Below are 56,577 nucleotides of genomic sequence, written 5' to 3' on the forward strand. Positions count from 1 at the left end.
GAGGCTGAGATGGCCCAGCACAGCGCATGCTCCCGCCCGCCGGATCCGACCACCAGGATCTTCATCGCCTCTACCCCCGATCACGATTCCATCTGTTGAGCGGGTGCTTGTATCATGCCCGCGCCATGACTCAAGACTTCCCCGACTCCCCCCGCCTTCCACCGCCGATCTCGGCTATGCCGGCGCCACGCCCGTGGCCGGCGGCAACCTGCCGGAACTCAGCGTTTCCGACCTGTCGCGCGCCCTGAAGCGCACGGTGGAGGAGACGTTCGGCTATGTCCGCGTGCGTGGCGAGGTCAGCCAGCCCAAGCGCGTCTCCTCCGGCCACCTGTACCTGCGCCTGAAGGACGACCAGGCGGTGATCGAGGCCGTGTGCTGGAAGGGCACGGTCATGCGCCTGGCCGTGAAGCCGGAAGACGGGATGGAGGTGGTGTGCACCGGCCGCCTGACGACATACCCCGGCCGTTCGCAATACCAGTTGATCATCGAGACCATGGAGCTGGCGGGCGAGGGCGCGCTGCTCAAGATGCTGGAGGAGCGCAAGCGCCGGCTGGCGGCGGAGGGCCTGTTCGATGCCCAGCGCAAGCGGCCGCTGCCCTTCCTGCCCCGTGTCATCGGCGTGGTGACCTCGCCCACCGGCGCCGTCATCCGCGACATCCTGCACCGCTTGGCCGACCGCTTCCCCCGCCATGTCCTGCTGTGGCCGGTGGCGGTGCAGGGCGAGCAGGCGGCGGCCCAGGTGGCCCGTGCCATCCAGGGCTTCAACGCCATCGCCCCCGGCGGCCCCGTGCCCCGGCCCGACCTGCTGATCGTGGCGCGCGGCGGCGGCAGCCTGGAAGACCTGATGCCCTTCAACGAGGAGATCGTGGTGCGGGCGGCGGCGGCCAGCCAGATCCCGCTGATCTCCGCCGTGGGGCATGAGACCGACACGACGCTGATCGACTTCGCCTCCGACCGCCGGGCGCCCACTCCCACCGCCGCCGCCGAAATGGCGGTGCCGGTGCGGGCCGAGCTGATGGCCCAGGTCATGGAATGCGGCCGCCGGCTGGAGGGGACCGCCAACCGCCTGCTGGCCGAGCGCCGCAACCGGGTGGAGGGCCTGGCGCGCGGCTTGGGCGACCCCCGCGCCCTGCTGGAGGGCTGCGCCCAGCGCCTGGACGACCGCGGCGAACGCCTGGCCCTGTCCATGACCGGCCTCATCCGCCGCCACCGGACGGAGGTGGCCAAGCTGGGTGCCGGCCTGCGCCATCCGGCCCAGGTCCTGGGCCTGGCCTATGCCCGCCTGGATATCGCCAGCCGTGGCCTGTCGGGCGGCGTGACCCGCCTGCTGGCCGACCGCACCACCCGCGCCCAGAACCTGGCCCAGCGCCTGACGCCCCAGCCGTTGGTGCGCCGGGCGGAGGAAGGGGGGCGCGCCTGGCCGACCTCGGCCGCCGCCTGGACGCCAGCTTCGGCCGCGCCGTGGCCGATGGCGCCCGCCGCCTGGAAGGCCAGGCCAAGCTGTTGGAGACGCTGTCCTACCGGGGGGTGCTGGCCCGTGGCTTCGCCCTGGTCACCACCGCTGAGGGCCACCCCGTGACCAAGGCGGCGGACGCCCCCGCTGGCGGCCGCGTGCGGGTGGAGTTCATCGATGGCGCCGTGGGCGCCACGCTGGACGGGGAAGGGGCGCCGGCCCCGGCGCCCAACCCGACGACCACCCCGCCGCGCGAATCGGCCCCGGCGCCCAAGCCGCGCGCGGCGGCCCGGCCCGGGGGCCAGGGCAGCCTGTTCTGAGCAGGGGGCGGAGAGCCCCCTATTTCGGCCATCTCCGGTGGGTCCACAGCCATTGGCCGGGATTCTCCAGCACCCAGCGCTCCAGCAACTGGTTCACCGCCACGGTGATGGCGCGGATGTCGGCCGGCCGATCGCCGGTGGGGGCGGGCAGGTCCATGGGCGGGAACGCCTCGATGCGGAAGCGGGCGCCCTTGGCCTTGCGCGTCACCCGCACCGGCACGACCACGGCGCCGTGGCGCACCACCACGTCGCCGGCGATGGTGCCGGTCATGGCGTCCCGCCCCAGGAAGGGGACGGGGATGCCCTCGTTCAGCTTCTGATCGGCCAGGATGCCCAGGATGCCGCCCGCCCGCATGGCGGCCAGGATGCCCTTGGCCGAGGCGCGGCCCTTGGGCACCAGGGTGGTGCCCAGCTCGCCCCGCGCCTCGGACAGCAGCTTGTCGACCGAGGGGTTGTTGGGCGCGCGATAGATGGCGGTCATGGTGGCGTCGCACTTGAACACGGTCATGGCCACCAGTTCCCAATTGCCGAAATGGCCGGTCAGGATGACGCCCGGCTTGCCATCGGTGACCAGGCCGCGCACATGCTCCGCCCCGATCAGCTCCACCCGCTGTTCCCACTCGCGCGAGATGGTCTTCAGGTGCGGGTATTCGGCCAGGGTGCGGACCAGATTGTCCCAGCAGTCCCGCGCCACGCGCCGGCGCGCCGCCGCGTCCAGGTGGGGCATGGCCTGTTCCAGGTTGCGCAGCACCTTGGCGTTGCCGCCCAGCCGGGGCCCCAGGGTGCGCCCCACCCAGCCGCCGAAGTCCGACGCCACGTCGGCGGGCAGCAGGCGCAGCAGGCGGAACAGGGCGCGGATGCCCGCCGCCTCGATGGCGTAACGCAGGGAGGAAGGCTGGGTACCGTGCTCGGCCATGGATGCTCCCGCTGGCGGGCCCGCATGGCGATGGGCCGGCCGTCCTGGAAAGGATGGGGTGACAAAACCCCTCCGAACCTGCGGGCGGCGGAAAACTCCGAGGCGGACGAAGACGGGTGCCCCGGTCCCCATATCCGGCGGCGCTACAGCTATCGGGCGCTTTTCGTCGCGGGTCAAGCGTGGCGGCTATCGCCCAATGGGGCCAGGGCCTAATCGGGCCAACGGTTATGGGTCCACATCCACTGGCCGGGATGGGCCCGCACCCAGTCCCCCAGCAGGGCGTTGACCCGGACCATGCCGGCGCGGGTGTCGGCGGTCCGGTCGCCGGTCTTCTCCAGCGCCAGGGGGGCCATGGCCTCGATGCGGAAGCGGGTGCCCCCGGTGTCGAGGCGCGTCACCTGGATGGGGACGATGGGCGCGTCATAGCGCAGGGCCAGGTCTGCGGTGAAGGTGCCGGTCATGGCGTCCCGCCCCAGGAAGGGCACGGGGATGCCCTCGTTCAGCTTCTGGTCGGGCAGCACCCCGATATGGCCGCCACCGCGGATGGTGGTCATCATGCCCCGCGCGGCGTCGCGCCCCTTGGGCACCAGGAAGCCCTGCAAGGGCCCCCGTGCCTTGGCCAGCAGCCGGTCGACCCAGCGGTTGTTGGGCGCGCGGTAGACGATGGTCAGCGGCAGGTCCAGCTTGTGGCAGGCCAGGGCCGCCAATTCCCAGTTGGCCAGGTGGGCGGTGACGCAGATTCCGGGCTTGCCGTCGTCGCGCAGGGCCCGCAGATGCTCCGCCCCCACCATTTCCACCCGCGTGTCCCACTCGCGGGAGAGGGTCTTGATATGAGGGTATTCCGCCAGGGTGCGGCCCAGGTTCTCCCAGGAACGCCGGGCGATGTCCCGGCGTTCCCCCGCCGTCAGGTGGGGCAGCGCCCGTTCCAGCCGGCGCAGTACCTTGGCGTGGCCGGGCAGCAGGGGGCCCAGGGTGCGCCCCACCCAGCCGCCCAGAGCCGAGGCCCTGTCCAGGGACAGCAGGTTCAGCAGGCCGTAGATCAGGTAGACGGCGACCGCCTCCAGCCTATGGCCCAGGACGCGGTCGAAGCTGCGGCGCAGCGGGCTATGGTTGGCCATGGCGCGCAGGGGTTTCGGCAGGGGATTTGGCAGGGGATTTAAGTGACTGGAACATGCTTCCACGCAACGCGGCGGCGCCGGGGCGTCCGCCGTTCCCTCGATGGTCCGGTTTCTCGATCGCTGTCCCTAAAACGGTGTCTAAAACACGGTCCCTAAAACACGGGCCAGGGCGCCGGTATCGTCGAAGTCCAGCACCACGGGCAGGGCCTTTATGGCCCCCTGGTGCGCGGCCGGTAGTCGCACCCAATCCTTCTCGGTCGTCAGCGGCACGGCGCCCAGGGCGCTGGCCCGATCCAGCAGGCCGGCGATGTCGGCGCCGGTATAGGGATGGTGGTCGGGAAATGGAACCGTTTCCGCCAGCGTCAGCCCTAGTTCACGGCAGGTATCGAAAAACTTGGGCGGCCGCCCGATGCCCGCGAAGGCCAGCACGGGCCTGTCGCCAATGCTGGCCGCGACGGTGGCGTCGGGCTTCAGCCGCGCCGTCAGGATGGGCATGGCGGGGGCCAGCCGGGCGACCTGGGCGGCGGCGCCCAGGCGATCCGGGCCCACGATCACCACGCCTTGCGCCCGTGCCAGGCCATCGGCCAGCGGTTCGCGCAGGGGCCCTGCCGGGATGACCCGGCCGTTGCCGAAGCCGGCCCCGCCGTCCACCACCAGCAGCGACAGGTCCTTGGCCAGCGCCGGGTTCTGGAATCCATCATCCATGACCACGGCCTGGGCGCCGCCGTCCCGGGCGGCGCGGGCGCCGGCCAGTCGGTCGGCGGATATCCAGGCGGGGGCGGAGCGGGACAGCAGCAGCGGCTCGTCACCGACATCGGCCGCGCCGTGCCGTGCCGGGTCCACCCGCAGCGGCCCCGTCAGGCGCCCGCCATAGCCCCGCGACAGGTAATGCGCCTGGATGCCGCGCGCCTGCAGGGATCGCATCACCGCCTGCGCCAGCGGCGTCTTGCCGGCGCCGCCCGCCACCAGATTGCCGATGCACAGGACGGGGATGCCGGCGCCCTGCGGGGCCGCCGTCGCCTGGCGCCGCCGGGCGGCCAGGGCGTAGAGGCAGGCCAGCGGGCTCAACAGGGCCGCCGCCAGGCCAGGCGGGCGATACCAGAAGCCCGGCGCCCTCATGTGGCATCCCCGGCCAGGCGTAGGCCCACCTCCGCCAGCAGCGGGGCCAGGGCGGCCATCACCCGGTCCACGGCGTCGTGATTGTCGTCGGCCACGGCCTTGGCGGCGGCGGCCTGGGCCGCGCGGGCGGGCGCATCGGTCAGCAGGGCGCGCACGGCGTCCGCCAGGCCGTCCGCGTCACCCACCCGCCGGGCGCCGCCCGCCGCCTCCAGCGCCGCGGCGATCTCCGCGAAATTATGCATGTGTGGGCCGTAGACGACGGCGGCGCCCAACTGCGCCGGCTCGATGGGGTTGTGGCCCCCCACCGGCACGAAGGACCCGCCGATGGCGGCCACTGGCGCCACGCGGAAGAACAGCCCCAGTTCCCCCAGCGTGTCGGCCACGTGCAGGTCGTCCGTCGCCTGCGGCAGCGCCCCGGTCGCGCGGCGGCTGACCGTCAGGCCTTGGGCCTGGAACGCGGTGGCGATCTCCGGTCCCCGCTTTGGGTGGCGGGGAACCACCAGGGTCAGCAGGCGGGGAAGACGGGGGGCCAGGCGCCGGTGGACCTGCGCGGCCAGATCGTCCTCGCCGGGGTGGGTGCTGGCGAACACCCAGGTTGGCCGGTCGCCCATCGCGGCCCGCAGTGCCGCCAGGGCGTCCGCCTCCGCCGGCAGGGGGGCGGTCGAGTATTTCAGGTTGCCGACGCAACGCACGTCGGCCAGCCCCAGATCCCGTAGGCGGCCGGCTTCCGTCGCCGTCTGCGCCAGGGCCAGGCGGAAGGTGGACAGCAGGCGATGGGCGGTGCGCGGCGCCCGGCGCCAATTGCGGTGGCTGCCCGCCGACAGGCGGGCGTTGACCAGGGCCGCCGGCACGCCCCGCTTGCGCAGGGCGCGCAGCAGGTTGGGCCAGAATTCCGATTCGATCCACAGGGCGAGGTCGGGACGCCAATGGTCGATGAAGCGGGCCACGGCGGCCGGCAGGTCCACCGGCACGAACTGGTGGATGGCGCCGGGGGGCAGGCGCTTGGCCATCAGGGTGGCGGAGGTGACGGTGCCGGTGGTGACCAGCACGGTGGGCCGGGGCGTGAGCGTCAGCAACCGGTCGATGAGCGGCAGCACGGCCTGGGACTCACCCACGCTGGCGGCGTGCAGCCAGATCAGCCGCCCCGGCGGGCGGGGCAGGCCGGGATGGCCCAGGCGTTCCGGCAGGCGGGCGGGGTCTTCCTTGCCGGCGGCCAGCCGTCGGTCCAGCAGGCGTCGGACGGCGGGGCCGGCCAGGGCGGTCAGCCCGCGATAAAGCGCTTCCAGCATACCGGTCGTGTCAGGGAAACGGATAGGGCGGCGGGACGGGCCCGCCGCGGTCGCCGCCACCCTAGCACCGGCCCCGCGCCCGCTTCAACGAATGCAGGTCAATTGTGCCGCCGGTATCAGCTGGCCTTCTTGGCCGCGTCGGCCAGTGGGTCCAACACAGGGGGTGGGTCCAACACGGGGGCCGGGTCGATGACCGGGTGGCCGCGGAAGGGGCGCAGGTTGTTCAGGAACTGCTCCGCCGACGCGGACCAGGAGAAGGTCAAGGCGTGGCGCCGGCATTCGTCGCCCGGGATCTTCAGCGCCGCCAGGGCGGCCTTCTGCAAATCCTCGTCCAAGACGGCCACGTCCGACCCCGCCAGCACGTCCAGCGGACCCGGCACCGGGTAGGCCGCCACCGGCACGCCGGAGGCCAACGCCTCCAGCAGCACCAGGCCGAAGGTGTCGGTGCGCGAGGGGAAGACGAAGACGTCCCCGGCGGCGTAGTGCTTGGCCAGTTCCTCGCCATGCTGGGGGCCGACGAACTGGGCGGCCGGGTACTTGGCCTTCAGCTCGTCTAGCTGCGGGCCGCCCCCCACCACCACCTTGGTCCCGGGCAGGTCCAGCGACAGGAACGCCTCGATGTTCTTCTCCACCGCCACCCGGCCCACATACATGAAGATGGGGCGGGGGAAGGGCAGGAAGTCCTTCTCGCGCGGGCGGAACAGGTCGGTGTCGACACCGCGCGACCAGCGCTTGATGTTGCGGAAGCCGCGGTCCACCAGGTCGTTCTCGATGGACGGCGTCGCCACCATGACGGCCGAGGCCGGCGCGTGGAAGCGGCGCACCAGCGCATAGCTGAGACGCAGCGGGATGGGGAAACGGTCGCGGACGTATTCGGGGAAGCGCGTGTGGTAGGCGGTGGTGAAGGGGATGCGGCGGCGCAGGCAATAGCGCCGCGCGGCCAGCCCCAGGGGGCCCTCTGTCGCGATGTGGATGGCGTCGGGCTGGATCTCGTCGATCATGCGGCGCAGCCGGGCGCCCGGCTTCAGCGCCAGCCGGATTTCCGGGTATGTGGGCATGGGCACGGTGCGGAAGCGGTCAGGGGCGATGACCTCGACCTCATGGCCCAATTGGCGCAGTTCGTCCCGCGTCGTGGTCAGGGTGCGGACCACGCCGTTCACCTGGGGGTGCCACGCATCCGTGACGATCAGGATCTTCACGCTGCAGCCTTCTGCGTCGTCCCGCCCGGCTGCCCAGGCTGCCGCGCCGCTACGCGCTTGCGCACTTCGTCCGCCCAATGAATGATCTCCAACGTGCCGTCGGCGTGTTCGACCAATGCGGTACACGATTCCACCCAGTCCCCGTCGTTGCAGTAGAGGACGCCACCCATGTCACGCATCTCCGCGTGGTGGATGTGGCCACAAATGATGCCGTCGACCTGCCGGCGCTTGGCCTCGTCCGCCAGCGCCTGCTCGTAATTGCCGATGAATTCCACCGCTTTCTTGGTGCGGTTCTTCAGGTAGGCGGAGAGCGACCAGTACTGGAAGCCGAAGCGGCGGCGGGCGGCGTTCAGCCAAGTGTTCAGGGTCAGCAGCAGCGTGTAGGCGCTGTCCCCGACATAGGCCAGCCACTTGGCGTATTTCACCACCGCGTCGAACAGGTCGCCGTGCAGCACCAGGAAGCGGCGGCCGTCGGCGGTGGTGTGGACCGCGTCCTCCAGGATGGTGACGCCGCCGAACTGCAGCCCGATGAAGTCGCGGAAGACTTCGTCATGGTTGCCGGGGATTAGGAAGACCTTGGTGCCCTTGCGCACCCGGCGCAGCACCTTCTGCACCACGTCGTTATGGGCCTGCGGCCAGTACCAGCCCTTTTTCAGGCGCCAGCCGTCGACGATGTCGCCCACCAGATACAGGTACTCCAACTCGGTGTGCTTCAGGAAATCCAGCAGCATGTCGGCCTGGCAGCCGCGGGTGCCCAGGTGCAGGTCGGACAGCCAGATGCTGCGGTACCGCCGCGGGGCCTCGTGCTCCGTCTCCATGTCCGTCTCCATGCTACGCCCCCGACATGACCAACGCAGACAATCAATAGTAATGTTGACAGGGCTATACCGCAGCATGTAGGGCAAGACAAATGGTGATAGAGGCTGGCTCAAGGACTTCACCATATATTCACGGGGCATTCATAAATATGTCTTCCGCCCTTCACTTGGCTGTCACGGAAATTGAGGCGATTCCCGCCCGCCGTCTCTTGATCATTCACAATCCTGTCGCGGGCCGACGGCGGCGGGGGCTGATGGGGGGCGTGGTTGACGCGCTGAGGCGGGGCGGGTCGCCGGTGACGGTGGTGGAAACCACCGGGCCGCGCGACGCCGAACGGCTGGCGGCGCTGGCGGCCTCGGGCGCCTTGACGGAGGGGACGATCCCCGACGCCGTGGTGGCCTCGGGCGGCGACGGCACCATCAACGAGGTGGTGAACGGACTGCTGGCCGCCCCCTGTCGTCCCCACCGGCCTTGGGCCTCATCCCGCTGGGCACGGCCAACGTGCTGGCGGCCGAATTGGGCCTGCCCACGGGTGCTGCCGACCTGGCGCGCACGCTGGCGGGCGCCACCCCCCGGATCATCCATGCCGGGCGGGCGAACGGCCGGCTGTTCACCATGATGGCCGGCGTGGGGCTGGACGCCCATGTGGTGGAGGGGGTGGATCCCGTCGTGAAACGGCGCCTGGGCAAGGGCGCCTATTTCCTGGAGAGCCTGGCGCAAATCGCCCGCTGGCCCAGCCCGCGCTACCGCGTCACCCTATGGGACGCGGCCGGTCACGACAGCGTGCACGACGTCGCGTCCTGCATCGTGGCCAAGGGACATTTTTACGGTGGTCGCTTCATCTGCGCGCCGGACGCCCGGCTGGACGTGGGCGGTTTCCAGGTCTGCCTGTTCCAGGATGGTGGCCGCCTGTCGGCCCTAGGCTATGGCGCGGCCCTGGTCACCGGGCAGTTGGCCCGCTGGGGTGCCGACGCGGAGCGGACGGCGAAGGGGGGATTGGGGTACCGCGTGGTGCCGGCGGTGCGGGTGCGGATCGAGGGGCCGCTGGGCGACCCGGTGCAGGGGGATGGCGACACCATCGCCCGCCTGCCGGTGGATATGGAAACGGCGGCGCCCTTCTCTGTCCTGGCGCCGCCGCTCCGCCCCGTATCACAACTGAGATAAGTGTCCGGTGAGATAAGTGTCCCGTCTGCCCTGATGGGGGCGCTGGTCTGCCCCCAAGGCGTTAAGTCCAGGCAAGGCCACCAACCAGGCAACTCACTTAATGCAACTCACTTAATAATGAACCAACCAGGCCACTGTACGCGCCGCAACTCCGGACGCCGCCAAGGCTCACATCAACAGCAGGCCGCCTCAAATCGGGTCCGAACCAGGCCACCCAGGCATTGAAGGGGCGTCGAACCCCCTCGTTCTTTAGTATAGCGGGCCGCGGGCCGGCCGGGCCCTCAGTGCCGGTGACTCAGCGCCCCGCTTGGGCGCCGGCCTCGGCCGTGGCGCGCGGCACGCGGCCCCGCCACACCGACAGGCATTCCTCGGCGGTCTCGCCGGTGCCGATGCAGTACCAGCCGCGGCGGTCGTTGAAAAACAGGCGATAGGTGCCGCGGCGATCACGCTCGAAACGGAACACCGGCCGGTCCAGATTGGGGAAGCGCACGATCAACTGGTCGTGGTCCGGCGCGGTCTGGCGGCTGACCGTTTCCCACAGGCCCCGCTCCAGCTTGGGCTGGGCGACGCTGTTCCACTCGGTCAGATCGAAGGGGGTGAAGCGGGCAGAGGAGAAGGGGACGACAGTCATGACTCACCAGCACTCTGCCACCCTGGATCGGGGTGCCCGGACGGCGCCGGGCTTTCTCATGGGGCGCCGGGTGGCTTTGGCGCGATGGCCGGACTATGCGGCCCCAACTGTTAATGGCGCCTTAAAGCGCGCCGCTCACCCGGGGGATAGTATGCTTTCGATGGAGTGATGCAGTTGCGCCCTGCGGCATCCTGTGTTAAGTGCACGACGCCCGACGCCGGGGTGGTTTCCACCCGGTTCGGGCCCACATTGCTAAGGCCCTGAAATCCTTCAGGTCTGCGGATAAACCGAGGTTTCCAGGTGGCATCCCAAGGGACAGTCGTATCCGGACTGGCGGCCCGCTACGCGGCGGCGCTGTTCGACCTTGCCGACGAGCAGAAGGCGCTGGACCAGACCGCGCAGGACCTGACGTCGCTCAAGCAGGTTCTCGCCGAAAGCGCAGACCTGCGTCGCGTTGTGCGCAGCCCCGTCCTGTCGCGTGCCGATCAGGCCCGCGCCATGGAGGCGGTGCTGTCACAGGCGGGCACGTCCGAGCTTGTGCGCAAGTTTGTTGGTCTGGTGGCCCAGAACCGCCGGCTTTTCGCCCTCGACGGCATGATCGCCGCCTTCCTTGCCGAGCTGGCCCAGCGCCGCGGCGAGGAAACGGCCACCGTCGTCTCGGCCCGTCCGTTGACGGATGAGCAGCTGTCGGCCGTGACCGACGCGCTGAAGAAGGCCCTGGGCTCAAAAGTTACCGTCGCGGCCAGTGTCGATCCGACGCTGCTGGGCGGCATGATCGTTAAGGTCGGATCGCGCATGATCGACAGTTCCGTGCGCACCAAACTGACCAAGCTGAAAATCGCCATGAAAGGGGTGGGCTGATGGAAATCCGCGCCGCAGAGATTTCCGCGATCCTGAAGCAGCAGATCGCGAATTTCGGCACCGAGGCCGACGTTGCTGAAGTGGGCCAGGTGCTCTCGGTCGGTGACGGTGTCGCTCGCATCCATGGTCTGGACAAGGTCCAGGCCGGTGAGATGGTCGAGTTCCCGGGCGGGATCAAGGGCTTGGCCCTGAACCTGGAAGCCGACAACGTCGGCGCCGTGATCTTCGGCGACGACCGCGCCATCAAGGAAGGCGACACGGTGAAGCGCACGGGCGCCATCGTCGAGGTTCCGGTGGGCCGCGGCCTGCTGGGCCGCGTCGTGGACGGCCTGGGCAATCCGATCGACGGCAAGGGCCCCCTGGTCGACGTCGAGCGCAAGCGCGTCGAGGTCAAGGCCCCCGGCATCATTCCGCGCAAGTCGGTGCACGAGCCCATGCAGACCGGCCTGAAGGCCGTGGACGCCCTGGTGCCCGTCGGCCGTGGCCAGCGTGAGCTGATCATCGGCGACCGTCAGACCGGCAAGACCGCCGTCGCCATCGACGCCTTCATCAACCAGAAGGGTGTCAACGCCGGCGGCGACGAATCCAAGAAGCTCTACTGCATCTACGTGGCCGTCGGCCAGAAGCGCTCCACGGTCGCCCAGATCGTGAAGACGCTGGAGGAAGCCGGCGCGATGGAATACTCCATCGTCGTCGCCGCCACCGCGTCCGAGCCGGCCCCCCTGCAGTACCTGGCGCCCTACACCGGCTGCGCCATGGGCGAGTTCTTCCGCGACAACGGCATGCACGCCCTGATCGTGTACGATGACCTGTCCAAGCAGGCCGTCGCCTACCGTCAGATGTCCCTGCTGCTGCGTCGTCCGCCGGGCCGCGAAGCCTACCCCGGCGACGTGTTCTACCTGCACAGCCGCCTGCTGGAACGCGCCTGCAAGATGGCCGACGGCTACGGCGCCGGTTCGCTGACGGCCCTGCCCATCATCGAAACCCAGGCGGGTGACGTGTCGGCCTACATTCCGACGAACGTCATCTCCATCACCGACGGTCAGATCTTCCTGGAAACGGGCCTGTTCTACCGCGGTATCCGCCCGGCCATTAACGTCGGTCTGTCGGTCAGCCGCGTCGGCTCCGCCGCCCAGATCAAGGCGATGAAGCAGGTCGCCGGCACCATTAAGCTGGAACTGGCCCAGTACCGCGAAATGGCCGCCTTCGCCCAGTTCGCCTCGGACCTGGACGCCGCCACCCAGCGCCTGCTGAACCGTGGCGCCCGCCTGACCGAACTGCTGAAGCAGCCGCAGTACAGCCCGCTGCCGGTGGAAGAGCAGGTGGTTTCCATCTTCGCCGGTGTGAAGGGCTTCCTGGACAAGGTGAAGGTCGAGGACGTGAACCGCTTCGAGGCGCGCTTCCTGGACGAGATCCGCAGCAAGGGCCAGGACATCCTGACCGCGATCCGCACCGACAAGCAGATCAGCAAGGATACCGAGGAAAAGCTGAAGGCCTTCCTGGAGAACTTCTCCAAGGTCTTCGCCTGATCCCCGCAAACGGCGGGCGGCGCCGTCATGGCCGCCGCCCGCCCAAGTCTCCCTAGGAAGTGAAGGCACGGCATGCCCAGCCTTAAGGACCTCAAGATCCGGATCGACAGCGTCAAGTCGACGCAAAAGATCACCTCGGCCCTGAAGATGGTCGCCGCCAGCAAGCTGCGCCGCGCCCAGGAACAGGCCGAAGCCGGGCGTCCCTATGCCGAGCGCATGGGCCGCATGCTCTCCTCCCTCGCCGCCAACGTGCCGGCGGGCGCGCAGGGCCCGAAGCTGATGGCCGGCACCGGTTCCGACCAGGTGCAGCTGCTGATCGTGTTGACGGGCGACCGTGGTCTGTGCGGCGGCTTCAACGCCACCATCGTCCGCGAGACCAAGCGCCAGATCGCCCGTCTGACGGGCGAAGGCAAGACGGTGAAGCTGCTGACCGTGGGCCGCAAGGGCCGCGACCTGCTGCGCCGCGAGTTCGGCTCGATGATCGTCCACAGCTACGAGAACCTGGGCGGCAAGCGCCTCGGCTTCGCCGACGCGGCCCAGGTCGCGGACAAGGTGCTGGAGCTGTTCGACGCCGGCGAATTCGACGTCGCCTCCATCATCTTCAACAAGTTCAAGTCGGCGATGACGCAGATCGTCACCGTCCAGCAGATCGTCCCGTTCGCCGTGGCGGCCACGACGGAAGAGGCCCCGGCCTCCACCGAGCCCAAGGCCATCTACGAGTTCGAGCCGTCGGAAGAGGACATCCTCAACGACCTGCTGCCGCGCAACCTTTCCATCCAGGTGTACACCGCCCTGTTGGAAAGCTCGGCCTCGTTCTTCGGCGCGCAGATGACCGCCATGGACAACGCCACGCGCAACGCCGGCGACACGATCAAGAAGCTGACGCTTAACTACAACCGCACGCGCCAGGCCTTCATCACCAAGGAGCTGATCGAGATCATCTCCGGTGCTGAAGCGGTCTGACGGCGCCACGACAACATTCGCAAGGGTCCGAGGGAGCTTACCCCATGGCTACGACTAACCAGGCGACGAACGCCGTCGGCCGTATCACGCAGGTTCTGGGCGCCGTGGTGGACGTGCAGTTCGATGCCGAACTGCCCGCCATTCTGAACGCCCTCCACACGCAGAACGAGGGCAAGACCCTTGTGCTCGAAGTCGCCCAGCATCTGGGCGAGAACACCGTCCGCTGCATCGCCATGGACAGCACGGACGGCCTGGTGCGCGGCGTCGCCGTCAGCGACACCGGCAGCCCCATCAACATGCCCGTCGGCCCGGCTACCCTGGGCCGCATCCTGAACGTCATCGGTGAGCCGATCGACGAGCGCGGTGCCGTCGCCTCCGAGAAGACCTACCCCATCCACCGGTCCGCGCCGGAGTTCGCCGAGCAGGCGACCGACGCGCAGATCCTGGTCACGGGCATTAAGGTCATCGACCTGCTGGCCCCGTACCTGAAGGGCGGCAAGATCGGCCTGTTCGGCGGCGCCGGCGTGGGCAAGACCGTCACCATCATGGAGCTGATCAACAACGTCGCCAAGGCGCACGGTGGTGTGTCGGTCTTCGCCGGTGTGGGCGAGCGTACCCGCGAGGGTAACGACCTGTACCACGAAATGATCGAATCGGGCGTCATCAAGCTCGACGGCCCCGGCTCCAAGGTGGCGCTGGTGTACGGCCAGATGAACGAGCCGCCGGGGGCCCGCGCCCGCGTCGCCCTGTCCGGCCTGACCATCGCGGAATACTTCCGCGACGAGGAAGGCCAGGACGTGCTGCTGTTCATCGACAACATCTTCCGCTTCACGCAGGCGGGTGCCGAGGTGTCGGCGCTGCTGGGCCGCATCCCCTCCGCGGTGGGTTACCAGCCGACGCTGGCCACCGACATGGGCGCCCTGCAGGAACGCATCACCTCCACCAAGAAGGGCTCGATCACCTCGGTGCAGGCCGTGTACGTGCCCGCCGACGACCTGACCGACCCGGCGCCGGCCACCTCGTTCGCCCACTTGGACGCCACGACGGTGCTGAGCCGCGCCATCGCCGAGCAGGCCATCTTCCCGGCCGTGGACCCGCTGGACTCCACCTCCCGCGCGCTGGACCCGCGCGTCGTGGGTGAGGAGCACTACCAGACGGCCCGTTCGGTGCAGAAGGTGCTGCAGACCTACAAGTCGCTGCAGGACATCATCGCCATCCTGGGCATGGACGAACTGTCGGAAGAGGACAAGCTGACGGTCGCCCGCGCCCGTAAGATCCAGCGCTTCCTGTCCCAGCCCTTCCACGTGGCCGAAGTGTTCACCGGCACCCCCGGTGTGCTGGTCAGCCTGGAAGACACCATCCGCGCGTTCAAGGGCATCGTGGCCGGCCAGTACGACCACCTGCCGGAAGCGGCCTTCTACATGGTCGGCACCATCGAGGAAGCCGTCGAGAAGGCCCGCAAGATGGCTGCCGAGGCCGCTTGATCGCCTGATTAGTGCCAGGACGGAAGGGGGCTCCCCTTCCGTCCGTTTTCTTACCCGTGCGATCGGCCGTCAGGCCGTGAATTGCACGCCGAAACAAGTCGCCGAACGGAAGCCCCATCATGGCCGATAAGGTTGAATTCGAGCTGGTGTCGCCGGAAAAGCTGCTGGTTTCCCAGCCGGTCGACATGGTGGTCGTCCCGGGCAGTGAAGGCTACCTGGGCGCCCTGCCGGGCCACGCCCCCCTGATCACCACGCTGAAGCCGGGTGTCATCGACATCTACGCCGATGGCACCACCACCATCAGCAACCGCATTTTCGTCGCCGGCGGTTTTGCCGAGGTGACCGAGACGCGCTGCACCGTCCTGGCGGAAGAGGCGGTCGAGGTCACCACCCTGGACCGCGCCGCCGTCGAGCAGCAGGTGAAGGATCTGGCCGAAGATCTGGCCGATGCCGCCAGTGACGTCGAAAAGCGGGCCGCCGAGGTCAAGCTGCTGGTGGCCCAGGCCAAGCTGGAAGCGCTGGGCGGCGCCCAAGCCGCCCATTGAGGCCACCCATTGAGGCCGGCCCCAGACGGGCTGAGAGCGAATTGCAAGACCGCGCTCGCGGGCTAGGACACAGGGCCTAGCCCCCTCGGCCTTGGGGCTGAGGCTTGGAGATCAGACCTAGTCCGTTGATTTAGCACAATTGTTCCCGCCCCTGTCGGGTGCGCATCTTGCCAATCCGGGACGCCGTGCTAGTTTGGCCGCTGCCAAGCGTGGCGGATGTTACGGATTTGTGGCATACCAGCCGGCGGGCATCATGGAAAGCCCTCCGGCTTTTTTGCTTCCAGGCGGACTTTCCGAAAAAATCGAGTGGGGTCTGATCGTCGCAGTGGGGGCGCGGCGGCGGTATCGACCCCGTATAATGGTCATAGGTTGCCGGCGCTCCGCCCAGCGGACCGTGCCGGCCCTGGGGCATAAAGAACGGAACGCGCATGGCAGACGTTAACGGCATGGACTCCCCGGCTACCGATTCCCGCAACGGCCACTGGACGGTCGCGGGCCTGCCCTGGGACAAGCTGGATCCCTCCAAGGTCGACGCCGACATCCTGAAGCTCATCAAGGCCGCCGCCCTGGTGGAGTACAACGGCGACAGCTACGCCGATTACCTGTGCAACGTGTTCGCCGATAACGCCGATTTCTGCGCCACGGCCCGCCAGTGGGCGGTCGAGGAGGTGCAGCATGGCGAGGCGCTGGGCACCTGGGCGGAGCGCGTGGACCCCAGCTGGAACTTCCAGGCGGCGGTGAAGCGCTTCCGTGAGGGCTACAAGATCGACATCAACGTCAGCCAGTCGGTGCGCGGGTCCCGCGCCGGCGAACTGGTGGCGCGCTGCATTGTCGAGACCGGCACCAGCAGCTATTATACCGCCCTGGCCGAGGCCACGGATGAGCCGGTGCTGAAGCAGATCTGCCGGCACATCGCGGCGGACGAGTTCCGGCATTACAAGCTGTTCTACGATTACCTGGGCGACTATCTGGCGCAGGAACGCCTGGGCACCTTCGGCCGCCTGCGCATCTCCCTCTCGCGCATCAGCGAGACGGAGGATGATGAGCTGTCCTTCGCCTATCACGCCGCCAACAACGGCGATGCCCCGTACCACCGTGAGACGGCCTTCGCCAACTATGTGCGCCGGGCCTACAGCTATTACCGGCCCCACCACCTGGACCGCATGGTCGCCATGGTGTTCAAGGCCAGCGGCCTGAACCCCCAGGGCTGGCTGCGCGACATCGCCTCGCGCTACGCCTACAAGCGCATGATGAAGAAGGCCGGTGTGCCGCCGCTGGCCGCCTGAGGCGTCTTCCGCGCTGAAAACAAAGACGCCGCCCAGGGTGACCGGGGCGGCGTTTTTGTTTGGGAACCGAGGCGGGGTTTATATCCATCGGCGCAGGATGGACATGATGGGCGGCAGATGGGTCTGATCGATAGTGAAACTGAGTGAGAGCTTGGTGGTATCCGACCATTCGTCCTGTGCATCCGCTGTCACCCGAATATGACCCCGTCCATCCCCCTGTAAGGCGATAGTGAAGTTCGAAAACCACGTATCGGTGCTTGCTTTGCCCTTCAGGCTTTTATGCAATCGCTTTACGTCGTCGTGGAAGCCGGCCCAGGCATGAAGGGAAAGATAAGTCGTGGCCTGGATGCTGCCGGCGAAAGGCCCACCGACAAGGTCCACCTTCAGATCGAAGCCATGACCGTCGGGATCGGCTACCGGCGGATGTAGGGTCACGCTGCTGCGGCCATCGCTGAAGATGACGCGGTCCTCCATGGCGGGCTCAGTCCACCAAGTGCCGGAAGGCGGCCACCACCTGGGTGTAGATCTCCCGCTTGAAGGGGACGATCAGGTCCACCGTCCGCTCCAGCGGCACCCATTGCCAGGCGTCGAACTCGGGGTGGTCGGTGTCCAGGTTGATGTCGCCGTCCTGGCCGGTGAAGCGGCAGGCCAGCCATTTCTGCTTCTGGCCGCGATATTTGCCCTTCCATGCCACGCCCACCAGCTCGGGCGGCAGGTCGTAGCGCAGCCACTCCGTCGTTTCCTCCAGCAGCGTGGCCTTGTCGGTGCCGATTTCCTCCATCAGCTCGCGCAGGCCGGCCTCCGCCGCCGTCTCGCCCTTGTCGATGCCGCCTTGGGGCATCTGCCAGGCGCCAGGCGTGTCCCGCCGCTGGCCGACGAACACAAGGCCCTGGGCGTTCAACAGGCAGATGCCGACACAGGGGCGGTAGGGCAGGGTGCTGGGATCGACCGGCTTGGCCATGGAATGCTCGTCATCGCTGGGGGTGTCGCCCGCAGACTAAACAGGGACGGGCCGTCAGGCCAGCGTCGGCTCCCGAGTCGCGGGGGTAAAAAACGCATGCGGAGGGGCCATGCTGGCACCTGTGCATGGCTGGGTCGCGCCAACGTAAGGATCGAACCCAAACGATGCCGCCTTGGAACGAGTCGGCGCGATTGCTGCGGTGCTTCCGACAGGAAATATGTCAGCATGGATGACCTATTTCCGGGGCCTTGCATCCCTGCTTAGATGGATGGGTAAGCCGGGAGAACATCGGCGCCGGACCTTGCGGACCCCCAGGCCGCTGGGCACCGTTCCCTGGAAGACAGCCGCCCGGCCGCAAGGGCAGGCTCTCCGGGGCCAGGAAGGGGACCAGGTTTACCCGAGTGGGAGATGCGTTATGACGCTGGCCGCCGTTACCCTTGATGACAAGTACGTCCTGCGGGACGGCCGGGTCTATATGACCGGAACCCAGGCGCTGGTGCGCCTGCCCATGCTGATGCGCGACCGCGACCGCGCCGCGGGCCTGAACACCGCCGGCTTCATCTCGGGCTATCGCGGCTCCCCCCTCGGCGCCTATGACCAGGCGCTGTGGCAGGCGCGCAAGCACCTGGCCCGGCACGACATCCATTTCCAGCCCGGCGTGAACGAGGAGCTGGGGGCCACCGCCGTCTGGGGCAGCCAACAGGTCAACCTGTTCAAGGGCGCCAAGGTCGATGGCGTATTCGGCATCTGGTACGGCAAGGGCCCCGGCGTCGACCGCTCGCTGGACGCGCTGAAGCACGCCAACTTCGCGGGCACCAGCCGGCATGGCGGCGTGCTGGCCATCGCCGGTGACGACCACGCCTCCAAATCCTCCACCCTGCCGCACCAGTCGGACCACGCCTTCATCCACGCCTTCATGCCGGTGATGAGCCCGGCCGGCGTGCAGGAGTTCCTGGACTACGGTCTGATCGGCTGGGAGATGTCGCGCTATTCCGGCTGCTGGGTGGGCTTCACCGCCCTGGCCGACACCATCGACACCTCTGCCATCGTGCGCGTGCCCGACATCACCAGCGGCGTTGTCCTGCCGGCTGATTTCGAGATGCCGCCGGGCCGGTTGAACATCCGCCTGCATGACACGCCGCTGATCCAGGAAGACCGCATGATCCAGTGGAAGCTGGACGCGGCGCGCGCCTTCGCCCGGGCCAACCGCCTGGACAAGGTCATCCTGGGGGCCGCCAAGCCCCGCCTGGGCATCGTCACCGTGGGCAAATCCTATCTGGACGTGCGCCAGGCTTTGGATGAGCTGGGCATCACGGCCGAGATGGCGGCCGACCTGGGCATCGCCATCTTCAAGGTGGCCATGACCTGGCCGCTGGAACCCCACGGCATCCGTGACTTCGCCGAAAGCGCCGAAGAGCTGCTGGTGGTGGAGGAGAAGCGCGCCCTGATCGAGGCGCAGCTGAAGGAGCAGCTGTACAATTGGGACCGCCGCCCCCGCATCCTGGGCAAGACGGATGAGGACGGTAGCCCCCTGCTGTCGGAAAAGGCGGAGCTGTCGCCCACCACCATCGCCCTGGCGCTTGCCGGCCGCATGGCCAAGCTGGGCCTGATGGTCGACCGGGTGGCGGAGCGGGTGAAGGCCCTGGAGGCGCAGTTGCGCCCGTCCGCCTCGGCCAGCACCGTGGTCCGCGCGCCCTTCTACTGCTCCGGCTGCCCGCACAACACCTCCACCCACCTGCCCGAGGGCAGCCGCGGCCTGGCCGGCATCGGCTGCCACTACATGGTGACGTGGATGGGCCGCAACACCGACGTCTTCAGCCAGATGGGCGGCGAGGGCGTGCATTGGATCGGCCAGGCCCCGTTTGCGGGGGAGGAGCATGTCTTCGCCAATCTGGGCGACGGCACCTACTTCCACTCCGGCATCCTGGCGGTGCGCGCCTCCGTCGCCGCCAAGGTCAACATCACCTACAAGATCCTCTACAACGACGCCGTGGCCATGACCGGCGGCCAGAAGGTGGACGGCAGCCTGTCCGTGCACCAGATCGCCCGCCAGCTGGAGGCCGAGGGCGTGGAGCGCATCGTCGTGGTCAGCGACGATCCGGAAAAGTACGGCTTGGGCCAGGGCCTGCCGCCCTTCACCACCATCGAACACCGCGACGACCTGGACCGGGTGCAGCGCGAGATGCGCGAGATCAAGGGCGTCAGCGTCCTGATCTATGAACAGACCTGTGCCGCCGAGAAGCGCCGCCGCCGCAAGCGCGGCACCTTCCCCGACCCGGCCCGCCGGGTGGTGGTGAATGAACTGGTGTGCGAGGGCTGCGGCGATTGCTCGGCCAAGTCCTCCTGCCTGTCCGTGGTGCCGGTGGAGACGGAGTTTGGCCGCAAGCGCCAGATCGACCAGTCCAGCTGCAACAAGGATTTCTCCTGCCTCAAGGGCTTTTGCCCCAGCTTCGTGACGGTGGAGGGCGGCTCTTTGCGCAAGCCCAAACCGGTGGGGGGCAAGGCCGACGCGTTCGAGGCCCTGCCGGAGCCGGTGCGCCGCACCCTGGACCGTCCCTGGAACATCCTGGTGACGGGCGTGGGCGGCACCGGCGTGGTCACCATCGGCGCCATCGTCGCCATGGCCTCCCACCTGGAAAGCCGGGGCTGCACCGTGCTCGACATGGCGGGCCTGGCGCAGAAGGGCGGGGCGGTCACCAGCCACCTGCGCATCGCCGATCGGCCGGAGGATATCCACGCCACCCGCATCGCCGCCGGCGGCGCCGACGTGGTGCTGGGTTGCGACATCGTGGTGGCGGCCAATGCCGACGCCCTGACCAAGATGGCCAAGGGCCGCACCCACGCCATCCTGAACACGCATGAGGCCATCACCGCGGCCTTCGTCACCAACCCCGACTTCCAGATGAACGGCGGGTCCATGGTGGCGACCGTGGCCAAGGCCTGCGGCGCCGACGCCGTCAACGCGGTCGACGCCACCCGCATCGCCACCGGCCTGCTGGGTGACAGCATCGCCACCAACCTGTTCATGCTGGGCTACGCCTACCAGAAGGGTCTGGTGCCGGTCAGCGCCGAGGCCCTGGAAAAGGCCATCGAGATGAACGGGGCGGCGGTGAAGATGAACACCGACGCCTTCCGCTGGGGCCGCCGCGCCGCCCTGGACCAGGCGGCCGTGGAGAAGATCGCCACGCCCAAGGGTCCGGCGGCCGACCAGCCCCACCGCCGCCTGTCGCAGACCCTGGATGAGGCCATCGAGCGCCGCGCGGCCTTCCTGACCGACTACCAGGACGGATCTTACGCCGACGCCTATCGCCAGTTCGTGGCCAAAGTGCGGTCGGCGGAGACGGCCAAGGTGCCCGGCGCCGACCAGTTGACCGAGGCCGTGGCCCGCACGCTGTTCAAGCTGATGGCCTACAAGGACGAGTACGAGGTGGCGCGCCTCTACACCCAGACCGGCTTCCTGGACCAGGTGCGCCAGCAGTTCCAGGGCGACTACAAGCTGGTCTTCCACCTGGCCCCGCCCACGGCGTCGCACACCGACCCGGCCACGGGCGAGGTGCGCAAGCGCGCCTTCGGGCCCTGGATGCTGACGGCCTTTCGCCTGCTGGCCCGCCTGAAGGGCCTGCGTGGCACGGCCCTGGACATCTTCGGCCGCACGGCGGAACGGCGCATGGAGCGCCAGTTGATCGTGGACTTCCGCGCCACGGTGGAGGAGCTGCTGGCCGGCCTCACCGAGGACAACCATGCGTTGGCCGTGGAAATCGCCGAGCTGCCGCAGAAAATCCGCGGCTACGGCCACGTCAAGGAGAAGGCCTACGCCGAGGTCAAGGCCAAGGAGCAGGCCCTACTGCGCGACTGGCGGGCCCCCGCCGGCACGCCCGGCCGCTCCGCGCCCCTGGCCGCGGAATAAGCCGGGGCTGGAAGTGGAAGGGCGGCCCGCGACAAAGACCTGTCGCGGGCCGAGGCTTGGGGTCTATGGTTGGCGCCAGGTGAGGACGCCTCATTTCCAAGGACGGATGGCATGGACAGCAAGGTTGGCGTGGGGGAGGCTGGTATCGAGCCGGTGACCCTGGAGGATGTGCGGGCGGCGGCCTTGGCGCTGGGTGGCCAGGTGATCGACACCCCCTGCATACCCTCGCGCACGCTGTCGCGCATCGCCGGCTGCGAAATTTGGGTGAAGTTCGAGAACCTGCAGTTCACCGCCAGCTTCAAGGAACGCGGCGCCCTGAACCGCCTGCTGTCCCTGACGGAGGAGGAGCGGCGGCGCGGCGTCATCGCCATGTCCGCCGGCAACCATGCCCAGGGTGTGGCCTACCATGCCGGCCGCCTGGGCATTCCCGCCACCATCGTGATGCCCGAGGGCACCCCCTTCATCAAGGTGGAGCATACGGAGAACTTCGGCGCCAAGGTGGTGCTGAAGGGGGCGGTGCTGGCCGAGGCGGCGGCGGAGGCCGAGCGCCTGCAGAAGGAACACGGCTACGTCTTCGTCCACCCCTATGACGACCCGCTGGTCATCGCCGGCCAGGGCACGGTGGCGCTGGAGATGCTGAACGCCGCGCCCGACCTGGACGTGCTGCTGGTGCCGGTGGGCGGCGGCGGCCTCATCTCCGGCATGGCCGTGGCGGCCAAGGCCCGCAAGCCGGACATCGAGGTCATCGGCGTGGAGGTCACGGCCTACCCGCCCATGTATCAGGCCCTGCACAACCTGCCGGTCAGCGTGGGCGGCGACACCATCGCCGAGGGCATCGCCGTCAAGAACGTGGGCGCCACCACCCTGGAGATCGTCCGCCGCAAGGTGGACGACATCATCCTGGTGGAGGATTGGGAGGTGGAACGGGCCGTGGCCCTGTTCCTGAACATCGAGAAGACGGTGTCGGAGGGGGCGGGGGCGGCAGGCCTGGCCGCCGCCCTGAAGCATCCGGAGCGCTTCGCCGGGCGCAAGGTGGGCCTGGTGCTGTCCGGCGGCAACATCGACAGCCGCGTCCTGGCCAGCGTCATCCTGCGCCAGTTGGTGCGCGAGGGTCGCATCGTCACCCTGCGCGTGGTCATCCCCGACCGGCCGGGCGCCCTGGGCCGCATCACCACCCTGATCGGCGAGGCCGGCGGCAACATCATCGAGGCCGTGCACCAGCGCCTGTTCAGCACCGCCAACGTCAAGGCCACCGACATCGACATCACGGTCGAATGCCGCTCCGCCAACCACGCCGGCCGGGTGGTCGACGCGCTGCGCAGCAATGGTTTTCAAGTCAAGCCCCTGGCGGGGGAGTAATCCCCCTCCACGACGGTCGCCGGATCACCGCTGCCGTGTGATCTCAATCCCGGCGGAGGCCGCGTCGGGGAAGACGTCCAGCTTTTCCACGCGCACGGTGACGCTGTGCACCCGGGTGTCCTTCAGCAGGCGCTGGGCCACCGTTTCAGCGAAGGTTTCCACCAGGTTCAGGTGGCCCTGGGCCGCCAGGTCGCGGACGATGTTGACGCCGTCCTCATAGGACACCACGTCGGCGATGTCGTCACGGCGCTGGCCTTGGCGGTCTTGCACCATCATGTCCAGGTTCACGCGCAGGCGCTGGGCCTGGCGCTTCTCATGGTCATAGATGCCGATGATGGCCATCACCACCAGGTCGCGCACGAAGATGCGGGCCAGGGCGGGGCTCGCCACTGGTGACGTGGCCAGCGGCGGGTTTGCGATGGCGGGGGAGCGGACCTGGGCGGGCGCGGCCTTCGCGGCCGTGCCCGTCACTTGGGCGAAGAGCGTGTTCATGGGCCGCTCCTCTACCACCCCCGGCGCAGGGCGGGAAGGGTCGCTCAATGCATCTCGGCGATGACGCGCTGGCGCAGCATGTCGATGGGGGCCAGCTGGCCGCCCTCGACATAGTGCCAGAAGGTCCAGCCGTTGCAGGCCGGCAGGCCCTGCATGGCGGCGCCCACCTTGTGGATGGACCCGTTGTGCTCGCCCAGATGGTTGGCGCCCACCAGGGTGCCGTCGGCCTTGATGCGGGCGCTGTGGCGGCGGCGGGTGTCATAGAGGGTGGTGCCGGGCTGCAGCAGGCCGCGCTCCACCAGCCAGCCGAAGGGCACGCGCGGCTGGGCGCGCTTGGACGGCGGCTCCAGCAATTCGGCCTCGGCCGCTGGCTCCACCGCCGCGATGCGCGACAGGGCCACCTCGGCGTAGGTCTTCTCCCGCTCGATGCCGATCCAGTTGCGGCGCAGGCGCTTGGCCACCGCCCCCGTGGTGCCGGTGCCGAAGAAGGGGTCCAGCACGGTGTCGCCCACGCGGGTGGAGCTGGACAGCACGCGGTACAGCAGGGCCTCCGGCTTCTGGGTAGGGTGGGCCTTGTTGCCGTCGGCGTCGCGCAGACGCTCCGACCCCGTGCACAGCGGGAACAGCCAGTCGCTGCGCATCTGCAGCTCTTCATTCAGGTTCTTCATCGCCTCATAGGCGAAGAAGTACTTGGCGTCCTGCGACTTGGCCGCCCAGATCATGGTCTCGTGGGCGTTGGTGAAGCGCTTGCCCCGGAAGTTGGGCATGGGGTTGGTCTTGCGCCAGATGATGTCGTTCAGGATCCAGTAGCCCAGGTCCTGCAGGATGGCGCCCACGCGGAAGATGTTGTGGTAGCTGCCGATGACCCACAGCGTGCCGTCGTCCTTCAGCGCGTGGCGGGCGGCGGCCAGCCAGTCACGGGTGAAGCGGTCGTAGGTGGCGAAGTCGGCGAAGCGGTCCCATTCCTCATCCACGCCGTCGACGCGGGTGTGGTTGGGCCGCATCAGGTCGCCCGACAGCTGCAGGTTATAGGGCGGGTCGGCGAACACCATGTCGACCGATCCGGCCGGCAGACCCTGCATCAGGGAAACGCAGTCGCCCACAAGTATCCGGTTGGCGGGTGCAGCCTCGCGCACCTTGGATTTGGTCTTGGAGTCAGTACGGGTTTCCGGGGTCTTCAACATGGGGAGTATTCGCCGAATCGGGGGTTGATTTTTGCCGACAATGAGTTGGCCCCGAGTCGCCGTCAATGTATATTTTTTGCCAAGAGTCAGTAGAGTCAAAGGTTTAGGGCGAGTTGTTCTGAAATTGGAGCAAATGTACGGCGGTGAACGGGCGTGACCCCCAATATCTTGATTGCGTCACGATGTTCGGCCGTGCCGTAACCGGCGTTGCGTTCCCACCCATAACCGGGGTGGGACAGGGCCAGATCCGTCATCAAACGGTCCCGCGTCACCTTGGCGATGATCGACGCGGCGGCGATGGACAGGCTCAGCGCGTCGCCGCTGACCAGGGTGGTGATGCGGGGGCAGGGCAGGCCCACGGGGCGCTGGTTGCCGTCCACCAGGGCATGAACGGGGGTGGGGCCGCCATCGGCCGCCAACTGCTCCACCGCCCGGCGCATGGCCAGGAAGGTGGCTTGCAGGATGTTGACGGTGTCGATCTCCTCCACGCTGCTGATGCCGACCCCCACCCGGGCGTTGGCGCGGATGGCGTCGAACAGGGCCTCGCGCGCGGCGGCGGTCAGCTTCTTGCTGTCGTTGATGCCGGCGCACCAGGCGGGCGCCTCGGTTCCCACCGGCAGGATGACGGCGGCCGCCACCACCGGGCCCGCCAGGGGGCCGCGCCCGGCCTCATCCACGCCGCAGACCAGGCTGTCGGGGCCGTGACCGGCGTCCAATTCGTGCCGCAGGGTGGGCGGGCCCAGGTGGATGATGATTTCGGAGGCGGGCTTGCGGGGGCGGGGCATGGGATACAGGCTTTGGCTTAAGGGGAATGGCGGGCCGCCATGATGGCGGCGGCGCCCATGCCGGGCAAGGCCCCCGCGCCGTTCCCGCCGCGGGAGCCCCGGACGGCGCGGTTGAGGCAGATCATTTTGCCACCGACGCATCAGGCGCAGCATGCGGCCATCCCGCTTCCCGCCCCTTTTCTCGTCAGGCCGTCCCATGCGCCCCGATCTCGTCGCCAAGTACCGTAACCAGCGCGTTCCCCGGTACACCAGCTATCCGCCGTCGCCGCAGTTCAGCGCGGCGGTCACGGCCGATGACTATCGCCGCTGGCTGGGGCAACTGACGGCGGCCGACACCCTGTCGCTCTACCTGCATGTCCCCTTCTGCCGCAGCATGTGCTGGTACTGCGGCTGTCACACCACTGTGGTGAACCATGAGGCGCCCATCCGCCGCTACCAGGCGGCGCTGGAGGCGGAGATCGACGCCGTGGCAGGCGCCCTGGTCCCCGACTCCACGCTGTCCAGGGGGGGCGGCCTGCCTCCCGTCACCCACATTCATTTCGGGGGCGGAACGCCCACCCTGCTGCCGCCCGATGCCTTCCTGTCGCTCATGGACCGGCTGGCCCTACGCTTCGGCCGCCCGGCGGCGACGGCGGAGATCGCGGTGGAGATCGACCCGCGGACCCTGACCCCGGCCATGGCGGTGGCCCTGGGGCAGGGGGGCGTCACCCGTGCCAGCCTGGGCGTGCAGAGTTTCGATGAACGGGTGCAGCGCGCCATCAACCGCATACAGCCCTACGCCGCCACGGCGGAGGCGGTGGCCCGCCTGCGCCAGGCCGGCGTCGGCGGCATCAACCTGGATCTGATCTACGGCCTGCCGCACCAGACGGTGGAAAGCTGTGTTCAATCGGTGACCCAGGCCCTGGAGCTGGCGCCGGACCGGCTCAGCGTCTTCGGCTATGCCCACATGCCGTCGCTGAAGGGCCATCAGGCGCGCATCGACACCAGCGCCCTGCCCGGCGCCACCCAGCGGACGGAGCAGGCGGCCGCCATGGCGGACGTGCTGGAGGCGGCGGGCTATGCCGCCATCGGCCTGGACCACTACGCCCGCAAGGACGACGTCATGGCCACGGCCTATGCCGCCGGCCGCCTGAAACGGAATTTCCAGGGCTACACGGTGGACACGGCCACGGCGCTGCTGGGCTTCGGCGCCTCCGCCATCGGCCGCACGCGCGGCGGCTACATCCAGAACCGGGTGGAGGTGCCGGCCTATCTCAAGGCGTGGGAAGCCCATGGGGAGGGGGATGGCCAGGGCTGGGCGGTGGCCAAGGGTCTGGCGCTGACCGATGATGACCGGCTGCGTGCCGACATCATCGAACAACTGATGTGCCGCTTCTCCGTCGACCTGGAAGAAACCTGCCGCCGCCATGGCGGTTCTTTGGAAGAGGTCTTGACGCCGGAGACCCGCCACGCCTTGGCCGTGCTGGCGGACGATGATATGATCATCTGTGACAAAACGAGGGTGGAGGTCCGGGAGGAGGCCCGGCCTTTGGTTCGGAGTGTCGCGGTCCTGTTCGATGCCTATTTCGATCCAGGATCGGGCCGTCACAGCTACGCCGTGTAGATTTTTTTCAGAAATTTTCAAGATGGGGCGGATTGACGCGCCCGCGAAGCGCCCCTGCTTGCCTGCCTGCTTTCACAATGCGCCTTAGAAGACTGAAAACAAACAGTCCCACAGGTTAACGGAGGAGAGCCCCGAACCCGCTGCTGCAATGCAGCATTATGGCGATCGTGCCCCGCGAAAGTTGCATGAAATTACGAAGGCTGGCTGGTTTAAGACAGGCAGTGACCGAGAGAGTCATTTCCTGCATACCTGCCGCTTGCGTGCGTCTTAGAAATCGGGCATACGAAAACCCAACAAGGTTCGACTGTGAAGGTCGACAACGATCGCGAGCGGTGTTCAGGTCCGGGAAAGACGGGCCGTGGTGCTTGGGGCTAGCGCTCGTCAGGTTATGAAATAACCGGATGCGCGCTACGGGTGCCGGATACTGCTTCGCAAACGAATTGGAGGCAGATGTGGGAAGGTCGGTGTTGGTCGACCCCAGGATCGCAGTTCGATGTCCAGGTGAACCCCCGGTTCCGGACGTCGCGGATTCCACCCGCTCTGCCGCCCATGAATCACTTCCGCTCGGATGCGCCGTGGCGTTTTCCGATGCGGTGTCTTCCTTCGTGATGTGACCGCAGGAAAATGCCTTACACCGCAAAACAATCGTCAAGCAGCCGGTTGATCGGGCTGGTCGCCACGGTCCTGATCCAGGCCGGTATCGTTTACGCTCTCGTCACCGGCCTTGCGAACAAGGTCGTTGAGGTGGTCAAGGGTCCTGTCGAGACCAAGATCATCGAAGAGATCAAGGACGAGACGCCGCCGCCGCCGCCGCCGCCGCCGCCGCCGCCTCAGACTGTGCAGCCGCCGCCGTTCGTGCCGCCCGTCGAAGTGAACATCGACACGCCGCCGCCGCCCAGCCCGACGCCGGTCGCCACCACCAAGCCGCCGGTGGTTGTGCCGCCGACCGCCCCGGTCGCCCCCGCCGCGCCGCCGGCCCCGGCCGCCAGCCCGGTGAAGCTTGATCCCGCGAGCTTTACCCGCTATCAGCCGGAATATCCGTCTGCGTCCTCGCGTTTGGGTGAGGAAGGCCGTGTTGCGTTCGTCGTGTATTGCGACGCCAGCGGCCGGGTCACCGATGCCAAGATCGTCGAATCCAGCGGCCATGATCGCCTGGATGAAGCGGTTGTCCGCCAGGCCCAGCGCGGCGTGTGGAAGTGCACGGCGGAGACCCAGGATGGCAAGTCTTTGGCCACGTGGTCGTCCACAAAGATGGCCTACCGCTTCCAGCTCAAGGACGCGCGTTAACAGTTCAAGAAAACCGGGGCCTCTTAGACGCTGATGCGCAAGGGTTCCTCATCCCCTCAACCCAAATGTGTTGGAATTGTCATGAGCATTAGGGAGCGTTTCAAGCTGACCGCCGGTTCCATGGTGCGCTTTGCCATGGTCGCCCTGGTCGTCGGTACCTTCACCTCGGTCGCGGTCGCCCAGACCACGACCCCGTCCACCGACAGCTCGGCCCCGGCCGCCGCCGCTCCGGCCGCTGACCCGGCCGCTCCGGCCGCCGCGCCCGCCGCTGACGCCGCCGCCAGCGACGTCGCCGCCCCGCCGGCCGCCACCGCGACCGTCGAGAACCCCTACGGCCTGAACGCCCTGTGGAACGGCGGTGACTTCGTGTCCCGCGGCGTGCTGATGATCATGGTCATCATGATGACCGGCACCTGGTACATCATCGTCACCAAGCTGATCGAGCAGACCCTGCTGCTGCGCTCCGCCGGTCAGGCCGATAAGTCCTTCTGGACCGCCCCGTCCCTGGCCGATGGCGCCGCCAAGCTGAACAAGAACAGCGTTTTCCGCATGCTGGTCGAAGACGGCCTGCGCGCCACCGAGCACCATGAGGGCACCCTGGTCGACCAGATCGACCTGCACACCTGGGTGACCATGCAGCTGCAGCGCTCGGTCGACAGCATCAGCAACCGCATGAAGTCCGGCCTGGCCTTCCTGGCCACCGTGGGCTCGACCGGTCCGTTCGTCGGTCTGTTCGGCACGGTGTGGGGCATCTATCACGCCCTGACCAACATCGGCATCGCCGGTCAGGCCTCGATCGACAAGGTCGCCGGCCCCGTCGGTGAAGCGCTGATCATGACCGCCATCGGTCTGGCCGTCGCCGTGCCCGCCGTGCTGGGTTACAACTGGCTGCTGAGCCGCAACAAGACCGCCATGGACCGCGTCCGCAACTTCTCCGCCGACCTGCACGCCCTGCTGGTCAGCGGCGGCCGTCTCGGCGCCGGCAAGTCCGCCCGGAGCGCGTAAACCATGGGGATGAACGTCGCTTCCGGCGATGCTGATGATGATGGCGAGGTCGTATCCGCGATCAATACGACCCCCCTCGTCGACATCATGCTGGTGCTGCTGATCATCTTCCTGATCACGGTCCCCGTCGTGACCCACACGGTGCCGGTGGACCTTCCCAAGGAACGTAATCAGCCAACCAAGACGAAACCGGAAAACATCGTCATCGCGGTAAACCGGGACGGCGACATCTTCTGGAACGAAACCAAGATACCGGACTACACGACCCTGCTTGACAAGCTCAAGGTGCGGGCCGTGGACAAGCCCCAGCCGGAAGTCCACATCCGTGGCGACAAGAACGCGCGCTACGAATATGTGGGTCGGGTTGTGGTTGCCGCCCAGCGGGCCGGTATCGTGAAGATCGGTTTCATCACCGAGCCGCCGGCGGGCGCGATCCCGACCGCGCAGTAACGGTTCCGCCGAAGGAGTTTGAGCCATGGGTATGAACGTTGGCGGAGGTGGTGAAGACGAAGCCATGATGGACATCAACACCACGCCGCTTATCGACGTGATGTTGGTGCTGATCATCATGCTGATCATCACCATTCCGATCCAAACCCATGCGGTGAAGTTGGACATGCCGTCGGCGACCCCGCCGCAGTCCAATACGACACCGCCTGAGGTGGTCAACATCATGGTGGATTTCGACAACACAATTCAGTGGAACGGAACCACCGTTGATCGCCATGAACTGGAGCTGCGTCTCAAGGACGCCGCCCTGAAGAACCCACAGCCCGAGGTTCATCTTTGGCCGAACAAGTTGGCCAAGTACAACACCGTGGCGATGGTCATGGCCTCGGCCCAGCGCTTGGGCGTGACCAAGCTGGGCCTGGTGGGCGCTGAACAGTTCATGGATTAAGTCCGTGTCGACGGCGGCCTCGTTACCCAAGCGTGTCTGGGGTGCGGGGCCGCCGTTACCGTTTCAGGGGTCCCGTGATCATTTGGGGCGCGGACCCTTTGCCGGGTTGTCGTCCCGATTTCACCCCAATCACCGATTAGATTTCCCGCTCGTCTCGATTTCCCGACATGAGGGGCCGCTCGTCGGTCCAGCCCTTCAACAAAGCAGGTAGAGTCCTCGGAATGATCGCCACGCACTTCCTTCGTGCCGCACTGCTCGCCTCGGCGCTCACCATGGGCGGCGCCGTTGTCATCAGCGCCACCACGCCGGCCCACGCCGCCGAAGCCAAGAAGTTCAGCCCGGAAGTCGGCAAGCCGCTGCAGGAAGCCCAGGCCGCGCTGAAGGCGGGCAAGTTCAAGGAAGCCTTGGACAAGATCGACGAGGCCGAGAAGGCCAGCAAGACCAAGTCGCCGTTCGAGATCTGCACGTTCGAGACGCTGCGCGCCTCCGCCTACAGCGGCCAGAAGGACATGGGTTCCTTCGCCAAGTCGCTGGAAGCGACGCTGGCCAGCTGCCAGCTGCCGGACACGGACAAGGTCAACCGCGACAAGCTGATCGCCGAGGCCTATTTCAGCGTGAAGAACTACGCCAAGTTCTCCGCCGCCTCTGATCGCTATTACAAGGACGGCGGTACCGACAACCGCCTGAAGGAATTGGCCATCCAGATTTACCTGGACCAGAAGGACTACGCCAACGCCTCCAAGGCCGCGCGCGCCATGATCCAGGCCCAGGGTGGCAAGCCGTCCAAGGTGCTGCTGCAGACCATCGCCAGCGCCGAATACAACATGGACCACAAGCCCGCCTTCGTTGAGGCGATGGAACGCATCCTGATCAACTACCCCGATCAGGAAAGCTGGGAGAGCGTGATCCGCGGCGTGCAGAAGCTGCCGGGCTTCAACTCCAACCGTCTGCAGATCGACGTGCTGCGCCTGCAGCTGGGCGCCGGTCTGGTCAAGGAACCCGGCCCGTACCTGGAATTCGCCCAGTTGGCCATGAGCGACGGCCTGGGCGCCGAAGCCAAGGCCGTGATGGACAAGGGCTTCAAGGCCGGCATCCTGGGCAAGGCCCAGGGCGACCGTGAGAAGCGCCTGGCCGACATGGCCGGCAAGCAGGTCGATGACGATCAGCGCAAGCTGCCCGACGATGAGAAGGAAGCCAACGCCCAGCCGGACGGCAAGCAGTTGGTGCGCGTCGGTACGCAGTACCTGGCCCTGGGCAACTCCGCCAAGGCCATCGAGGTCATTCAGGCCGGCATCAAGAAGGACCAGCTGAAGTACCCGGAAGAGGCCAAGCTGCGCCTGGTCCAGGCTTATATCGCCGCTGGCCAGAAGCAGAAGGCCGTGGACACCATGAAGGCGATCAAGGGCACCGACGGCACCGGCGACATCGCCCGCCTGTACCTGATCCAGGCTGGCATCACCCAGTTCTGATCTCCCTGCTTCCAGCGCCCCGGCGCCCGTGGAAATAGCAAAGGCCGGTCCCTCACGGGGCCGGCCTTTTGGTATTTGGCGGCCCCATCAGAACAAAGCCAGTTGATCGCCCGGTTGTGGCGGCGGCTGGAACAGGTCGCACCGCATGTCCCAGCGTCGCTGGTCCAGGCCCAACCGTCGCGTTGCCAGCCTGTGGCGCGCGGCCAACAGTTGGGCATAGGCGCCGGTGCCGCGCATCCGGGTGCCGAACTGGGTGTGGTTGTGGCCGCCATCGCGGCATTGCCGGATGAGGCTCAGCACACGGTCGGCCCGGTCGGGCACGTGCAGGCGCAGCCATTCCTCCATCAGCCCGGCCAACTCGCGCGGCAGCCGCAGCAGGATGTAATGGGCCTGGTGGGCCCCGGCGTCCTTGGCCGCCGCCAGGATGGCTTCCAGTTCGGTGTCGTTCAGGGCCGGGATCATGGGGGAGGCAAGGACGCTGACCGGCACGCCGGCCTGGGACAGCTGCCGTACCGCCTCCAGCCGGCGCTGCGGCGTGCCGGCGCGCGGCTCCAGCCGGCGGGCGAGGTCGCGGTCCAGGGTGGTGATGGAGATGGCGACCCGGGCCAGGCCGTCGGCCGCCATGGGGGCCAGGATGTCCAGGTCGCGCAACACCAGGGGTGACTTGGTGATGATGCCCACCGGGTGGCGGAAGTCGCGCAGCACCTCCAGCACGCCGCGGGTGATGCGCTCCGTCCGCTCCACCGGCTGGTAGGCGTCCGTGTTGGCGCCCAGCGCGATGGGGCGGGGGACATAGCCCTTGGCTCGCAGCTCCTTGGCCAACACGGCGGGGGCATCCCGCTTCGCATACAGGATGGTTTCGAAATCCAGGCCAGGGGAATGCCCCAGATAGGCGTGGCTCGGCCGCGCGAAGCAATAGACGCAGCCATGTTCGCACCCCCGGTAGGGGTTGATGGACCGGTCGAAATTGACGTCCGGACTGTCGTTATAGCTGATGACACTACGCGACGTGTCCAGGCGGACCTGGGTGGCTGGCGACGTCGCCAGGTCCGCCTCCTCGTCCCAGCCGTCGCTTCCCATCCGGGCCCAGCCGTCATCAGTGCGCAGGCGACTGTGCGCCTCGAACCGTCCCGCGCGGTTGGAGTGGGTGCCCCGGCCTTTCAGCGGGCGGTCATCCAGGATGTCGACCATGGCGTCTGCCTCCCTTGCCGAGGGAAGCCTAACGCCCCGGGAAATAGAACACAACATGAACATTTGGGTGGGAGGCGCCTACCCACCCCGCTCGCCGGGCAGCAAAAAGGCCGCCCGGGGGAAGCCCCAGGCGGCCTTTTTCACGCGGGTTGGTGTCAGGCGGCGGCGACGGCCAAGCGGGCGCAGACGGCCTCGATCAGCAATTGCCGCGCCCGGTCGACGATGTCGTCCATCGACGGCGTGCGCACGAACATGGCGGCCGCCCGTTCCTTCAGCTCGTCGCGCGTCGGCAGGGTGGGCATGGTCGGCATGTGCAGGTCGGACAGGCTGGGCATGTGCAGCTCGGGCATATGCAGCGAGGCCAGCATGGCCTCCGCCTGGGCCCGGGCGTTTTCCAGCTTGTGCTGCAGTTCGGTCTTCACGTCGGCCAGCGAGGGCGTGTCGGCCAAGGTGGCCTGCACCCGGGCGGCGATCTGCTCCACATGGAAGGTGGCGACCAATTGGCTGGCGGCCTTCTCGATGATGGCCTTGCCCAGCCGCTGCTCCCCCGCACCACGGCGGCGGGCGGGCGGTGCAGGTCCCAGGTGATGCCCACCCAGGACAGCGCCTTCAGGATGTAATAGGTGGTGTCGATCTCCCACCAGCGGAAGCCCTGGCAGGCGGCGCTCTGGTAGGCATGGTGGTTGTTGTGCCAGCCCTCGCCCATGGTCAGCAGGGCGAACCACCAGTTGTTGCGGCTGTCGTCGCCGGTCAGGTAACGGCGGCGGCCGTACACATGGGCCAGGGAGTTGATGCAGAAGGTGCCGTGGTAGGTGGCGACGGTGCTCCAGAAGAAGCCCACCACCAAGCCGGACCAGCCGGCCGCGAACCACACGGTGACGGCCAGGATGAAGGCCGGCAGGTAATGGAACCGGTCCAGGAAGCGCAGCTCGGGGAACTTGGCCAGGTCCGGCACGGCACCCAGGTCGGTCGTGTCATGGCGGGCCGTGAAGATCCAGCCCATGTGCGCGTACCAGAAGCCGCGCTGGGCCGGGGAGTGCACGTCCGCCGGCGTGTCGGAATAGCGGTGATGGTGGCGATGCTTGGCCGCCCACCACAGGATGCCGCGCTGGGCCGAGGTCTGGGCGATGAAGGCCAGGATGAACTGGAACCAGCGGCTGGTCTTGTAGGCGCGATGCGAGAAGTAACGGTGATAGCCACCGGTGATGCCGAACATGCGCAGGCCGTAGAGGCCCACCGCCAGGGCCACGTCTTGCCAATAGACGCCCGTCCAAATGGCGCCCAGGCAGGCCAGATGCACCAGGATGAAGGGCAGGGCGCCGGCGGCCTGGATGTCGTCCAGGTAATGGTCTGCCGGCTTTTGGGCGGCGTCGCGGGCGGGCTTGGTCACCGGGGGTCGTACTCCGTAAAGGGGCGGTAAAAGGCCGCACAAGGGGTGAGGCTACCGATTGGATACCAGGAATCGGCGGCCAAGCCGACTCCCCGTTTGGCGCGGATGTCCCCGACGCCCAGGGTAAGGGACAACCCTGAAGGGGAGATTAACACGGGGTGCCGCATCCGCGATTTGTGCTGGGTCAAAAAAGCTCAGAAGTCGGGGGACAGATCGTCCGGCAGGAGCTGGTCCCCGGCCCCGCTGCTGGCCTCGCCCTGCATCCACCAGCCGGATTCGGCCAGCTTGCCCTCGTACAGCTCCATCACCGGCTTCCGCAGGCGATCGACCAGCACCATGTCGTGCGTCGCCACCAGGCACGTGGTGCCCAGCTTGTTCAGCTCGATGAACAGCCGCATGATGCGCAGGCTCATTTCGCGGTCGATGTTGCCCGTGGGCTCGTCGGCGATGATCAGCTTGGGCCGGGTGACCACGGCCCGGGCGATGGCCACCAGCTGCTTCTGGCCGCCCGACAGGCGCAAGGGGCGCTCATCCAGCTTGGCCTTCAGGCCTACCCACGACAGCAGCTCCGTCACGCTTTCCTGCACGTGGGCCTCATCCTGGCCCGCCAGGCGCAAGGGCAGGGCGACGTTGTCGAACACCGTCAGGTGGTTCATCAGGCGGAAGTCCTGGAACACCACGCCGATCTGGCGGCGGAGGGCCGGCAGGGCCTTGCGCGGGGTCTTGGACAGCGGATGGCCCAGCAGGGTGATCAGGCCGCGGGACGGGCGTTCCGCCAGATACAGCAGCTTCAGCAGGCTGGATTTACCGGCGCCGGTGGGGCCGGTCAGGAAATGAAAGGACCCGGGCGCCAGTTCGAAGCTGATGTCGCGCAGCACCTCAGGCCCGGTGCCATAGCGCAGACCGACATTCTCGAAACGGACCAAAGGCGGGGCATCCTTGAAATGGAAAGAGCCCGGCCCGCCCGCTTATGGGCGGGGCGGGACCGGGCCCGATCCAGGCAACGGAGGGGCGCTTACTCGGCCGAGGCCGCTTCGGCGTCCGCGCGGTCGGTGGTCGGGAACAGGCCGGCCTTCTCGAACGCGGTCAGGGTTTCCTGCGCCCAGGCGCGCAGGTCGGTAAGGCCGCTGTGGCCGGTCCACACATCGATGCCGTAGCGCTTCTCCAGGTCGGCGTCGGTCATCTTCAGCGCGTCGCGGACGGAGATGAACTCCTTCTCCAGCAGCTTCCAGATGTCGCTTTCGCAGCGCTTGATGGTGATCAGGCCGACGCCCTGGCTCTGGAAGCTCTTCAGGCGGCGGAAGGACTGGTCGTTCTCATAGGGGCCGAAACCGCCCGCCACCTCGTTCAGCACCACGAAGCGGCGGCCGAAGGGCAGCCACTCGTTCTTGTCGAACGAATACTGGATCAGGGCGCGGGCGTCCTCGATGGCCTGGGCCTCGGCCTTGGTGGTGACGATCAGGTCGATGGGGTTGCTGTTGCGGCGGCGCAGCAGGGCGCCGGCGTTGCGCGCCTCGGCCCAGGCGAACAGGTCGGCGGCCACGTTGGCGCCCACGTCCACGACGTAGCCACCCTCCAGCAGGGTGCGGCCGAACTCGTCCCAATACTTGATGGCCAGGTTGGGGTCGGTCGAGGTCTTGATGTTGGTCAGCTGCTCGCCGATGCCCAGTTCCTTCACGCCGGCGAACAGCCGGCCGAACTTGGACCGCTGGTTCAGCGTGTCGCTGTCGGCGGCGGCCAGCTTCACGGGCGCGCCCTTCTGCTCGTGCTGCAGGACCAGCATCTGGGCCACCAGCGTCTTGCCCTGGCCGCCGGTCTTGGCCATCGAGATATAGGTTCGCGTCATGGGGTCGTTCTCCTGGTCCCGCATTCTTGGTGCCGGCGTCCTTGGCCGCCCACGTTCCCGTCGCCCCTGGGGCGATATCCCCTTGGAAAGGAACCCCGGGACGCGTCTGGCCACGGGGGTGGACGGCGTCGGGAGGACCCGTCCGGCCGGGCCTTGAATCGATACAGGTTTTCCCCCCGCGCTTCAACTGCGGGGGGCGGTCTTAACCGAAATCGCGTCCCGACGCCCCCCGCGACCCCGCCATCAGGCGCGGTGCTCCTGAAGCCGGGGCATGATTTCCACCAGGTTGCAGGGGCGGAACCGGTTGTCCAGTTGGTAGCGCAGGATCAGGTCCCAGCCGTCGCGGCAGGCGCTGGGGCTGCCCGGCAGGGCGAACAGGTAGGTGCCGCCCGCCACGCCGGCCGTGGCCCGGCTTTGCAGGGACGAGGTGCCGATCTTCTCATAGGACAAGGTGCGGAACATCTCACCGAAGCCATCGATTCGCTTCTCATAGACGCTCTCGAACGCCTCGGGCGTGACGTCGCGGCCGGTCAGCCCGGTGCCGCCGGTGGAGATGACGACGTCCACCGCCGGATCGGCGATCCAGGCGCGCAGCTGCGCCGCGATGGCCGCCTGGTCATCCTTCACGATGACGCGGGCGACCAGCACATGACCGGCGCCGGTCAACCGTTCCACCAGCGTGTCGCCGGACTTGTCGGTGGTGGAGTCGCGGGTGTCGGACACCGTCATCACGGCGATCTGCACCGGCAGGAAGGGGCGGGTTTCGTCGATGCGGGACAAGGGGGCGCTCCTGTTCTGGATGCCCCTTAAGTGAGGGGCGGGGGGCTGTCCGTCAACCGGGGGGCCGTCAACCGGGGAGATCAGACCTCGACCACTTCCAGCAGTTCGCCATCGGGGCCGAAGCAGCCACAGACCAGGGCGCCGTTGAAGCCGCAGCCGCCGTCCAGCGTGACGGCATGGGGCGTGGCCACCGGGCCGCCATGGCTGGGGTCATAGCCGCGCACCACGCGGCGGAAACCGGCATACGCGCCTTCGATGCGGTGCCAGGCGGCGCCGCCCCACCAGAAGCTGTCGCCCTGGGCGGCCAGGGGGCGGGAGGTGTCGATGCCGGCGTTCACGAACAGCAGCTCGGGCAGGCCCTCCTGCCGCCGCTCCGTATAGGCGGCGCGGCGCAGGGTGGCGAACAGGGTGTCATGGCCGGGGGCGGCGCGCTGGGCGGTGCGCAACTGCCCGGTCCAGCGCGCCAGCGACACCGCGCCGTCGCGGGCGGCCGCCACCCCCTGGTAGGCGCTGCCGCCATAAGCCGCCAGGGTGGCGTCCACGCCCTGGCTCATCATCCATTGCAGCACTTCGATGGGGTTGGGCGCGAATTGCAGCTGCAGCAGCTTCTGCCACATCTCCTCCTGCCCGCCGCGCAGGTAGACCAGGTCACTGACGATGACCCCGCGCACCGACAGCACGGCGCGGCGGAAGGACAGCAGTTCATCCACCGTGTCCCGCACGCGGGGGCCGCGACCGATCAGGTTGCCGAGATAGACCAGCCGGTCCCCCGGCTGGAAACGGGCGCCGATGTCGTCGTGCAACGCCGCCAGCCGGTCGACGTCGCCATGAATCGCCCCCACGGCCCAGATGCGCCGCGGGCGGCCCAGCACGACAAAGCGCTCTTGTTCGTTCATGCGATGGGTCAGACCGGCAGGGGAAAGTTGCCGATCAGTGTATGCGCCGCCGCCCCATGAAAAAAGGGGCGATCGACCGGGATCGCCCCTTTTTCCACTAAGTATAGTGATGTCGGCGCACCGTACCCCCAATGGGCGGATACCGGCGAGCCTTGGCGGCGGACGGCTTACGCCGCCTTCGCCAGCACCGCTTCCAGCCGCTCGGTGGCCTTGCGCTCATCGATCTTTTCCACGGCGGCCAGTTCGCGCGCCAGGCGCTCCAGCGCCGCGTGGTAGATCTGCCGCTCGCTGTAGGACTGGTCGGACTGGTCGGTGCCGCGGTGCAGGTCGCGCACCACCTCGGCGATGGACACGGGGTCGCCGGAGTTGATCTTGGCCTCATACTCCTGGGCGCGCCGGCTCCACATGATGCGCTTGATCTTGGACGGGCCCTGCAGGGTTTCCATCGCGTCCTTGATCCGGTCCTTGCTCGACAGGCGGCGCAGGCCGGCGTTCTTCGCCTTGGTCACGGGGACCTTCAGCGTCATGCGCTCCTTCTCGAAGGTGATGGCGTACAGCACCACCTCCATATCGGCGATGGCATGCTTTTCGATCGCCACGATGCGTCCAACCCCGTGGGCCGGGTAAACGACGTAATCACCAGTGACGAAATCGAGCTTATCGGTCATTTGGATCGGCTCTCACAATTCGGCTTTTAAAGTCCCGCCTCGGGGAGGCGGGCCTGGACGCCCGGAACGGCATGCAAAGGTCGCTGTCGGCCTGCCAGGGGCCGCGACAACGGACAGACAGCACGAAGGCGCTGGGGGAATGTGGCACGCTTAAGCGTTCGCGAACGGCGTGCCTATTCTCGCGTCCAGAACTATAACCGATATGACGATGCGATGACAGGTCAACAAGACCACGTTCGACTTAAGTTCCTGGTATGGCCCAGGATGTCGGACATGCGAATCGCGCATGTCTTAGGCACAAGCCGCTTAAGATTTGGGCGGCTCCGCCGAAAAGAAAGACAAAGCGCCGCCCGGCCCGGTGGCTGGCGGCGCTTGATGCCCGTCTCAGTTGCCGTTGCCGGGCTTGTCGCTGAAATAGGTCTTGAACTTGTCCGGCACGCCCTTGAAGGCGTCGGCGTCCGCCGGGGCGGGCTTCTTGCGGTTCAGGTTGGGCCAGGCGGCGGCGTACTGGCGGTTCATCTCCAGCCATTCCTCGGCGCGGCCGTCGGTGTCCGGCAGGATGGCTTCGGCCGGGCATTCCGGTTCGCAGACGCCGCAGTCGATGCATTCATCGGGGTGGATGACCAGCATGTTGTCACCCTCGTAGAAGCAGTCCACGGGGCACACTTCCACGCAGTCGGTGTACTTGCACTTGATGCACTGCTCGGTCACGACATACGGCATTGCTCGCACTCTCCTTGAAAACCCGGTTCCCCAGGCGCCCGGACCAGGGCGGCCTCTCCAGCGGGGTGGCACGGGGGCACGTATAGCCCGATATCGCCCGAGGGTATAGCACCCGCGAGCGTCGGCGAAACCTACGTCGTCCGGATAGCGGCCGGATGACAGCGGGAGAGGTAGAACATGCGTGGGGCGGGCGCAACAGGGTTCAGCGTGCGCGGGTGGTGGCCCCCGTCCGCGTCCAGCGCACGCCACACGTAAAAAGAGCATGTCCGATTGAAATTGACTTATCGATATGGATAGTCTGGCCCAAGACCGGGGAGAGGTAGGAACGGCATGACGGCGCACGGCGACAATGGCCAGGCGGAAGACCCACCCGGGATGACCAGGCGGTGGGACTCGGGCTCCGTCGAGCCGTCGCCGGCCATGGCGGCGGAGCTTTACGCCGTCCTCCAGCGCTTTTCCCAGGCCATCGTCGTGTTCGGTCCCGATGACCGGGTGGTGTTCGCCAACGACCGCTACCACGACATGTTCCCCCGCTCGCCGCCACCGGGCGCCATCCTGGGCTGGCGCTTCGAGAACCTGCTGCGCCATTCCATCGCCGCCGGGCAGGTGCCGCAGGCGGAGGCGGATCCGGAGGCGTACATCGCCCGGCGCCTGGCCCAGCGCGGCATGTCCCAGCGCGGCCTGGCGCGCGAAGGGCTGATTGGCGACCGCTGGTACCGCGCGGTGGAGGAGCGCATCCCGGGAGGCGGCCTCGTCCTCAGCTACAACGACATCACCGACCGCCGCCTGGCCGAGGACGAGGTGCGGCGCAAGTCCGCCATCCTCAGCGCGGCCATGGAGGCGGTGCCCGGCGGCTTCATGGTGATGGACGAGGACTTCAATTTCGTGGTGTGGAGTCGCAACTGGCCCGCCATCGGCGGCGCCACGGACGAGATCATCCGCACCTATCCCAACATGCCCGATCTGGCCCGCTGGCAATCGCGCCGGGGCGACTATGACGGTATCCGGCTGGATCCCACCCAGTTCGACCCGGCGGCCATCGCCTCCATCCCCTGGCTGGGCCGTCTGCTGGCCTTGCAGGCGGCCCGTCCCCCACAGCTGATTCCCAGCGATGAGGAACGGGAGCTGTTGGTGCAATGGCAACTGCTGCGCTACCGGCCCGAGGGCCGGCCGGACGGGGAGCGCGCGGAAGGCACCGGCACCATCCACATCGGTGGCGAGGACGGCCGCATCGTCGAATTCCGTCGCAACCGCATGCCCGGCTTGGGTTGGGTGTCGATCTACAACGACGTCACCGAACGTTACCGCCATGAGGAGGAGACGGCGCGCGCCCATGCCGAGACGGCGCGCGCGCTGCAGGACCTGCGGGATACACAGGAAAGCTTGGTGCAGGCGGAAAAGCTGGCGTCCCTGGGTGAGCTGGTGGCCGGCGTGGCGCACGAGTTGAACACGCCGGTGGGCATCAGCTACACCGCCGCCACCTTCCTGGCCGACCGCCTGCGCGACTTCCGGGCGGAATTGGCGAGCGGACCACCCCGCCGGGCGTCCCTGATGGACTTCCTGGATTTGGTGGAGGAGACGGCCAGCCTCATGACCGTCAACGCCGGCCGCGCCGCGCGCCTGGTGCAGAGCTTCAAGAACATCGCCGTCGACCAGACCAGCGACGAACGGCGCCTGTTGTCGCTGAAGCCCTATCTGGAGGAGATCGCCATCAGCCTGGGCCCGCAATGGAAGCGGCCGGGCCATACGTTGACGATAGACTGCCCCGCCACCCTGGTGCTGGACACCTACCCCGGGGCGCTCAGCCAGGTGCTGACCAACCTCATCGTCAACGCCACCCTGCACGCGTATCCGCCGGGGCAGGCGGGGCGGCTGACCATCACCGCCTCTTCCCTGCCGCCGACGCCGGCTGCGGCGGGGCGGCCGCCGGTGGAGCATGTGGAAATCTTGTTCTCCGACGATGGCAAGGGCATCCCGGCGGAGGCCTTGCCCCGCATTTTCGACCCGTTTTTCACCACCCGCCGCGGGGCCGGCAGCACGGGCCTGGGGCTCAATATCGTCTTCAACCTGGTGACCCGCACCTTGGGCGGCCGCATCGAGGTGGACAGCGCCCCCGGCCGGGGCACCCGCTTCTTCCTGCGCCTGCCCAAGGTCGCGCCCCAGCCGCCGGCGCCGCCGCCCGCCGAGGCGGAGATCGTGGCCGTCCCGGGCTGACCACGGCGGGCGGTGTGCACCCCCGGTGTGCTTCGCCGGGCAGCCGGTGCTTGCCCCCGCTGGACCGGCCCACTACGGTGGGAACGGCGGTCGGCACCCATGCCGGCGCGCGGGGGGCTTTGGGGGCCGTGCCTATGGGGATATCGTCGCGCTGCCGGGCAGGGGGCCGCCGCCTGGCGCTGTGGGCTGGCCTGCTCCTGATGGCAGGTCCTTCAATTCCTGCCCTGGCCGCCAATCCCCAGTCCGGAAAAACGCTGGTCCGTTCCATCGGCGGGGTGCCGCTGACCCTGGACCCGCAGCGCGCCGACCTGGGATCGGAAAGCCTGGTGATCAACGATCTGTTGGAAGGCCTGCTGGCGCCCGATGGCCGGGGGGGCGCCCGGCCCGCCTTGGCGGAAAGCTGGACCGTCTCCCCCGACGGCCGCATCTACACCTTCAGGCTGCGGGCGGACGCCGCCTGGTCGGACGGCACGCCGGTGACGGCGGATGACTTCGTCTTTTCCTGGCGGCGCCTGGCGGACCCGCGCACCGCGTCGCCCTTCGCCTTCTACATGGGCATCGTGGTGAACGGGGAGGCCATCGCCAAGGGTGCGATCAAGGACCCCCGGCGCTTGGGCGTGACGGCCCTGGACGCCCACACCTTCCAGGTGGAGCTGGTGCGGCCCACCGCCTATTTCCTCGCCATGTTGCAGCACCAGGCCTTGTTCGCCGTGCAGAAGGCCAGTGTGCAGGCCTATGGCGACGCCTTCACCCAGCCCGGCCATTACGCCGCCAGCGGGCCCTATGTCCTGGTTGAAGACGCGGCCGGCGATCACCTGACCCTGGCGCGCAATCCCGCCTATTACGACCGGGCGAAGGTCGCCATCGATACCGTGCGCGACCTGCCGCTTCAGGACCGCGAGGCGGAGACGCGGCTGTTCCAGGAGGGGACGCTGCAGGCGACGTACGAGTTGCCGGTGGACCAGGTGGCCTGGGCACGGACGGCGTTGCCGGACGCCTTCGTCAGCGCCGAGGCCTACGACACCTATTTCCTCAGTTTCAACCTGCGCAACGAGCCGTGGAGGTCGTCCCCCGCCCTGCGTGAGGCGCTGACCCTGGCCGTGGACCGGGAGGCGCTCGCCACGGGCGTCCTGGCGGGGGAGAGGCCGGCCTACAGCTATGTGCCGCGCCTGGAACCCGGCCCTGGTGTACCGGGATACGAACCGGGCTGGCCCGCCTGGCGCGACCTGTCCCAGGCGGAGCGGGAGCGGCGGGCGCGGACCCTGATGGCCGAGGCCGGCTATGGCCCCGGGGGCAAGCCGCTGCCGGTCATCACCCTGTTGCATCCCACGGGCGCCAACTGGCAGTCCGCCGCCGCCGCGGTGGCCCGCCAGTGGCACGCGGTGCTGGGGGTCGAGGTGCGCCTGGAGGGGCGGGATTTCCAGGCGGTGATCGACGAGGCCGGTAAGAAAGCCTTCAAGGACGTGGTCTTCGCGTCCTGGATCGGCGACTACCCCGATGCCAACAGCTTTCTGGCGTTGATGCGGGCGGATGCCGGCCGCGAGAATTACCCCAGCTATGCCAACCCCCTGTTCGACGCGCTGGTGGACGAGGCCAACGGCGAGGCCGATCCGGGGCGTCGCGCCAGCCTGCTGCGCCGGGCGGAACGTTTGCTGATGGACGACACCCCCCTCATCCCGCTGTTCCACAAGAGCATGCGGCGGCTGGTGTCGCCCCACGTCACCGGCTGGGTCCCCAATCCCTTGGATCTGACACCCAGCCGCTTTCTCGATGTGACGCCGTAAGGGGCTGCGCGTTGTCTAGCGTCCCCGGTCCACGGCTGGGCCGCGGGCGTTGGGCGCCGTGGGCGGGTGGTCGGGCGCCGGCGGCGTGTCCCAGCCATGGGCCAGGGTGCTCTCCGCCATGGGGATCAGGACCTGCCCCAAATCCACCGGCACCTGGAACCCGGGTCTGCCCGGATCGGGACAGGAGGCGGACTTGGCGCGCAAGGCCCAGCCATCGGGCAGGGGGCGGTCCCAGACGAACACGGCGCAGGGCCCCGTCAGCGGTGGCCGGGGCCTGTAGGTCTCGTCGATTGGGAAACCGGGATAATTGCCCCGGACGCTGCCGGCCGCGCCGGCGAAGGTCTGCGGGGTGAGGGGCGGTGGCGCCGGGGGAACCGGCCCCGGTTCGGCGCACGCCGACAAGCCCATCAACGCGCCACCCACGCACCACCATCGCTTTGCCATTGTTCCCCCTTGCGCGACCTATGCGCGCGCCCATCCCAACGAGGGATGCGGGGCGACGGCGGCGGCCGTGGGGCGGAACCATGGCGTTTTCAGGGCGGCCGGAGGCGGTGGCCGACAGGGCGCAAACAACAAAACACCCGCCGGACGCGCTGCCCGGCGGGTGTCTTGGTACTGCATCACGCGTGCGACCGGGGCGGCGCCTGACGGCGGCCGCCTGGGCTCACAACAGGCGCCTTAGGCGTCCTTGTTGTTCATGCCGCGGCCGGTGGTGCGCTCGGAGATGCGGGCCGACTTGCCGCGGCGATCGCGCAGGTAGTACAGCTTGGCGCGACGCACGTCACCCTTGCGGATCAGCTCGATGCTGTCCAGGCGCGGGCTGTACAGCGGGAACACGCGCTCCACGCCTTCGCCGTAGCTGATCTTGCGGACGGTGAAGCTGGAGTTCACGCCGGCGTTGCGGCGGGCGATGACGACGCCCTCGTAGGCCTGCACGCGCTCGCGCGACCCTTCGACGACCTTCACGTTCACCTTCACGGTGTCGCCCGGGGAGAATTCCGGGACCGCACGGGTGGCGGTCAGCTTTTCAATCTGCTCTTGCTCGAGCTTCTGGATGATGTTCATGGCACTCAACTCCACATGATGACAATGGCCAGCCTCACGGCGGTCAATCCAGGTTTGGCACAGGCGCCGTTTCCACGGTGGTATCCACCAGGGAAACGCCATCCTCTAGGGTCGAACCGCCTTTCGGCTTGCGCCGGCGGCGGCTCTTGGTTTCGGCCTTGGGCCGGCTCTCCTCGTAGCGCCGCCACAGGTCCGGTCGCCGGTCCCTGGTGATGCGCTCCGCCTCGGCCAACCGCCAGGCTTTCACCTTCTCATGGTGCCCCGAGAGTAGAACCTCGGGCACCGCGCGGTCCTGCCAGACGGCCGGCCGCGTGTAGTGGGGATACTCCAGCAATCCCCGCTCGAAACTCTCTTCGCCCGCCGTCTCGACATTGCCCATGACGCCCGGCAACAGCCGGACGCAGGCGTCGATCAGGCACAGCGCCGCGGGCTCACCCCCGAAAGCACAAAATCCCCGAGGCTCACTTCCTCGAGGCCCTGCGCTTCCAGGACCCGTTCATCCACCCCCTCATACCGGCCGCACAACAGTGTGAGGCTGGGCGCCGATACGAGTTCCCGTACCAGCGCCTGGTCCAGCACACGTCCACGCGGCGAGAGGTAGATCGCCCGGCCCCGTTCCCTCTGGTCCTGGCTCAGCCGCGACCGGCTGTCGGTCAGGGCTGCATCCAGGACGTCGGGCCGCATGACCATACCTGGTCCGCCGCCGAACGGGGTGTCGTCCACGGAGCGGTGTTTATCACTCGCGAACGACCGGATGTCCACTGATTCCAGCGACCAGGTGCCATTTTCAAGCGCTTTCCCCGCCAGGCTCATGCCCAGCGGTCCCGGAAACATCTCCGGGAACAGGGTCAGCACCGTCACATGCCAGCCGGCCGTCATCGAATCAGGCCTCTTCGTCACCGTGGCCCTCGTGGGCCTCGGGCGCGTCTTCTTCCGTGGTCATGGCCTCGTCAGCGGCGGGGCCACCTTCCATCTCGGCCAGTTCCTCCGGCGTCGGCTTGACCTTCTCGAACAGGCCGGCCGGCGGTTCCACCGTCACCACGCCCGCCTTCACGTCCACCACCGGGACGGCGGCGCGGGTGAAGGGTATGGTGACCGTCTTGCCGGACGCCGCGTGCGCGATCTCCAGCATGTCGCCGCCACCGAAGTCGTAGATGGCCTTGATCTCGCCGAAGGGCTCGCCATCGGCCGTGGTCGCCATCAGGCCGATCAGGTCGGCGTGATAGAACTCATCCTCGTCCTCGGTCGCCGGCAACTGGTCGCGGGCGATGTACAGGCGGGTGCCCTTGAGCGCGTCGGCCGCGTCGCGGTCGCGCACGCCCTGCAATTCCGCCAGGAAATGATCCTTGCCCATGCCGGTCATGGTCAGGGCGAAGGCGCGGGCGCCCGATTCGTCGGTCAAGGTGCCATAGGCGAACAGCGATTCCGGCACAGCCGTGAAGCTCTTCACCTTGACGCGGCCGCGCACCCCGTGGCTGCCCACGAACTGCCCGACGCAGATGCGCGTGGCGGTTTCCATAACGATACTCTCTGGAAGACTGTAGGCGGCGGAAAAGCTGAACGGGGGCGGTCACCCGCCCCCGTCGCAACCTGTCAGCCTTGGTGCCGGTCCGGCCGCCCTTGTCGCCAAGGGGGACGGTCGGCCTCAGGTCAATCAGCCCTCGGTGCTGGCGGCGGCAGCGGCGGCCAGCTTGGCGCGCTCCTGGGCCTTCGCCTTCGGGGCGGACTTCTTCGGGGTCTCGCGGACCTTCGGCAGCTCGATGATGTTGGCGCGGCCCAGGAACAGGGCGACGCGGTCGGTCGGCTGGGCGCCCACGGACAGCCAGTGGCGGGCGCGCTCTTCCTTCAGGGTGACGCGCTCGGCGTGCTCACGCGGCAGCATCGGGTTGTAGGTGCCGATCTTCTCGATGAAGTTGCCATCGCGGGGCGAACGGCTGTCGGACACGACGATGCTGTAGAACGGACGCTTCTTGGCGCCACCGCGGGCCAGACGAATCTTGAGGGACATTTCTTACTTCCTGACTCTGATGTTGAACTGAAGATGATGGTGAAACGCGGATACTAAAACCTGGCTGGGGATCAGCGGCCCTTGGGCATCAGGGCCGACAGGCCCTGGCGCATCAGGCCCTTTTTCCCCAGTTTCTTGAACTTGCGCATCATGTCGGCCATGTCCTGGTACTGCTTCAGCAGCCGGTTGACGTCGGCCACCGTGGTCCCGGACCCCAGCGCGATGCGGCGCCGGCGCGATGCGTTCAGCAACTTGATGTCGCGGCGCTCCTTCTGGGTCATGGAGGTGATGATCGCCTCCTGACGCTTCAGCATGCGCTCGTCGATGTTGGCCTTGGACAGCTGGTCCTTGATCTTGCCCACGCCGGGCAGCATGGACAGCATGCCGCCCATCCCGCCCATCTTCCGGATCTGGCGCAGCTGGGACAGCATGTCATCCAGGTCGAAGTTGCCCTTTTCCATCTTCGCGGCAAGCTTCTCGGCTTCCTCGCGGTCGATGGTCTCGGCGGCCTTCTCCACCAGGCTGAGCACGTCGCCCATGCCCAGGATGCGGCCGGCGATGCGGTCGGGGTGGAAGGCCTCCAGCGCGTCGATCTTCTCGCCGGTGCCCAGCAGCTTGATGGGGCGGCCGGTGATCTGGCGCATCGACAGGGCGGCGCCGCCCCGGGCGTCGCCGTCGATGCGGGTCATGACGATGCCGGTGACGCCGACCTTGTCATTGAAGTTGGTGGCGACGGTGACGGCGTCCTGGCCGGTCATGGCGTCCACCACCAGCAGGCTTTCCACCGGCTTGGTGACGTCGCGGATGCGCACCACCTCGTCCATCAACTCCTCGTCGATGGCAAGGCGGCCGGCGGTGTCCAGCATGACGACGTCATAGCCTTCCAGCCGGCCGACGCGCATGGCGCGCTGGGCGATGGTCACCGGGTCTTCGCCGGGAACGATGGGCAGGGTGGCCACGTCCACTTGCTCACCCAACACCCGCAGCTGTTCCTGGGCGGCCGGGCGTCGCGTGTCCAGCGACGCCATCAGCACCTTCTTCTTCTCGCGGGTCTTCAGCAGGCGGGCGATCTTGGCGGTGCTGGTGGTCTTGCCCGAGCCCTGCAGGCCCAGCATCAGCACCGGCACCGGCGCCTCGGCGTTGAGGTTGATGCCCTCGTTCTGCTCGCCCAGCATCTCGACCAGATGGTCGTGGACGATCTTGATGACCATCTGGCCGGGGGTGATGGAGCGCAGCACCTCCTGACCGACGGCCTTTTCCTTCACGCCGTTGATGAAGGACTTGACCACGGGCAGGGCCACGTCGGCCTCGAGCAGGGCCACGCGCACCTCGCGCAGCGCAGCACCAACGTCCTCTTCGGTGAGGGCGCCGCGCCGACGCAGCCGGTCGAAGATGTCGCCGAGCCGTCCTGTCAAGCCGTCAAACATAACCCGTCCTGGCCATTGCCGTTCCGATCTTCACCCGCCCCCCTAGTCCAAGCGTCCGGTCAGGCCCATTTGCCCAAACGAAAAGCGCCAGTGCACGAAACTCGTGGACTGGCGTCGCGCCTTGGCGCGGGGTGCGGTTCGACCCGGTTTCCAAACCGGAACCCGTGGTCGAGGTTGGGCTATCTAGCCCGATGGCGGACGTATGTCAATGCTTCAGAAGGGCGGCGAGCCTTGCGGAAAATACGGCGAACGGAGCACCAAGTACGGATCCCGGCGGCGGGGCGCCAATCAAAGCGGTCGATGGCTCATGGCCCGCGCCGAAGCCCTGTGTCAAAGGCCTGCGGATGTGTGGCAGATCATATGCGGCGTCCGCTATTTCACCTAAAGGCTGGCCTCGTGTGCGCGGGGCCTCTTCCAGCCAGCGTTTAAGATAAGGTATGAACGGATTATCGGGATAATCTTAGGTTAATCTCACCGCCCCTGGCGGAGATGGATTGCGGGGGAGGACCGGCCCCCGCGGAGGCGTGTATGTCGATGTCGTCCGGCCGAAATGCCGAACCCGAACGGTCAAGGATGAGCCAGACGGAGTTGCTGGCGATCATTGGCAAGCACCGGGCCTTCCTGACGAAGCAGCCCGGCGGTGTGCGGGCCAGCTTCAAGCTGCGTGACCTTTCCCATATGGATCTGTCGGGCCTGAACCTGGCGGAGGCCGATTTCTCGGGCGCCAAGCTGTTCGGCGCCCGCATGGTCGACTGCGTCCTGACCGGCGCGTCCCTCTATGCCGCCGACCTGCGCCTGGCCAACCTCGAACGCTCGGACCTGCGTCGGGCCGACCTGCGCGGCGCCTGCCTGCGCGGCGCCGTGCTGAACCAAGCCTCCATGGCCGAAGCCGATCTGCGCGAAGGCACCATCATGCACGTCCGCAAGGACGGCAGCATCACCCCCCACGAGTTCGACGACGTGCCGGTGCAGACGGAGCTGTCATGCGCCACGGTCGTTGGGGCGGACCTCAGCCGGGCCAAGCTGTCCAACACCTTCCTGGTGCAGTCGGATCTGACCGATTGCATCATGCGCGGCGCCAAGATGGCGCGCGCCAACCTGACCAACACCAACCTGACCGGCTGCGACCTGAAGGGCGCCGACCTGACCGGCGCCAACCTGACCGGCGCCAAGCTGCACGGCGCGGATTTGACCGGCGCGGAATTGGGGCTGGCCCGCTTCGCCGGCGCCCTGATGATGGGTACCATCCTGGACGACAACGCCCGGCGCGCCGAAGAGGTGCTGGAGGGCATACACGCCCCGACGCCGGAGGATGCCGGCCTGGATCTGTCCGCCATGCTGGTCCTGCATTCGGAATGGGTGGAGACCGGGGGGCGCGAGGGCGCCCGTGCCGACCTGTCCAGCCTGGACCTGAGCGGCGTGGATCTCGGTGGGACGAACCTGTCGGCGGCCCTGCTGCACTGCGCTTGCCTGCGCAAGGCCAGCCTGGTGGGCACGTCGCTGCCCATGGCCGACCTGTCGCTGGCCGACCTGCGCGACGCCGACCTCAGCCGGGCCGACCTGCGCGGGGCCTCGCTGGAGCGGGCCACCCTCAATGGGGCGCAGCTGGTGCGGGCGGACCTGGGCCCCGTCTTGATCCAAAGCTCCACCGGCCGGTTGTGGAGCGCCAACCTGCACCGCGCCCGCCTGGACGGCGCCAACCTCACCGGCGCCATGCTGAAGCGCGCCGTGCTGTCCCAATCCTCGCTGGTGGGGGCGGTGCTGAAGGATGCGGAACTGTCGGACGCCAAGATGGCGGGGGCGGACCTGCGCGATGTCGACCTTGCCGAGGCGGACCTGGACGGGGCCGACTTGGCGGATGCGGTCGGCATGGTTCACTGATCCTGCGCCCAATCATCCGCTCCCATTGGCCCCGCTCCGGTGGTCGCGGCCTAGTTTCGCCCTAATTTCCTGGCAAATCTGTCGCACGATTCCCGCCGCCCGCCTTTCCCTGCCTGACGGACGCCCATGCTGTTGCCCACACAAGACCGCCCTGTCCGCCGCCTCACGCTCGGCCTGCTGGTGGCCGGCCCCTTCCTGTTCGGCCTGTGGGCCGTGCTTCTGGGCCAGGACGGCAACTGGGACCTGCGCAACTATCACTGGTACAACGCCTACGCCTTCCTGACCGGGCGCTGGGGCATGGACGTGGCGCCGGCGCAGGTGGCCAGCTTCTACAACCCCACCCTGGACCTGCCCTTTTTCCTGGCGGCCCAGGTCTTGCCGGCCCGGGTGGTGGAATTCCTGCTGGGCAGCATCCAGGGCGCCAACCTGGTTCTGCTGTACGGTCTGGCCTGGGCGGTGCAGCGGCCGGTGACGCCGGAGCGGCGGCGCGCCCTGGTGGCCCTGGCCGTGGCGGTGTGCGGCATGGTGGGCGGTGGCCAGGTGGGCCTGCTGGGCACCACCTTCTATGACAACGTCATCAGCCTGTTCGTGCTGGGCGGCATGCTGGTCGCCATCGGTGGGAATGGCGCGGCCTGGGATGGCCCCAACGGCCCCGCCTTCCGCCGTGTGGCGCTGGCGGGATTGCTGGTGGGCAGCGGCGTGGGGCTGAAGCAGCCCACCATCGTCTTCGCCGTGGGCACCTGCGCCGCCTTCCTGCTGGCCGGTGGCGCGCCGTGGCGCCGCCTGTTCCTGTCCTTCTTCTTCGGGCTGGGCGTGCTGGCCGGCATGGCCCTCTTTTCCGGCCACTGGATGTGGTTCCTGTGGAGCCATTTCCAGAACCCGCTGTTCCCCTATTTCAACAACGTCTTCCATTCCCCCTGGGGCACGCCCGATCCCTACCGGGACGACAAGTTCATCCCCAAGGGGGCCTTGGCCGCCGCCGTGTTCCCCTTCGCCTGGGCACGGGACCCCAAGCTGGTGGGCGAGATCATTTTCCGGGATTACCGGGTGCTGGCGGCCTATGTCGTGCTGGTGCTGACGGGGGCCGTGGCCCTGGTCCGCTGGGCGCGGGGGCTGTACGCCGTCCAGGCCCCCGTGGTGGACACCACGGGCCATGCCCGCGCCCGGCGCTATCTGCTGCTGGCGGGCGCCCTGAGCTACCTGGTGTGGCTGAAGCTGTTCGCCATCTACCGCTATCTCATCCCGCTGGAGATGCTGGCGCCGGTGCTGATCCTGGCGGCCGTGTCGCTGTGGCCGGCCCCGGCCCGCGCGCGGGGGGCCGTCATCGCCCTGCTGTTGCTGGCGCTGGCCGCCACCGGCCAGTCGGGCACCTGGGCCCGCGTGCCCTGGGGCGACCGCCCCTTCGACGCCAAGGTGTCGGAGGTGCAGGCGCCCGCCGTCCCCCGGCCGGACCATACCGTCATCCTGATGACGGGCTATGCCCCCACCAGTTTCCTCATTCCGGGATTCCCGCCGCAGATCCCGTTCCTGAGGGTGCAGAGCTATTTCATCCACCCCGACCAGGGCGACATCCTGCTGAACCGGCAGATGCGCCAGCGCATCGACCAGGGCATCGCCAACGGGGATGACTTCTACCTGCTGGTGGCGCATTGGGAGACGTGGACCATAGACCAGATTTTGCCACGCTATGGCCTCAAGGGCGCCGGGGAACCCTGTCAGCCTGTGACCTCGACCTTGGACGAGCCCATGCTGTTGTGCCGCATCGTACCGCTGCAACCGGCGGCGGCCCGTGATATGAACCCCGTCAACTGACGCCTATTTTCGAGGATTCCCCGCGATGGTAGACACCACCGCCTTCACTCCGGACGCCGCGCGCCGCCCCACCGTGGCCGTCCTGGTGCCCTGCTATAACGAGGAAGCCGCCATCGCCAAGGTGGTCGCCGATTTCAAGGCGGCCCTGCCCGACGCCACCGTCTACGTCTATGACAACAACTCCAAGGACCGGACGGTGGAGGTGGCGCGCGCCGCCGGTGCCGTCGTGCGGACCGAGCCGCTGCAGGGCAAGGGCAATGTGGTGCGCCGCATGTTCGCCGACATCGAGGCGGACGTGTACGTGATGGTCGACGGCGACGACACCTATCACGCCGCCAGCGCCCCGGCCCTGGTCAACCGGCTGGTGACCGAGCAGTTGGACATGGTGAACGGCGCCCGCGTGACGGAGATCGAGGCGGCCTACCGCCCCGGCCATCGGTTCGGCAACCTGTTGCTGACGGGCCTGGTGACCTTCATTTTCGGCAAGCGCACCAACGACATGTTGTCGGGCTACCGCGTCTTCTCCCGCCGCTTCGTCAAGTCCTTCCCGGCGCTGGCCGGCGGCTTCGAGACGGAGACGGAGCTGACGGTGCATGCGCTGGAGCTGCGCATGCCCATCGCGGAGGTGGAGACCCCCTATAAGGACCGGCCGCCCGGGTCGGTCAGCAAGCTGTCCACCTACAAGGACGGCATGCGCATCCTGTGGATGATCACCAAGCTGGTGAAGGAGGAACGGCCCATGCTGTTCTTCGGCATTGCCGCCCTCCTGTTCGCCCTGCTGTCGGTCATTCTGGGCATTCCCATCTTCGTCACCTTCGTGGAGACGGGCCTGGTGCCCCGCCTGCCCACGGCGGTGCTGGCCACCGGCCTCATGATCCTGGCCTTCCTGTCGCTGACCTGCGGCCTGATCCTGGACACGGTGACCCGTGGCCGGCGGGAGATGAAGCGCTTGCGCTACCTGGAAATCCCCGCGCCGGATTTCGCCCCGCTGGGCCGGGGCTGAGCGGCGGTGACGCATCAGCCTGAGGGCCAGCCCCCTTCCGGCAACCCGAAGCAGGTGAAGGCGGAGGTCATGTCCTTCGCCCTCATCGGCGTGGCGGGCCTGCTCGTGGACATGGGCGCCTTGTGGGTGGCCATGAACCCGCTGGGCTTGGACAAGCACAGTGCGGGTTTCTTCTCCTACTTCGTGGCGGCCACCTTCACCTGGTGGATGAACCGGCGGTTCACCTTCACCGGCGCCAGCCGGCGGCGGGCCTTGCACCAGTGGGCCAAGTTCCTGGCGGCCAACGCCGTGGGCGGCGTGGTCAACCTGTCGGTCTACAACCTCATCGTCTGGCTGGACGCGCCGGCCTTCGCCGTCGCCCTGCTGCCCTGGCTGCCCGCGCTGTGGCCCTATGGCGCCAAGGGTGCGGGTTCCCTGGCCGGCATGGGCTTCAACTTCGTCCTGTCCAAGATGCTGGTGTTCGGCCACAAGGCGCCCAGGGCCTGAAGTGAAACGACCAAGCGGCATGAGCGTGCTCATGCCGTAGGCCGCGACCGCGGCCGCCGGAGGTTTCCGGGGAACGAAGTGGACTGGAAGCCGAGGACAGCCAAGGGGCGCATGCCCCGCCGGCGCTTGAGGCAGATAAACGAGGCACACCAAACCAACAAGCCGGCCCTGCCGGGCACGCCCATGGACAGGGGGCGGATCGTCGCCATATAACCGGGCATCATGGCGCGCCGGTTTCTCAAGATGCACGGGCTGGGCAACGACTTCGTCGTTCTGGATGCCCGCACCACCCCCCTGTCCTTGACGGGCGCGCAGGCGCGCGTCCTGGCCGACCGCCGCTTCGGTGTCGGCTGCGACCAGATCATCATCCTGGAACCGCCGCAATCGGCCGGCGCCGATGTCTTCATGCGCATCCTGAACCCGGACGGCAGCGAGTCCGGCGCCTGCGGCAACGCCACGCGCTGCGTCGCCTCGCTGGTCGCGGCCGAAGGGGCCGGACGCGACCGTCTGACGGTGGAAACCATCAGCGGCCTGCTGCCCGCGGTCCGCCACGCCGATGGTCTGGTGACGGTGGACATGGGGCCCGCCCGCCTGGACTGGGGCCAGATTCCGCTGGCCGAGCCCGCCGACACCCTGGCGCTGGACGTGGCCGCCGGCCCGCTGTCCAGCCCCTGCGCCGTCAACATGGGCAACCCCCACGCCGTGTTCTTCGTCGACGATGCGGAGGCGGTGGATCTTCCCCAATGGGGACCGCAGCTGGAACACCACACCGCCTTCCCGGAGCGCGCCAATATCGAGGTCGCGACCGTCGTGGCGCCCGGCCGGGTGCGCATGCGGGTGTGGGAACGCGGTGCCGGTATCACCTTGGCCTGTGGGTCCGGCGCCTGCGCCACCCTGGTGGCCGCCGCCCGGCGGGGCTTGACCGGACGCAAGGCTGACATCGTCATGGATGGCGGCACCCTGACCATCGAGTGGCGCGAGGATGGCCATGTGCTGATGACCGGGCCGGTGGCCACGGCCTTCAGTGGCGAGTTGGATGACGCCTTGCTGGCGGGCGCCGGGCGATGAGTGCCGAGCACGCTGACACTGATCATGGGCACGAGCACCGCCAGGAAGGCTCCGGCCCGGAGATTTCGGGCGAGGCCGGCGGACCGCAGGTCGTCACCTTCGGCTGCCGCCTGAACGCCTACGAGTCCGAGGTGATGCGCGACCACGCGCGCGCCGCCGGCCTGGGCCCCGTGCTGATCTTCAACACCTGCGCCGTGACCTCGGAAGCCGAGCGCCAGGCCCGCCAGGCCATCCGCAAGGCAAGGCGCGAGAACCCGGACACCCGCATCGTCGTCACCGGCTGCGCCGCCCAGGTCAACCCCGGCACCTTCGCCGCCATGCCCGAGGTGGACCAGGTCCTGGGCAACGACCTGAAGCTGAAGGCCGAGAGCTGGACCAGCTTCGGCGCCGGCCAGGCGGAGCGGGTGATCGTCAACGACATCATGTCGGTGCGCGAGACCGCCAGCCACCTGATCCAGGGCATGGAGGGCCGCGCCCGCGCCTTCATCCAGGTGCAGAACGGCTGCGACCACCGCTGCACCTTCTGCATCATCCCCTATGGCCGGGGCAATTCCCGCTCCGTCCCCATGGGCGAGATCGTGACCCAGGTGCGCACCCTGGTGGAGCAGGGCTACCGTGAGGTGGTGCTGACCGGCGTGGACGTCACCAGCTATGGCCCCGACCTGCCGGGCGCGCCCACCCTGGGCCAGATGATCCGCCGGCTGCTGGCCCTGGTGCCGGAGCTTCCGCGTCTGCGCCTGTCCTCGCTGGACCCGGTGGAGATCGACGACGACCTCTGGCGCCTGATCGCCGAGGAACCGCGCCTGATGCCCCACCTGCACGTCAGCCTGCAGGCAGGCGACGACATGGTGTTGAAGCGCATGAAGCGCCGGCACAGCCGCGCCGACGCCGTTGCCTTCTGCCAGCGCGCGCGCGACCTGCGGCCGGACATGGTGTTCGGCGCCGACCTCATCGCCGGCTTCCCCACGGAAACCGATGAAATGTTCCAGAACACCCTGGACGCCGTGGCCGACTGTGGCTTGACCTGGCTGCACGTCTTCCCCTACAGCCCGCGCCCCGGCACGCCCGCCGCCCGCATGCCGCAGGTGGACAAGGCGGTGCGCAAGGAACGGGCGGCCCGGCTGCGCGCGGCGGGGGAGGCGGCGGTGCGCCGGCACCTGGCCAGCCAGCAGGGGCGCACCGTCACGGTGCTGGTGGAAAAGGGCCGTATCGGCCGCACGGAACAATTCGCCGAGGTGCGGCTGGATCGCGATTTCGCGCCGGGCACGCTCGTGGAGGCCCGCATCGCCGGGCTGGATGGCGACATGCTGATGGGTTGCTGCTGATGTTCGATTGGATCAAGCGTAAGAAGCCCGCCGCCGAAACCCCGGCCGCCCCGCCCACGCCTGAAACCCCAGTCGCCGTCGAGCCTGTTTCGCAGCCGGAACAACCCCCGGCACCGCCTGAAATGGCCGAGGAGCCGGTGGTGGCGCCCGTCACGGCGCCCAGGTCCGCCCTGGTCCTGGACGCCGCCCCGGTGGCGCCGGTGGAAGAGGCGCCCCAGGGCGGCTGGCTGTCGCGCCTGCGCCGGGGCTTGTCCAAGTCCACCTCTCGCCTGACCGACGGCATCGGCGGCATCTTCACCAAGCGCAAGCTGGATGATGAGACGCTGGAGGAGCTGGAGGAGCTGCTGATCCAGGCGGACCTGGGTCCCGCCATGGCGGCGCGCGTCACCGGCGACCTGGCCAAGAGCCGCTTCGGCAAGGAGATTTCCCCCGACGAGGTCAAGCGCTTCCTGGCTGATGAGATCGCCAAGGTGCTGGCCCCCGTGGCCCAGCCCCTGGTGCTGGATGGCAACCACAAGCCCCATGTGGTGCTGGTGGTGGGAGTCAACGGCACGGGCAAGACCACCACCATCGGCAAGTACGCGCGGGAACTGCGGGCCGCCGGCAAGACCGTGTGGCTGGCCGCCGGCGACACCTTCCGCGCCGCCGCCGTCAGCCAGCTGCAGATTTGGGGTGAGCGCACCGGCGCCCCCGTGATCGCGAAGGAGACGGGGGCGGACGCCGCCGGCCTGGCCTATGAGGCGCTGGAGAAGGCGCGGGCCGCCGGTGCCGACGTGCTGCTGATCGACACCGCCGGCCGCCTGCAGAACAAGCAGGGCCTGATGGATGAGCTGCGCAAGATCGTGCGCGTCATCAAGAAGGTAGACCCCACCGCCCCCCATACCACCCTGCTGACCCTGGACGCCACCACCGGCCAGAACGCCCATTCGCAGGTGGAGGTGTTCAAGGAGATGGTGTCGGTCAACGGCCTGATCCTGACCAAGCTGGACGGCTCCGCCCGGGGCGGCGTGCTGGTCTCGCTGGCGCAGAAGTTCGGCCTGCCGGTCCATGCCATCGGCGTGGGCGAGGGCATCGACGACCTGCGCCCCTTCGACGCCCAGTCCTTCGCCGCCTCGCTGGTTGGCCTGGAGGAGGGACGCTGAGAGGGGCTGGCCCCGGTGGCTGGCCCCGGTGACGGAAGGTCGCGCAACGGTCATCAGGGTGCGCTTGACACCTTCCGTTCCTTGACGGACTATCTTTGCAAAGCCGCACGCGGGGGACAGCCCGGTGCGGCTTTTCTATTTTTTAAAAGACTTTGCTGACCCACGGGGTCCGCCGGCGGCAATCCGGTCGCGGGCGTGCAGGACCCCAGAATAAAAAGAGGA

Annotated in this window: 53 protein-coding genes and 2 pseudogenes (1 of these 55 cut by a window edge); 27 read left to right on the forward strand and 28 right to left on the reverse strand. The window is 68.0% G+C overall.

What is annotated here, in order from left to right; translation table 11 throughout:
* Positions 1–65, reverse strand: the start of a protein-coding gene (gene purD / locus ULB03_RS08705) for a phosphoribosylamine--glycine ligase (RefSeq protein ID WP_322482785.1). The gene continues 1,279 nt to the left of window position 1, outside the view; only the first 65 of its 1,344 coding nucleotides appear in the window; the start codon lies at positions 63–65; its stop codon lies beyond the left edge, outside the window.
* Positions 66–193: 128 nt separating this feature from the next.
* Between purD and xseA the strand changes: the two genes are divergently transcribed.
* Both xseA and ULB03_RS08715 read left to right on the forward strand, forming a co-directional pair.
* Positions 194–1,579: an exodeoxyribonuclease VII large subunit gene (gene xseA / locus ULB03_RS08710; protein ID WP_322482786.1), complete on the forward strand. Its 1,386-nt coding sequence runs from the start codon at positions 194–196 to the stop codon at positions 1,577–1,579.
* Positions 1,462–1,773 (forward strand): exodeoxyribonuclease VII large subunit, encoded by a 312-nt coding sequence (locus ULB03_RS08715; protein ID WP_322482787.1) that lies wholly within the window; start codon positions 1,462–1,464, stop codon positions 1,771–1,773. The genes xseA and ULB03_RS08715 overlap by 118 nt, the downstream gene beginning before the upstream one ends.
* A 19-nt stretch (positions 1,774–1,792) precedes the next feature.
* Here the strand turns inward: ULB03_RS08715 and ULB03_RS08720 are convergent, their stop codons facing one another.
* From ULB03_RS08720 to ULB03_RS08745, 6 genes are all read right to left on the reverse strand, one after another.
* The gene (locus tag ULB03_RS08720) at positions 1,793–2,689 is read right to left on the reverse strand and encodes a lysophospholipid acyltransferase family protein (RefSeq protein ID WP_322482788.1); all 897 of its coding nucleotides are present in this window, start codon (positions 2,687–2,689) and stop codon (positions 1,793–1,795) included.
* A gap of 209 nt (positions 2,690–2,898) precedes the next feature.
* Positions 2,899–3,807 carry a lysophospholipid acyltransferase family protein gene (locus ULB03_RS08725; protein WP_322482789.1) on the reverse strand — a complete coding sequence of 303 codons (909 nt, stop codon included), beginning with the start codon at positions 3,805–3,807 and terminating at the stop codon, positions 2,899–2,901.
* Between the two features lie 138 nt (positions 3,808–3,945).
* A complete protein-coding gene (gene lpxK / locus ULB03_RS08730; protein ID WP_322482790.1) occupies positions 3,946–4,926 on the reverse strand; it encodes a tetraacyldisaccharide 4'-kinase in 981 nt (326 codons plus the stop codon).
* Positions 4,923–6,215 carry a 3-deoxy-D-manno-octulosonic acid transferase gene (locus ULB03_RS08735; RefSeq protein ID WP_322482791.1) on the reverse strand — a complete coding sequence of 431 codons (1,293 nt, stop codon included), beginning with the start codon at positions 6,213–6,215 and terminating at the stop codon, positions 4,923–4,925. The genes lpxK and ULB03_RS08735 overlap by 4 nt, the downstream gene beginning before the upstream one ends.
* A gap of 116 nt (positions 6,216–6,331) precedes the next feature.
* Positions 6,332–7,414: a glycosyltransferase family 4 protein gene (locus tag ULB03_RS08740; RefSeq protein WP_322482792.1), complete on the reverse strand. Its 1,083-nt coding sequence runs from the start codon at positions 7,412–7,414 to the stop codon at positions 6,332–6,334.
* Positions 7,411–8,244 carry a UDP-2,3-diacylglucosamine diphosphatase gene (locus ULB03_RS08745; protein WP_322482793.1) on the reverse strand — a complete coding sequence of 278 codons (834 nt, stop codon included), beginning with the start codon at positions 8,242–8,244 and terminating at the stop codon, positions 7,411–7,413. The genes ULB03_RS08740 and ULB03_RS08745 overlap by 4 nt, the downstream gene beginning before the upstream one ends.
* A gap of 242 nt (positions 8,245–8,486) precedes the next feature.
* On the opposite strand from ULB03_RS08745, the pseudogene ULB03_RS08750 reads away from it, so the two are divergent.
* Together ULB03_RS08750 and ULB03_RS08755 are read left to right on the forward strand one after the other, a co-directional pair.
* Positions 8,487–8,621, forward strand: a pseudogene (locus tag ULB03_RS08750) (hypothetical protein); the annotation flags it as partial.
* Between the two features lie 83 nt (positions 8,622–8,704).
* Positions 8,705–9,397 (forward strand): diacylglycerol/lipid kinase family protein, encoded by a 693-nt coding sequence (locus ULB03_RS08755; protein ID WP_322482794.1) that lies wholly within the window; start codon positions 8,705–8,707, stop codon positions 9,395–9,397.
* A 295-nt stretch (positions 9,398–9,692) separates the two neighbouring features.
* Here the strand turns inward: ULB03_RS08755 and ULB03_RS08760 are convergent, their stop codons facing one another.
* Positions 9,693–10,028 carry a hypothetical protein gene (locus ULB03_RS08760; protein ID WP_145729828.1) on the reverse strand — a complete coding sequence of 112 codons (336 nt, stop codon included), beginning with the start codon at positions 10,026–10,028 and terminating at the stop codon, positions 9,693–9,695.
* Between the two features lie 300 nt (positions 10,029–10,328).
* Here ULB03_RS08760 and ULB03_RS08765 point away from each other — a divergent pair, with 300 nt between their 5' ends.
* The 6 genes from ULB03_RS08765 (at position 10,329) to ULB03_RS08790 (ending at position 16,696) form a co-directional block, all read left to right on the forward strand.
* Positions 10,329–10,889, forward strand: a complete 561-nt coding sequence (locus tag ULB03_RS08765; RefSeq protein ID WP_145729827.1) for a F0F1 ATP synthase subunit delta — start codon at positions 10,329–10,331, stop codon at positions 10,887–10,889.
* Positions 10,889–12,418 carry a F0F1 ATP synthase subunit alpha gene (gene atpA / locus ULB03_RS08770; protein ID WP_322482795.1) on the forward strand — a complete coding sequence of 510 codons (1,530 nt, stop codon included), beginning with the start codon at positions 10,889–10,891 and terminating at the stop codon, positions 12,416–12,418. The genes ULB03_RS08765 and atpA overlap by 1 nt, the downstream gene beginning before the upstream one ends.
* 72 nt (positions 12,419–12,490) lie before the next feature.
* A complete protein-coding gene (locus tag ULB03_RS08775; protein ID WP_322482796.1) occupies positions 12,491–13,381 on the forward strand; it encodes a F0F1 ATP synthase subunit gamma in 891 nt (296 codons plus the stop codon).
* A 44-nt stretch (positions 13,382–13,425) separates the two neighbouring features.
* Positions 13,426–14,865: a F0F1 ATP synthase subunit beta gene (atpD, locus tag ULB03_RS08780; RefSeq protein ID WP_145750059.1), complete on the forward strand. Its 1,440-nt coding sequence runs from the start codon at positions 13,426–13,428 to the stop codon at positions 14,863–14,865.
* A 119-nt stretch (positions 14,866–14,984) separates the two neighbouring features.
* Complete coding sequence (locus ULB03_RS08785; protein WP_322482797.1) at positions 14,985–15,410, forward strand: F0F1 ATP synthase subunit epsilon; 426 nt, start codon at positions 14,985–14,987, stop codon at positions 15,408–15,410.
* A 428-nt stretch (positions 15,411–15,838) separates the two neighbouring features.
* A complete protein-coding gene (locus tag ULB03_RS08790; protein WP_322482798.1) occupies positions 15,839–16,696 on the forward strand; it encodes a ferritin-like domain-containing protein in 858 nt (285 codons plus the stop codon).
* 78 nt (positions 16,697–16,774) lie between these two features.
* Here ULB03_RS08790 and ULB03_RS08795 read toward each other — a convergent pair whose 3' ends face one another.
* Both ULB03_RS08795 and ULB03_RS08800 read right to left on the reverse strand, forming a co-directional pair.
* On the reverse strand, positions 16,775–17,170 hold the full coding sequence (locus ULB03_RS08795; protein WP_322482799.1) for a WapI family immunity protein: 396 nt from the start codon (positions 17,168–17,170) through the stop codon (positions 16,775–16,777).
* 7 nt (positions 17,171–17,177) lie between these two features.
* The gene (locus ULB03_RS08800; protein ID WP_322482800.1) at positions 17,178–17,657 is read right to left on the reverse strand and encodes an RNA pyrophosphohydrolase; all 480 of its coding nucleotides are present in this window, start codon (positions 17,655–17,657) and stop codon (positions 17,178–17,180) included.
* A gap of 415 nt (positions 17,658–18,072) precedes the next feature.
* Between ULB03_RS08800 and ULB03_RS08805 the strand changes: the two genes are divergently transcribed.
* Positions 18,073–21,564, forward strand: coding sequence for an indolepyruvate ferredoxin oxidoreductase family protein (locus ULB03_RS08805; protein ID WP_322482801.1), 3,492 nt, complete (start codon positions 18,073–18,075; stop codon positions 21,562–21,564).
* Between the two features lie 111 nt (positions 21,565–21,675).
* On the forward strand, positions 21,676–22,923 hold the full coding sequence (locus ULB03_RS08810; RefSeq protein ID WP_322482802.1) for a threonine ammonia-lyase: 1,248 nt from the start codon (positions 21,676–21,678) through the stop codon (positions 22,921–22,923).
* A gap of 24 nt (positions 22,924–22,947) precedes the next feature.
* Here ULB03_RS08810 and folB read toward each other — a convergent pair whose 3' ends face one another.
* The 3 genes from folB to ULB03_RS08825 all read right to left on the reverse strand — a co-directional run bounded on the left by folB (position 22,948) and on the right by ULB03_RS08825 (position 25,384).
* A complete protein-coding gene (gene folB / locus ULB03_RS08815) occupies positions 22,948–23,415 on the reverse strand; it encodes a dihydroneopterin aldolase (protein WP_322482803.1) in 468 nt (155 codons plus the stop codon).
* Between the two features lie 44 nt (positions 23,416–23,459).
* Positions 23,460–24,497, reverse strand: a complete 1,038-nt coding sequence (locus ULB03_RS08820) for a site-specific DNA-methyltransferase (RefSeq protein WP_246130165.1) — start codon at positions 24,495–24,497, stop codon at positions 23,460–23,462.
* Between the two features lie 197 nt (positions 24,498–24,694).
* The gene (locus tag ULB03_RS08825) at positions 24,695–25,384 is read right to left on the reverse strand and encodes a ribonuclease HII (protein ID WP_322482804.1); all 690 of its coding nucleotides are present in this window, start codon (positions 25,382–25,384) and stop codon (positions 24,695–24,697) included.
* Positions 25,385–25,580: 196 nt separating this feature from the next.
* Here ULB03_RS08825 and hemN point away from each other — a divergent pair, with 196 nt between their 5' ends.
* The 6 genes from hemN (at position 25,581) to ULB03_RS08855 (ending at position 31,646) form a co-directional block, all read left to right on the forward strand.
* On the forward strand, positions 25,581–26,987 hold the full coding sequence (gene hemN, locus ULB03_RS08830; protein WP_322482805.1) for an oxygen-independent coproporphyrinogen III oxidase: 1,407 nt from the start codon (positions 25,581–25,583) through the stop codon (positions 26,985–26,987).
* Between the two features lie 624 nt (positions 26,988–27,611).
* Positions 27,612–28,274: an energy transducer TonB gene (locus ULB03_RS08835; protein WP_322482806.1), complete on the forward strand. Its 663-nt coding sequence runs from the start codon at positions 27,612–27,614 to the stop codon at positions 28,272–28,274.
* Between the two features lie 81 nt (positions 28,275–28,355).
* Positions 28,356–29,279 carry a MotA/TolQ/ExbB proton channel family protein gene (locus tag ULB03_RS08840; RefSeq protein WP_322482807.1) on the forward strand — a complete coding sequence of 308 codons (924 nt, stop codon included), beginning with the start codon at positions 28,356–28,358 and terminating at the stop codon, positions 29,277–29,279.
* A gap of 3 nt (positions 29,280–29,282) precedes the next feature.
* A complete protein-coding gene (locus tag ULB03_RS08845) occupies positions 29,283–29,729 on the forward strand; it encodes an ExbD/TolR family protein (protein ID WP_322482808.1) in 447 nt (148 codons plus the stop codon).
* 25 nt (positions 29,730–29,754) lie between these two features.
* Positions 29,755–30,177, forward strand: a complete 423-nt coding sequence (locus ULB03_RS08850) for an ExbD/TolR family protein (protein WP_145611263.1) — start codon at positions 29,755–29,757, stop codon at positions 30,175–30,177.
* Between the two features lie 221 nt (positions 30,178–30,398).
* Positions 30,399–31,646, forward strand: coding sequence for a tetratricopeptide repeat protein (locus ULB03_RS08855; RefSeq protein ID WP_322482809.1), 1,248 nt, complete (start codon positions 30,399–30,401; stop codon positions 31,644–31,646).
* A gap of 87 nt (positions 31,647–31,733) precedes the next feature.
* Here ULB03_RS08855 and ULB03_RS08860 read toward each other — a convergent pair whose 3' ends face one another.
* The 9 genes from ULB03_RS08860 to fdxA all read right to left on the reverse strand — a co-directional run bounded on the left by ULB03_RS08860 (position 31,734) and on the right by fdxA (position 39,140).
* A complete protein-coding gene (locus tag ULB03_RS08860) occupies positions 31,734–32,837 on the reverse strand; it encodes a PA0069 family radical SAM protein (protein ID WP_322482810.1) in 1,104 nt (367 codons plus the stop codon).
* A 155-nt stretch (positions 32,838–32,992) separates the two neighbouring features.
* Entirely contained in the window at positions 32,993–33,337 is a 345-nt protein-coding gene (locus ULB03_RS08865; RefSeq protein ID WP_322482811.1) for a hypothetical protein, read from the reverse strand.
* On the reverse strand, positions 33,256–34,227 hold the full coding sequence (locus ULB03_RS08870; protein ID WP_322482812.1) for an acyl-CoA desaturase: 972 nt from the start codon (positions 34,225–34,227) through the stop codon (positions 33,256–33,258). The genes ULB03_RS08865 and ULB03_RS08870 overlap by 82 nt, the downstream gene beginning before the upstream one ends.
* A 194-nt stretch (positions 34,228–34,421) precedes the next feature.
* Positions 34,422–35,153, reverse strand: a complete 732-nt coding sequence (gene ftsE, locus ULB03_RS08875) for a cell division ATP-binding protein FtsE (protein WP_322482813.1) — start codon at positions 35,151–35,153, stop codon at positions 34,422–34,424.
* An 89-nt stretch (positions 35,154–35,242) separates the two neighbouring features.
* Positions 35,243–36,073 carry a hypothetical protein gene (locus ULB03_RS08880; protein WP_246130145.1) on the reverse strand — a complete coding sequence of 277 codons (831 nt, stop codon included), beginning with the start codon at positions 36,071–36,073 and terminating at the stop codon, positions 35,243–35,245.
* A gap of 243 nt (positions 36,074–36,316) precedes the next feature.
* Entirely contained in the window at positions 36,317–36,853 is a 537-nt protein-coding gene (gene moaB, locus ULB03_RS08885; protein ID WP_322482814.1) for a molybdenum cofactor biosynthesis protein B, read from the reverse strand.
* An 80-nt stretch (positions 36,854–36,933) separates the two neighbouring features.
* Positions 36,934–37,749 carry a metallophosphoesterase family protein gene (locus ULB03_RS08890; protein WP_322482815.1) on the reverse strand — a complete coding sequence of 272 codons (816 nt, stop codon included), beginning with the start codon at positions 37,747–37,749 and terminating at the stop codon, positions 36,934–36,936.
* 167 nt (positions 37,750–37,916) lie between these two features.
* A complete protein-coding gene (locus tag ULB03_RS08895; RefSeq protein ID WP_145729803.1) occupies positions 37,917–38,417 on the reverse strand; it encodes a CarD family transcriptional regulator in 501 nt (166 codons plus the stop codon).
* A gap of 384 nt (positions 38,418–38,801) precedes the next feature.
* Complete coding sequence (gene fdxA / locus ULB03_RS08900) at positions 38,802–39,140, reverse strand: ferredoxin FdxA (RefSeq protein ID WP_322482816.1); 339 nt, start codon at positions 39,138–39,140, stop codon at positions 38,802–38,804.
* Between the two features lie 330 nt (positions 39,141–39,470).
* On the opposite strand from fdxA, the gene ULB03_RS08905 reads away from it, so the two are divergent.
* On the forward strand, positions 39,471–41,354 hold the full coding sequence (locus tag ULB03_RS08905; RefSeq protein WP_322482817.1) for a PAS-domain containing protein: 1,884 nt from the start codon (positions 39,471–39,473) through the stop codon (positions 41,352–41,354).
* Positions 41,355–41,554: 200 nt separating this feature from the next.
* Positions 41,555–43,138, forward strand: coding sequence for a peptide ABC transporter substrate-binding protein (locus ULB03_RS08910; RefSeq protein ID WP_322482818.1), 1,584 nt, complete (start codon positions 41,555–41,557; stop codon positions 43,136–43,138).
* Positions 43,139–43,153: 15 nt separating this feature from the next.
* Here ULB03_RS08910 and ULB03_RS08915 read toward each other — a convergent pair whose 3' ends face one another.
* The 6 genes and pseudogenes from ULB03_RS08915 to ffh form a co-directional block, all read right to left on the reverse strand.
* Positions 43,154–43,546, reverse strand: a complete 393-nt coding sequence (locus ULB03_RS08915; RefSeq protein ID WP_322482819.1) for a hypothetical protein — start codon at positions 43,544–43,546, stop codon at positions 43,154–43,156.
* Positions 43,547–43,816: 270 nt separating this feature from the next.
* Positions 43,817–44,203 carry a 50S ribosomal protein L19 gene (gene rplS, locus ULB03_RS08920; RefSeq protein WP_145729941.1) on the reverse strand — a complete coding sequence of 129 codons (387 nt, stop codon included), beginning with the start codon at positions 44,201–44,203 and terminating at the stop codon, positions 43,817–43,819.
* A 43-nt stretch (positions 44,204–44,246) separates the two neighbouring features.
* A pseudogene (gene trmD / locus ULB03_RS08925) lies at positions 44,247–45,082 on the reverse strand (tRNA (guanosine(37)-N1)-methyltransferase TrmD).
* 4 nt (positions 45,083–45,086) lie between these two features.
* Positions 45,087–45,722 (reverse strand): ribosome maturation factor RimM, encoded by a 636-nt coding sequence (gene rimM, locus ULB03_RS08930; RefSeq protein WP_322482820.1) that lies wholly within the window; start codon positions 45,720–45,722, stop codon positions 45,087–45,089.
* A 135-nt stretch (positions 45,723–45,857) separates the two neighbouring features.
* On the reverse strand, positions 45,858–46,211 hold the full coding sequence (gene rpsP / locus ULB03_RS08935) for a 30S ribosomal protein S16 (protein ID WP_145729793.1): 354 nt from the start codon (positions 46,209–46,211) through the stop codon (positions 45,858–45,860).
* A 71-nt stretch (positions 46,212–46,282) separates the two neighbouring features.
* Entirely contained in the window at positions 46,283–47,638 is a 1,356-nt protein-coding gene (gene ffh, locus ULB03_RS08940) for a signal recognition particle protein (RefSeq protein WP_322482821.1), read from the reverse strand.
* A 573-nt stretch (positions 47,639–48,211) separates the two neighbouring features.
* Here ffh and ULB03_RS08945 point away from each other — a divergent pair.
* The 7 genes from ULB03_RS08945 (at position 48,212) to ftsY (ending at position 56,355) form a co-directional block, all read left to right on the forward strand.
* Entirely contained in the window at positions 48,212–49,519 is a 1,308-nt protein-coding gene (locus tag ULB03_RS08945) for a pentapeptide repeat-containing protein (protein WP_322482822.1), read from the forward strand.
* Positions 49,520–49,645: 126 nt separating this feature from the next.
* Entirely contained in the window at positions 49,646–51,331 is a 1,686-nt protein-coding gene (locus ULB03_RS08950; RefSeq protein WP_322482823.1) for a hypothetical protein, read from the forward strand.
* Between the two features lie 25 nt (positions 51,332–51,356).
* Positions 51,357–52,334, forward strand: coding sequence for a glycosyltransferase family 2 protein (locus ULB03_RS08955; RefSeq protein WP_322482824.1), 978 nt, complete (start codon positions 51,357–51,359; stop codon positions 52,332–52,334).
* Between the two features lie 6 nt (positions 52,335–52,340).
* Positions 52,341–52,820, forward strand: a complete 480-nt coding sequence (locus tag ULB03_RS08960; RefSeq protein WP_322482825.1) for a GtrA family protein — start codon at positions 52,341–52,343, stop codon at positions 52,818–52,820.
* A gap of 222 nt (positions 52,821–53,042) precedes the next feature.
* The gene (gene dapF, locus ULB03_RS08965; protein ID WP_322482826.1) at positions 53,043–53,888 is read left to right on the forward strand and encodes a diaminopimelate epimerase; all 846 of its coding nucleotides are present in this window, start codon (positions 53,043–53,045) and stop codon (positions 53,886–53,888) included.
* On the forward strand, positions 53,885–55,213 hold the full coding sequence (gene mtaB, locus ULB03_RS08970; RefSeq protein WP_322482827.1) for a tRNA (N(6)-L-threonylcarbamoyladenosine(37)-C(2))-methylthiotransferase MtaB: 1,329 nt from the start codon (positions 53,885–53,887) through the stop codon (positions 55,211–55,213). The genes dapF and mtaB overlap by 4 nt, the downstream gene beginning before the upstream one ends.
* A complete protein-coding gene (gene ftsY / locus ULB03_RS08975; RefSeq protein WP_416211146.1) occupies positions 55,210–56,355 on the forward strand; it encodes a signal recognition particle-docking protein FtsY in 1,146 nt (381 codons plus the stop codon). The genes mtaB and ftsY overlap by 4 nt, the downstream gene beginning before the upstream one ends.
* Positions 56,356–56,577 lie beyond the last annotated feature (222 nt).

This window comes from Nitrospirillum goiasense, assembly GCF_034427435.1.
In the GTDB taxonomy this organism is placed as follows: Bacteria; Pseudomonadota; Alphaproteobacteria; order Azospirillales; family Azospirillaceae; genus Nitrospirillum.

Coding starts and splice junctions, on each gene's coding strand:
- ULB03_RS08720 (WP_322482788.1), bottom strand. CDS start 2,689: ATGGCCGAGCACGGTACCCAGCCTTCCTCCCTGCGTTACGCCATCGAG.
- ULB03_RS08725 (WP_322482789.1), bottom strand. CDS start 3,807: ATGGCCAACCATAGCCCGCTGCGCCGCAGCTTCGACCGCGTCCTGGGC.
- lpxK (WP_322482790.1), bottom strand. CDS start 4,926: ATGAGGGCGCCGGGCTTCTGGTATCGCCCGCCTGGCCTGGCGGCGGCC.
- ULB03_RS08735 (WP_322482791.1), bottom strand. CDS start 6,215: ATGCTGGAAGCGCTTTATCGCGGGCTGACCGCCCTGGCCGGCCCCGCC.
- ULB03_RS08745 (WP_322482793.1), bottom strand. CDS start 8,244: ATGGAGACGGACATGGAGACGGAGCACGAGGCCCCGCGGCGGTACCGC.
- ULB03_RS08760 (WP_145729828.1), bottom strand. CDS start 10,028: ATGACTGTCGTCCCCTTCTCCTCTGCCCGCTTCACCCCCTTCGATCTG.
- atpA (WP_322482795.1), top strand. CDS start 10,889: ATGGAAATCCGCGCCGCAGAGATTTCCGCGATCCTGAAGCAGCAGATC.
- ULB03_RS08775 (WP_322482796.1), top strand. CDS start 12,491: ATGCCCAGCCTTAAGGACCTCAAGATCCGGATCGACAGCGTCAAGTCG.
- atpD (WP_145750059.1), top strand. CDS start 13,426: ATGGCTACGACTAACCAGGCGACGAACGCCGTCGGCCGTATCACGCAG.
- ULB03_RS08785 (WP_322482797.1), top strand. CDS start 14,985: ATGGCCGATAAGGTTGAATTCGAGCTGGTGTCGCCGGAAAAGCTGCTG.
- ULB03_RS08790 (WP_322482798.1), top strand. CDS start 15,839: ATGGCAGACGTTAACGGCATGGACTCCCCGGCTACCGATTCCCGCAAC.
- ULB03_RS08795 (WP_322482799.1), bottom strand. CDS start 17,170: ATGGAGGACCGCGTCATCTTCAGCGATGGCCGCAGCAGCGTGACCCTA.
- ULB03_RS08800 (WP_322482800.1), bottom strand. CDS start 17,657: ATGGCCAAGCCGGTCGATCCCAGCACCCTGCCCTACCGCCCCTGTGTC.
- ULB03_RS08805 (WP_322482801.1), top strand. CDS start 18,073: ATGACGCTGGCCGCCGTTACCCTTGATGACAAGTACGTCCTGCGGGAC.
- ULB03_RS08810 (WP_322482802.1), top strand. CDS start 21,676: ATGGACAGCAAGGTTGGCGTGGGGGAGGCTGGTATCGAGCCGGTGACC.
- folB (WP_322482803.1), bottom strand. CDS start 23,415: ATGAACACGCTCTTCGCCCAAGTGACGGGCACGGCCGCGAAGGCCGCG.
- ULB03_RS08820 (WP_246130165.1), bottom strand. CDS start 24,497: ATGCAGGGTCTGCCGGCCGGATCGGTCGACATGGTGTTCGCCGACCCG.
- ULB03_RS08825 (WP_322482804.1), bottom strand. CDS start 25,384: ATGCCCCGCCCCCGCAAGCCCGCCTCCGAAATCATCATCCACCTGGGC.
- hemN (WP_322482805.1), top strand. CDS start 25,581: ATGCGCCCCGATCTCGTCGCCAAGTACCGTAACCAGCGCGTTCCCCGG.
- ULB03_RS08835 (WP_322482806.1), top strand. CDS start 27,612: ATGCCTTACACCGCAAAACAATCGTCAAGCAGCCGGTTGATCGGGCTG.
- ULB03_RS08840 (WP_322482807.1), top strand. CDS start 28,356: ATGAGCATTAGGGAGCGTTTCAAGCTGACCGCCGGTTCCATGGTGCGC.
- ULB03_RS08845 (WP_322482808.1), top strand. CDS start 29,283: ATGGGGATGAACGTCGCTTCCGGCGATGCTGATGATGATGGCGAGGTC.
- ULB03_RS08850 (WP_145611263.1), top strand. CDS start 29,755: ATGGGTATGAACGTTGGCGGAGGTGGTGAAGACGAAGCCATGATGGAC.
- ULB03_RS08855 (WP_322482809.1), top strand. CDS start 30,399: ATGATCGCCACGCACTTCCTTCGTGCCGCACTGCTCGCCTCGGCGCTC.
- ULB03_RS08860 (WP_322482810.1), bottom strand. CDS start 32,837: ATGGTCGACATCCTGGATGACCGCCCGCTGAAAGGCCGGGGCACCCAC.
- ULB03_RS08880 (WP_246130145.1), bottom strand. CDS start 36,073: ATGACGCGAACCTATATCTCGATGGCCAAGACCGGCGGCCAGGGCAAG.
- ULB03_RS08890 (WP_322482815.1), bottom strand. CDS start 37,749: ATGAACGAACAAGAGCGCTTTGTCGTGCTGGGCCGCCCGCGGCGCATC.
- ULB03_RS08895 (WP_145729803.1), bottom strand. CDS start 38,417: ATGACCGATAAGCTCGATTTCGTCACTGGTGATTACGTCGTTTACCCG.
- fdxA (WP_322482816.1), bottom strand. CDS start 39,140: ATGCCGTATGTCGTGACCGAGCAGTGCATCAAGTGCAAGTACACCGAC.
- ULB03_RS08905 (WP_322482817.1), top strand. CDS start 39,471: ATGACGGCGCACGGCGACAATGGCCAGGCGGAAGACCCACCCGGGATG.
- ULB03_RS08910 (WP_322482818.1), top strand. CDS start 41,555: ATGGCAGGTCCTTCAATTCCTGCCCTGGCCGCCAATCCCCAGTCCGGA.
- ULB03_RS08915 (WP_322482819.1), bottom strand. CDS start 43,546: ATGGGCTTGTCGGCGTGCGCCGAACCGGGGCCGGTTCCCCCGGCGCCA.
- rplS (WP_145729941.1), bottom strand. CDS start 44,203: ATGAACATCATCCAGAAGCTCGAGCAAGAGCAGATTGAAAAGCTGACC.
- rimM (WP_322482820.1), bottom strand. CDS start 45,722: ATGGAAACCGCCACGCGCATCTGCGTCGGGCAGTTCGTGGGCAGCCAC.
- rpsP (WP_145729793.1), bottom strand. CDS start 46,211: ATGTCCCTCAAGATTCGTCTGGCCCGCGGTGGCGCCAAGAAGCGTCCG.
- ffh (WP_322482821.1), bottom strand. CDS start 47,638: ATGTTTGACGGCTTGACAGGACGGCTCGGCGACATCTTCGACCGGCTG.
- ULB03_RS08945 (WP_322482822.1), top strand. CDS start 48,212: ATGAGCCAGACGGAGTTGCTGGCGATCATTGGCAAGCACCGGGCCTTC.
- ULB03_RS08950 (WP_322482823.1), top strand. CDS start 49,646: ATGCTGTTGCCCACACAAGACCGCCCTGTCCGCCGCCTCACGCTCGGC.
- ULB03_RS08955 (WP_322482824.1), top strand. CDS start 51,357: ATGGTAGACACCACCGCCTTCACTCCGGACGCCGCGCGCCGCCCCACC.
- dapF (WP_322482826.1), top strand. CDS start 53,043: ATGGCGCGCCGGTTTCTCAAGATGCACGGGCTGGGCAACGACTTCGTC.
- mtaB (WP_322482827.1), top strand. CDS start 53,885: ATGAGTGCCGAGCACGCTGACACTGATCATGGGCACGAGCACCGCCAG.